Origin of the sequence: Stakelama pacifica (genome assembly GCF_004361835.1) — a bacterium.
Lineage (GTDB): Bacteria > Pseudomonadota > Alphaproteobacteria > Sphingomonadales > Sphingomonadaceae > Sphingomonas > Sphingomonas pacifica.
Genome location: NZ_SNWD01000006.1, coordinates 115,344 through 173,014 on the forward strand (window position 1 = coordinate 115,344; position 57,671 = coordinate 173,014).

Annotated in this window: 52 protein-coding genes and 2 tRNA genes (2 of these 54 cut by a window edge); 32 read left to right on the forward strand and 22 right to left on the reverse strand. The window is 63.9% G+C overall.

The window, feature by feature from the left end; genetic code table 11:
- The 4 genes from EV664_RS10500 to EV664_RS10515 all read right to left on the reverse strand — a co-directional run.
- A protein-coding gene (locus EV664_RS10500) for a ribbon-helix-helix domain-containing protein (protein WP_133495666.1) crosses the window boundary here: on the reverse strand, positions 1–156 show its 5' portion. Its footprint begins 138 nt before the window's first position; the window shows 156 of its 294 coding nt (coding positions 1–156); its start codon is at positions 154–156; its stop codon lies off the left edge, out of view.
- The gene (gene cobT / locus EV664_RS10505) at positions 153–1,991 is read right to left on the reverse strand and encodes a cobaltochelatase subunit CobT (protein ID WP_133495667.1); all 1,839 of its coding nucleotides are present in this window, start codon (positions 1,989–1,991) and stop codon (positions 153–155) included. Before cobT ends, EV664_RS10500 begins: the two co-directional genes overlap by 4 nt.
- A gap of 8 nt (positions 1,992–1,999) precedes the next feature.
- Positions 2,000–3,004, reverse strand: coding sequence for a cobaltochelatase subunit CobS (gene cobS, locus EV664_RS10510; RefSeq protein ID WP_133495730.1), 1,005 nt, complete (start codon positions 3,002–3,004; stop codon positions 2,000–2,002).
- 94 nt (positions 3,005–3,098) lie between these two features.
- Positions 3,099–3,707 (reverse strand): J domain-containing protein, encoded by a 609-nt coding sequence (locus EV664_RS10515; protein WP_133495668.1) that lies wholly within the window; start codon positions 3,705–3,707, stop codon positions 3,099–3,101.
- A 35-nt stretch (positions 3,708–3,742) separates the two neighbouring features.
- On the opposite strand from EV664_RS10515, the gene EV664_RS10520 reads away from it, so the two are divergent.
- The 7 genes from EV664_RS10520 to EV664_RS10550 are packed head-to-tail and all read left to right on the forward strand — an operon-like array spanning position 3,743 to position 9,136.
- Positions 3,743–4,030: a BolA family protein gene (locus tag EV664_RS10520; RefSeq protein WP_133495669.1), complete on the forward strand. Its 288-nt coding sequence runs from the start codon at positions 3,743–3,745 to the stop codon at positions 4,028–4,030.
- 1 nt (position 4,031) lies between these two features.
- Entirely contained in the window at positions 4,032–4,736 is a 705-nt protein-coding gene (locus EV664_RS10525) for a glutathione S-transferase (RefSeq protein ID WP_133495670.1), read from the forward strand.
- Between the two features lie 5 nt (positions 4,737–4,741).
- Entirely contained in the window at positions 4,742–5,638 is an 897-nt protein-coding gene (locus EV664_RS10530; RefSeq protein WP_133495671.1) for a pirin family protein, read from the forward strand.
- A 26-nt stretch (positions 5,639–5,664) separates the two neighbouring features.
- Entirely contained in the window at positions 5,665–6,552 is an 888-nt protein-coding gene (locus EV664_RS10535; protein WP_133495672.1) for an alpha/beta fold hydrolase, read from the forward strand.
- 41 nt (positions 6,553–6,593) lie between these two features.
- Entirely contained in the window at positions 6,594–7,256 is a 663-nt protein-coding gene (hisG, locus tag EV664_RS10540) for an ATP phosphoribosyltransferase (protein ID WP_133495673.1), read from the forward strand.
- The gene (gene hisD, locus EV664_RS10545; RefSeq protein WP_133495674.1) at positions 7,253–8,542 is read left to right on the forward strand and encodes a histidinol dehydrogenase; all 1,290 of its coding nucleotides are present in this window, start codon (positions 7,253–7,255) and stop codon (positions 8,540–8,542) included. The genes hisG and hisD overlap by 4 nt, the downstream gene beginning before the upstream one ends.
- A 30-nt stretch (positions 8,543–8,572) precedes the next feature.
- On the forward strand, positions 8,573–9,136 hold the full coding sequence (locus EV664_RS10550) for a DUF1993 domain-containing protein (RefSeq protein ID WP_133495675.1): 564 nt from the start codon (positions 8,573–8,575) through the stop codon (positions 9,134–9,136).
- Positions 9,137–9,369: 233 nt separating this feature from the next.
- Here EV664_RS10550 and EV664_RS10555 read toward each other — a convergent pair whose 3' ends face one another.
- Positions 9,370–9,669 (reverse strand): PspC domain-containing protein, encoded by a 300-nt coding sequence (locus EV664_RS10555; RefSeq protein ID WP_133495676.1) that lies wholly within the window; start codon positions 9,667–9,669, stop codon positions 9,370–9,372.
- Positions 9,670–9,979: 310 nt separating this feature from the next.
- Between EV664_RS10555 and nusB the strand changes: the two genes are divergently transcribed.
- The 11 genes from nusB (at position 9,980) to EV664_RS10610 (ending at position 21,061) form a co-directional block, all read left to right on the forward strand.
- Positions 9,980–10,438 carry a transcription antitermination factor NusB gene (nusB, locus tag EV664_RS10560; protein ID WP_133495731.1) on the forward strand — a complete coding sequence of 153 codons (459 nt, stop codon included), beginning with the start codon at positions 9,980–9,982 and terminating at the stop codon, positions 10,436–10,438.
- Between the two features lie 27 nt (positions 10,439–10,465).
- Entirely contained in the window at positions 10,466–11,377 is a 912-nt protein-coding gene (thiL, locus tag EV664_RS10565) for a thiamine-phosphate kinase (protein WP_133495677.1), read from the forward strand.
- 107 nt (positions 11,378–11,484) lie between these two features.
- Positions 11,485–13,665, forward strand: a complete 2,181-nt coding sequence (locus tag EV664_RS10570; RefSeq protein WP_133495678.1) for a sodium-translocating pyrophosphatase — start codon at positions 11,485–11,487, stop codon at positions 13,663–13,665.
- 95 nt (positions 13,666–13,760) lie between these two features.
- A complete protein-coding gene (locus tag EV664_RS10575) occupies positions 13,761–15,695 on the forward strand; it encodes a S9 family peptidase (protein ID WP_133495679.1) in 1,935 nt (644 codons plus the stop codon).
- 123 nt (positions 15,696–15,818) lie between these two features.
- Positions 15,819–16,037 (forward strand): translation initiation factor IF-1, encoded by a 219-nt coding sequence (infA, locus tag EV664_RS10580; RefSeq protein ID WP_003049127.1) that lies wholly within the window; start codon positions 15,819–15,821, stop codon positions 16,035–16,037.
- A 50-nt stretch (positions 16,038–16,087) separates the two neighbouring features.
- A complete protein-coding gene (locus tag EV664_RS10585; protein WP_133495680.1) occupies positions 16,088–16,657 on the forward strand; it encodes a Maf family protein in 570 nt (189 codons plus the stop codon).
- A complete protein-coding gene (locus EV664_RS10590; protein WP_133495681.1) occupies positions 16,650–17,630 on the forward strand; it encodes a ribonuclease in 981 nt (326 codons plus the stop codon). Before EV664_RS10585 ends, EV664_RS10590 begins: the two co-directional genes overlap by 8 nt.
- Positions 17,608–17,814, forward strand: coding sequence for a DNA gyrase inhibitor YacG (locus EV664_RS10595; protein WP_133495682.1), 207 nt, complete (start codon positions 17,608–17,610; stop codon positions 17,812–17,814). The genes EV664_RS10590 and EV664_RS10595 overlap by 23 nt, the downstream gene beginning before the upstream one ends.
- A gap of 30 nt (positions 17,815–17,844) precedes the next feature.
- Positions 17,845–17,920: transfer RNA gene (locus EV664_RS10600), tRNA-Phe, on the forward strand.
- A gap of 429 nt (positions 17,921–18,349) precedes the next feature.
- Positions 18,350–20,170 carry an IlvD/Edd family dehydratase gene (locus tag EV664_RS10605; protein WP_133495732.1) on the forward strand — a complete coding sequence of 607 codons (1,821 nt, stop codon included), beginning with the start codon at positions 18,350–18,352 and terminating at the stop codon, positions 20,168–20,170.
- A gap of 18 nt (positions 20,171–20,188) precedes the next feature.
- Positions 20,189–21,061, forward strand: coding sequence for an SMP-30/gluconolactonase/LRE family protein (locus tag EV664_RS10610; RefSeq protein WP_133495683.1), 873 nt, complete (start codon positions 20,189–20,191; stop codon positions 21,059–21,061).
- A 113-nt stretch (positions 21,062–21,174) separates the two neighbouring features.
- On the opposite strand, the gene EV664_RS10615 is transcribed toward EV664_RS10610, so the two are convergent.
- The 3 genes from EV664_RS10615 to araD1 all read right to left on the reverse strand — a co-directional run bounded on the left by EV664_RS10615 (position 21,175) and on the right by araD1 (position 25,522).
- Entirely contained in the window at positions 21,175–23,529 is a 2,355-nt protein-coding gene (locus EV664_RS10615; RefSeq protein ID WP_229668212.1) for a glycoside hydrolase family 127 protein, read from the reverse strand.
- Between the two features lie 80 nt (positions 23,530–23,609).
- Entirely contained in the window at positions 23,610–24,530 is a 921-nt protein-coding gene (locus EV664_RS10620) for a Gfo/Idh/MocA family protein (protein ID WP_133495684.1), read from the reverse strand.
- Positions 24,527–25,522: an AraD1 family protein gene (gene araD1 / locus EV664_RS10625; protein WP_280524583.1), complete on the reverse strand. Its 996-nt coding sequence runs from the start codon at positions 25,520–25,522 to the stop codon at positions 24,527–24,529. The genes EV664_RS10620 and araD1 overlap by 4 nt, the downstream gene beginning before the upstream one ends.
- A gap of 332 nt (positions 25,523–25,854) precedes the next feature.
- Here araD1 and EV664_RS10630 point away from each other — a divergent pair, with 332 nt between their 5' ends.
- On the forward strand, positions 25,855–27,186 hold the full coding sequence (locus EV664_RS10630) for a sugar MFS transporter (protein ID WP_133495685.1): 1,332 nt from the start codon (positions 25,855–25,857) through the stop codon (positions 27,184–27,186).
- A gap of 45 nt (positions 27,187–27,231) precedes the next feature.
- Here the strand turns inward: EV664_RS10630 and EV664_RS10635 are convergent, their stop codons facing one another.
- Positions 27,232–27,978, reverse strand: a complete 747-nt coding sequence (locus EV664_RS10635) for a FadR/GntR family transcriptional regulator (RefSeq protein ID WP_133495686.1) — start codon at positions 27,976–27,978, stop codon at positions 27,232–27,234.
- 125 nt (positions 27,979–28,103) lie between these two features.
- On the opposite strand from EV664_RS10635, the gene gyrB reads away from it, so the two are divergent.
- The 5 genes from gyrB (at position 28,104) to EV664_RS10660 (ending at position 35,164) form a co-directional block, all read left to right on the forward strand.
- Positions 28,104–30,587 carry a DNA topoisomerase (ATP-hydrolyzing) subunit B gene (gene gyrB, locus EV664_RS10640; protein WP_133495687.1) on the forward strand — a complete coding sequence of 828 codons (2,484 nt, stop codon included), beginning with the start codon at positions 28,104–28,106 and terminating at the stop codon, positions 30,585–30,587.
- A 118-nt stretch (positions 30,588–30,705) separates the two neighbouring features.
- Complete coding sequence (locus EV664_RS10645) at positions 30,706–31,281, forward strand: septal ring lytic transglycosylase RlpA family protein (protein WP_133495688.1); 576 nt, start codon at positions 30,706–30,708, stop codon at positions 31,279–31,281.
- Positions 31,282–31,508: 227 nt separating this feature from the next.
- Positions 31,509–31,787, forward strand: a complete 279-nt coding sequence (locus tag EV664_RS10650) for a septal ring lytic transglycosylase RlpA family protein (RefSeq protein WP_133495735.1) — start codon at positions 31,509–31,511, stop codon at positions 31,785–31,787.
- A 74-nt stretch (positions 31,788–31,861) separates the two neighbouring features.
- Positions 31,862–34,537, forward strand: a complete 2,676-nt coding sequence (ppc, locus tag EV664_RS10655; RefSeq protein WP_133495689.1) for a phosphoenolpyruvate carboxylase — start codon at positions 31,862–31,864, stop codon at positions 34,535–34,537.
- Positions 34,538–34,708: 171 nt separating this feature from the next.
- Complete coding sequence (locus EV664_RS10660; RefSeq protein ID WP_133495690.1) at positions 34,709–35,164, forward strand: hypothetical protein; 456 nt, start codon at positions 34,709–34,711, stop codon at positions 35,162–35,164.
- A 181-nt stretch (positions 35,165–35,345) separates the two neighbouring features.
- Here EV664_RS10660 and EV664_RS10665 read toward each other — a convergent pair whose 3' ends face one another.
- Entirely contained in the window at positions 35,346–35,741 is a 396-nt protein-coding gene (locus tag EV664_RS10665) for an acyl-CoA thioesterase (protein ID WP_133495691.1), read from the reverse strand.
- Positions 35,742–35,847: 106 nt separating this feature from the next.
- Here EV664_RS10665 and EV664_RS10670 point away from each other — a divergent pair, with 106 nt between their 5' ends.
- On the forward strand, positions 35,848–36,207 hold the full coding sequence (locus tag EV664_RS10670; RefSeq protein WP_133495692.1) for a glycine zipper 2TM domain-containing protein: 360 nt from the start codon (positions 35,848–35,850) through the stop codon (positions 36,205–36,207).
- 94 nt (positions 36,208–36,301) lie between these two features.
- Here EV664_RS10670 and EV664_RS10675 read toward each other — a convergent pair whose 3' ends face one another.
- The 4 genes from EV664_RS10675 to EV664_RS10690 form a co-directional block, all read right to left on the reverse strand.
- Positions 36,302–36,967: an MliC family protein gene (locus EV664_RS10675; RefSeq protein WP_188656401.1), complete on the reverse strand. Its 666-nt coding sequence runs from the start codon at positions 36,965–36,967 to the stop codon at positions 36,302–36,304.
- A gap of 102 nt (positions 36,968–37,069) precedes the next feature.
- Positions 37,070–37,720 carry a hypothetical protein gene (locus tag EV664_RS10680; RefSeq protein WP_133495694.1) on the reverse strand — a complete coding sequence of 217 codons (651 nt, stop codon included), beginning with the start codon at positions 37,718–37,720 and terminating at the stop codon, positions 37,070–37,072.
- A gap of 94 nt (positions 37,721–37,814) precedes the next feature.
- Positions 37,815–38,156, reverse strand: coding sequence for a DNA primase (locus EV664_RS10685; protein ID WP_133495695.1), 342 nt, complete (start codon positions 38,154–38,156; stop codon positions 37,815–37,817).
- 89 nt (positions 38,157–38,245) lie between these two features.
- Entirely contained in the window at positions 38,246–39,493 is a 1,248-nt protein-coding gene (locus tag EV664_RS10690; protein WP_133495696.1) for a multidrug effflux MFS transporter, read from the reverse strand.
- 94 nt (positions 39,494–39,587) lie between these two features.
- Between EV664_RS10690 and EV664_RS10695 the strand changes: the two genes are divergently transcribed.
- The 3 genes from EV664_RS10695 (at position 39,588) to EV664_RS10705 (ending at position 44,032) form a co-directional block, all read left to right on the forward strand.
- Positions 39,588–40,115 carry a hypothetical protein gene (locus tag EV664_RS10695; protein ID WP_133495697.1) on the forward strand — a complete coding sequence of 176 codons (528 nt, stop codon included), beginning with the start codon at positions 39,588–39,590 and terminating at the stop codon, positions 40,113–40,115.
- 767 nt (positions 40,116–40,882) lie between these two features.
- Positions 40,883–42,187 (forward strand): MFS transporter, encoded by a 1,305-nt coding sequence (locus EV664_RS10700; RefSeq protein ID WP_133495698.1) that lies wholly within the window; start codon positions 40,883–40,885, stop codon positions 42,185–42,187.
- Positions 42,188–42,382: 195 nt separating this feature from the next.
- Positions 42,383–44,032, forward strand: coding sequence for an isovaleryl-CoA dehydrogenase (locus EV664_RS10705; RefSeq protein ID WP_133495699.1), 1,650 nt, complete (start codon positions 42,383–42,385; stop codon positions 44,030–44,032).
- Positions 44,033–44,096: 64 nt separating this feature from the next.
- Here EV664_RS10705 and EV664_RS10710 read toward each other — a convergent pair whose 3' ends face one another.
- The 5 genes from EV664_RS10710 to EV664_RS10730 all read right to left on the reverse strand — a co-directional run bounded on the left by EV664_RS10710 (position 44,097) and on the right by EV664_RS10730 (position 47,502).
- Positions 44,097–44,381 carry a GIY-YIG nuclease family protein gene (locus EV664_RS10710; protein ID WP_133495700.1) on the reverse strand — a complete coding sequence of 95 codons (285 nt, stop codon included), beginning with the start codon at positions 44,379–44,381 and terminating at the stop codon, positions 44,097–44,099.
- Between the two features lie 60 nt (positions 44,382–44,441).
- Complete coding sequence (locus tag EV664_RS10715) at positions 44,442–44,726, reverse strand: hypothetical protein (RefSeq protein ID WP_133495701.1); 285 nt, start codon at positions 44,724–44,726, stop codon at positions 44,442–44,444.
- Between the two features lie 252 nt (positions 44,727–44,978).
- Positions 44,979–46,133, reverse strand: coding sequence for a glycosyl transferase (locus tag EV664_RS10720; RefSeq protein WP_229668210.1), 1,155 nt, complete (start codon positions 46,131–46,133; stop codon positions 44,979–44,981).
- Positions 46,130–46,756, reverse strand: coding sequence for a DNA-3-methyladenine glycosylase family protein (locus EV664_RS10725; protein ID WP_133495703.1), 627 nt, complete (start codon positions 46,754–46,756; stop codon positions 46,130–46,132). The genes EV664_RS10720 and EV664_RS10725 overlap by 4 nt, the downstream gene beginning before the upstream one ends.
- A complete protein-coding gene (locus EV664_RS10730) occupies positions 46,756–47,502 on the reverse strand; it encodes a TrmH family RNA methyltransferase (RefSeq protein WP_133495704.1) in 747 nt (248 codons plus the stop codon). The genes EV664_RS10725 and EV664_RS10730 overlap by 1 nt, the downstream gene beginning before the upstream one ends.
- 125 nt (positions 47,503–47,627) lie before the next feature.
- Between EV664_RS10730 and EV664_RS10735 the strand changes: the two genes are divergently transcribed.
- A tRNA-Tyr gene (locus tag EV664_RS10735) sits at positions 47,628–47,713 on the forward strand.
- 43 nt (positions 47,714–47,756) lie between these two features.
- On the opposite strand, the gene EV664_RS10740 is transcribed toward EV664_RS10735, so the two are convergent.
- Positions 47,757–49,121 (reverse strand): sensor histidine kinase, encoded by a 1,365-nt coding sequence (locus EV664_RS10740; RefSeq protein ID WP_133495705.1) that lies wholly within the window; start codon positions 49,119–49,121, stop codon positions 47,757–47,759.
- Positions 49,122–49,808, reverse strand: a complete 687-nt coding sequence (locus EV664_RS10745) for a winged helix-turn-helix domain-containing protein (protein ID WP_133495706.1) — start codon at positions 49,806–49,808, stop codon at positions 49,122–49,124.
- 155 nt (positions 49,809–49,963) lie between these two features.
- Here EV664_RS10745 and EV664_RS10750 point away from each other — a divergent pair, with 155 nt between their 5' ends.
- Genes EV664_RS10750 through mprF form a run of 3 tightly spaced genes read left to right on the forward strand, consistent with a single transcriptional unit; the run spans position 49,964 to position 56,736 of the window.
- On the forward strand, positions 49,964–53,317 hold the full coding sequence (locus tag EV664_RS10750; protein WP_133495707.1) for a trifunctional glycoside hydrolase family 18/polysaccharide deacetylase/glycosyltransferase family 2 protein: 3,354 nt from the start codon (positions 49,964–49,966) through the stop codon (positions 53,315–53,317).
- 46 nt (positions 53,318–53,363) lie between these two features.
- Positions 53,364–54,122 (forward strand): AcvB/VirJ family lysyl-phosphatidylglycerol hydrolase, encoded by a 759-nt coding sequence (locus EV664_RS10755; protein ID WP_133495708.1) that lies wholly within the window; start codon positions 53,364–53,366, stop codon positions 54,120–54,122.
- Positions 54,123–54,150: 28 nt separating this feature from the next.
- A complete protein-coding gene (gene mprF, locus EV664_RS10760; protein ID WP_229668209.1) occupies positions 54,151–56,736 on the forward strand; it encodes a bifunctional lysylphosphatidylglycerol flippase/synthetase MprF in 2,586 nt (861 codons plus the stop codon).
- Positions 56,737–56,815: 79 nt separating this feature from the next.
- On the opposite strand, the gene EV664_RS10765 is transcribed toward mprF, so the two are convergent.
- A protein-coding gene (locus EV664_RS10765; RefSeq protein ID WP_133495709.1) for a glycoside hydrolase family 35 protein crosses the window boundary here: on the reverse strand, positions 56,816–57,671 show its end. It continues 1,001 nt past the right edge of the window; 856 of the gene's 1,857 nt are visible here — the last part of the coding sequence; its start codon lies off the right edge, out of view; it ends in the stop codon at positions 56,816–56,818.

Here is a 57,671-nt window from a genome sequence, read left to right on the forward strand (position 1 = left end):
CAGCGCGTTCATCGGCAGGTCGCGCGCCGCGGCTGCCGCCTCCAGCGCGCGCCAAAATACCGGTTCAAGGCTGATCGAGGTTTCATGCCCTGCAATCGTCACCGACCGTTTGACCGGGCCGACAAAGCCCCCCGGCGGCGGCGCAATGCCGGTCATTCGACGTCGAACAGCCCGGCAAGCTGATCGATCATCGTCCCGCCAAGCTGTTCGGCATCCATGATCGTCACTGCGCGCGCATAATAACGGGTCACGTCATGGCCGATGCCGATTGCCGACAATTGCACCGGCGAACGCGCCTCGATCCACGCAATTACCTGCCGCAAATGGCGTTCGAGATAGCTGCCCGAATTGACGCTGAGCGTCGAATCATCGACTGGCGCACCGTCCGAAATCACCATTAGCAGCTTGCGCTCCTCGGGCCGCGCGATCAGCCGGTTATGCGCCCAGAGCAGTGCCTCGCCGTCGATATTCTCTTTCAGCAGCCCTTCGCGCATCATCAGACCGAGCGATTTCTTCGCCCGCCGCCAGGGCTCATCCGCCTGTTTATAGATGATGTGGCGAATGTCGTTGAGCCGCCCCGGCTTGTGCGGCCGGCCGTCCGACAGCCATTGTTCACGCGACTGTCCGCCCTTCCATGCGCGGGTGGTGAAGCCGAGAATCTCGACCTTCACCCCGACGCGTTCCAGCGTGCGGGCAAGGATGTCCGCGCTGATCGCCGCGATGGAAATCGGCCGCCCGCGCATCGATCCCGAATTGTCGATCAGCAGCGTGACGACGGTATCGCGAAATTCGGTGTCGCGTTCGACCTTATAGCCGAGCGACTGGCCCGGATTGACCACGACGCGCGCCAGCCGCGCGGCATCGAGCAGCCCTTCCTCCTGATCGAAGTCCCAGCTGCGCGATTGCTGCGCCATCAAGCGGCGTTGCAGGCGGTTGGCGAGCTTCGTCACCACGCCCTGCAAATGCGTCAGCTGCTGGTCGAGATAGCTGCGCAACCGTTCGAGTTCATCGGCGTCGCAAAGATCGGTCGCCGCGATGATCTCGTCATATTTCTCGGTATAGGCTTTATATTCATAGGTCGGGGGAAGGTCGGACCATGGCCGGTTGGGGCGGACCGGCATCATGCCTTCCTCGCCCTCATCGCCTTCGCTGCCCTCGGATTCGGCATCGCCCTCAGTGGTCGATCCCTCGTCGTCTTCCTCGCCGTGCTTCAGCTCGTCCTGACGCTGTTCGCCGCGCGCATCGACATCGCCCTGACCCTCGGCGCCCTGTTCCTGCTCGCTATCGCCCTCTTCGTCGGGCTGATCCTCGGTGCCGTCTTCATCGGCGTCGGATTCGCCTTCGCTATCCTCAGGCGTAACCTCGCCCTCGGTCAGCTCAAGGTCTTGCAGGAGGTGCGAAACCTGACGCGCAAAACTTTCCTGATCGTCGATGGTGAGGCTGAGCGAATCGAGCGCCTTGCCCGCTTTCTCCTCGATCCAGCCGCGCAGCATTTCCAGCCCGGCGCGCGCGCGTTCGGGCGGTGCCTTGCCGGTCAGCCGTTCGCGCACCATCAACTGCACCGCGGTCGATAGCGGCACCTCGTCGCGCGCCTTTGCCCGCGCGATCGGGTCGGACTTCATCCGCATTTCCAGCGAACGGTCGAGATTGGCCGCAATGCCTTCATAGCCGCGCGACCCAAGCGCCTCGACCCGCGCGGTTTCCACCGCGTCGAACACCGCACGCGCGGTTGCTTCGGACGGCGCAGCCTTACGATGCTTGGCGCTGTCGTGATATTTCAGGCGGAGTGAAAAGCCGTCGGCAAAGCCGCGCGCTTCGGCCACCTGATCCGCTGGCAGCGTCCGCCCCGGCATCGGCACCCGGATATTGCGCCCGGACATGGTCGGGCTTTCGGCCGAAAAGGCAAGCTCGACATCCTCCTTGCCCGACACCGCGCGCGCGGTGCCGGCAAGCGCAGCCTTGAAGGCGTCGAGGCGGGAGCGGTCGGCCATGGCTCGCTTTATGCCTTTCCAACCACGCTTTCAGGCAGATCATCGCCGAAGACGCGCTGATAATATTCGGCGACCAGCCCGCGCTCCGCCTCATCGCATTTGTTGAGGAAGGACAGGCGGAAGGCAAAGCCGACATTGCCGAAGATCAGCGCATTCTGCGCCCAGCTGATCACCGTACGCGGGCTCATCACGGTCGAGATGTCGCCATTGACGAAGCCCTGCCGCGTCAGGTCCGCGACGCGCACCATCTTTTCGACGACTTCCTTGCCCTCCGGCTTGTCATATTCGCCCGATTTAGCGAGCACGATCCGCGCCTCGGTCGCGGCGGGCAGATAGTTCAGCGTGACGACGATGTTCCACCGGTCCATCTGCCCCTGATTGATCTGCTGCGTCCCGTGATACAGGCCGCTGGTATCGCCGAGCCCGACCGTGTTCGACGTCGCGAACAGGCGGAAATAGGGGTTGGGGCGGATCACGCGATTCTGATCGAGCAACGTCAGCTTGCCCTCGGTCTCCAGCACGCGCTGGATCACGAACATCACATCGGGGCGACCCGCATCATATTCGTCGAATACTAACGCCGTCGGAGTCTGCAATGCCCAGGGGAGCAGGCCTTCGCGAAATTCGGTAACCTGCTGCCCGTCTTTCAGGACGATGGCGTCGCGCCCGATCAGGTCGATCCGGCTGATATGCGCGTCGAGATTGATGCGCACCAGCGGCCAGTTCAGCCGCGCCGCGACCTGTTCGATATGCGTCGATTTGCCGGTGCCGTGATAGCCCTGAACCATCACCCGGCGATTATGCGCGAACCCGGCCAGCACCGCCATCGTGGTGTCGGGATCGAAAACATAGGCAGGATCAGAATCGGGCACGCGTTCATCGGCTTCGCTGAACGCGGGGCATTCCATATCGCTGTCGATGCCGAAAAGGTCGCGCACCTTCACCATCTTGTCGGGTGCATCGAGGATGGTGGTTTCGCGGCTGTCCGGCTGCGTGTTGGAAAGGTCTGCCATCGGGTCGGTCCTGTTCATCTCTTGTCGCTATCGCAGGTAGCCCTTCGCAGGTGCACCCGCAACGCCTTCGCGTTCGCAATAAGGCATGCTGTGGTTAAGCAAAGGCCGGGGAGGCCTTCAGATGCTGATACGCTTCGATCACCCGTTGCAGCGCCTTTTCATGGCTGCGATCGCCGCCGTTCCGGTCGGGGTGATATTCGCGCACCAGGTTCGAATAACGCTGGCGAAGCGCTTTGCGGTCGGCATCGGTTCCAAGGCCGAGCACCTGCAGCGCCGCGCGGTCGCGGCCCGACAGCGGCTTTCCGTCCTGCCGCCCGCGCGCCACTTTCTCGCGAAAGCGCGCACCGATTGCGTCGAGGGGATCGGTAAATTCGCGCCAGCGCGGTGCCCGGTCGGCCCCGGTATGGGCAAAAGCGCGGGTTTCGCGATCCCATCCCGAATAAGGGCGCTGCGCATGATGGATTTCGTCCGCGCTCATCCCTTCGAAGAAATTGTAACTCGAATTGAACGCGCGGATATGGTCGAGGCAGAACCAGCGCCATGCACCGGGGCCGTCGCCGCCCGATGCGCCCTCCAGCGGCGGCGCGCGAAATTCGCCTGGCTCCTCACAGCCGGGCCAGTCGCAACGGCGGCCATTTCCTTCGACCCGGCCATGAAAACGGGTTTTCGGTCGTTCTTTTCGGTTATTGCTTTCGCCTGCCACGCGACTCCCCGGGCAAAACGCCTTATATAGGCGCGATGACTGATACTGCTACCGGCCCCGTCGCCACCCAGATCCGCCGCCGCCTGACCGAGGCGCTTTCGCCTGAAAAGCTGGAGGTTATCAACGACAGCCACCATCATGCCGGCCATATGGGCGATGATGGATCGGGCGAGAGCCATTTTACCGTGATTGTGCAAAGCCGACACTTTTTGTCCAAGTCGCGCGTTGAACGGCAACGTATGGTAAACCAAGCGCTTGCCGATCTGCTGGCAGAGAAAATCCACGCTTTGTCGATCCGGGCAAGCGCGCCTGACGAGGGGTAGAATGGCATATAATCTCTGGTACTGGCCCGGCCTTCAGGGGCGCGGCGAATTTGTCCGGTTATCGCTGGAAGCGGCAGGAATCGAATATCGCGACTGCGGGCGCGAGGAGGGCGCGGAGGCGCTGATCGAAAATATGCGATCCTTCGCCCGCAAACCCTATGCGCCGCCCTATCTGGAAATCGACGGCATCGCGATTGCGCATGTCGCGAACATCCTGATGTACCTGGGGGAGCGGCACCATCTCGCCCCCTCCAACATGGCGGATCGGCTATGGCTGCATCAGGTTGAACTGACCATCGCGGACATGGTGGCGGAGGTGCATAATGTGCACCATCCGGTCGGGGGCGGTGCCTATTATGAGGACCAGAAGGCGGAGGCCGCGCGCGCCGCGAAGCAGTTCCGCGAAGAGCGTATCCCCAAATTCCTCACCCATTTCGAACAGGTGGCCAACACCAATCCGGGCGAGTGGCTGATCGACCATCGCTGGTGCTACACCGATTGTTCGCTGTTCCAGCTTGTCGAGGGGCTGCGCTACATGTTCCCCAACGCCATGCGCAATTTTGCGAGCGATTACCCCGCGCTGATGCGTATCCGCGATCAGGTGGCCGACCTTCCCGGTATCAAAACCTATCTGAACAGCGACCGGCGCGTCCCCTTTAATCAGGACGGTATCTTCCGGCATTACCCGGAACTTGACGAGGAATGAGCGGCATGGACGACATGGTGTTGCAGACAATTACTCCTACCTCGCACGATCTGGGTGGGTTTCGGGTGCACCGCACATTGCCGTCGCGCCCGCGCACCATGGTCGGTCCGTTCATCTTTTTCGACCAGATGGGGCCTGCGCATCTCGAGGTGGGGAGCGGGATCGATGTTCGCCCGCATCCGCATATCAACCTTGCCACGGTCACCTATCTGTTCGCAGGCGCGATCGACCATCGCGATTCGATCGGCACCTTTGCGACGATCGAACCGGGGGCGGTCAATCTGATGACCGCCGGGCATGGCATCGCGCATTCCGAACGCTCTCCTGAGGGTGAGCGGACAAAGGGGCCGGAGCTTTCGGGCATCCAGACCTGGCTTGCTTTGCCCGAAGCGGCGGAGGAAATGGACCCGGCCTTCGAACATGTCGGTGCGCAGACGCTTCCGGTGATCGAGGGAAGTGGCGCAAGAGCGCGAATCATCATGGGTTCGCTCTGGGGGGCGAGTGCGCCGACCACCACCTATGCGCAGACCATCTATGGCGATATCGCGCTGGAGGCTGGCGGCAGCATTCCGATCGACGCCAACGCCGATGAGCGTGCGCTGTATGTCGCAATGGGCGATGCCACCCTGGACGGCATGACGCTGGAGCCGCTCACCCTCTATATCCTCAAACCCGGCATCACCGCGACACTGCGCTCGCAATCGGGCGGGCGGATCATGCTGTGCGGGGGCGAGGCCTTCACCACCCCGCGCCATGTCTGGTGGAACTTCGTCTCCTCGCGCCGCGACCGCATCGACGAGGCGAAGCGCGCATGGAAAGCGGGCGAGTTTCCCAAAGTGCCCGGCGATGAAAAGGAATGGATTCCGATCCCCGAAATCCCCAAGACTGTCAGCTATCCCTGAACGGGCAAGCAGCAGGAGAGGCGAAAATGGCGGAATCGGAAATGCAGCGCATCGCGCTTTCAAGCGGCATAAGCCTTGATGTCGTGACGGCAGGGGACCCGGATTCGCCTGCCATGCTGTTCCTGCACGGCTTTCCCGAATCGCACCGCACCTGGCGGTATCAGATCGACGAATTCGCCCGCGATCACTTCGTCGTCGCCCCCGATCAGCGTGGATTCGCCCGTTCGGACAAGCCGCCGCATGTCGACGACTATCGCCCCGAAAAGCCGGTGGGCGACGCCATCGCGCTGATGGAGCATTTCGGGAAGGAGCGTTTCACGCTGGTCGGCCATGACTGGGGCGGGGCCATATCATGGATGCTGGCGCTCACCCGGCCCGACCGGGTCGAGCGGCTGGTGATCCTCAACGCGCCGCATCCCTATATCTTTCAAAAGACATTGTTCGATGATCCGGAACAGCGCGCGGCGAGCCAGTATATCCGCGCCTTTCGTAATCCGGAGCTGGAAAACCACATCGCCGCGATCGGGCTGGAGACGTTTTTCGACACCAGCTTTGCCAAACATGCCGATCTGGCACTGATGGCGGATGAGAAGGCGAATTATCTCGACGAATGGGCGCAGCCCGGCGCGATGACCGCCATGCTCAACTGGTATCGCGCGAGCAGCATTGTCGTGCCTTCGATGGATGAAGAGCCGAAACGGCCGGCCTTTCTTGATGCCCTATTTCCGCCGCTGCAAATGCCGGTGCTGGTTATCTGGGGCGTGAAGGACAGCGCGCTGCTCCCCTGTCAGATCGACGGGCTGGACCAATTCGTCCCCGACCTGACGTTGGTGCGCGTCGATGCCGGGCATTTCGTGCCGTGGGAAGCGCCGGACGAGGTCAACCGCGCGATGCGCGACTGGCTGCCCGCGTGATTGTTGCACCCGCGCGCGGCGCAACGTAGAGCGCCACTGCCATGTCCGAACCCGTCATCATCGCCGTTCCGAAGGGACGCATTCTCGAAGAGGCGCTGCCTCTGCTCGCCCGCGTCGGCATCGTGCCCGAACCGGCCTTTGTCGACAAGAACAGCCGCGCGCTGCGCTTTTCGACCAACCGGCCCGATATCGATATCATCCGGGTGCGCGCGTTCGACGTCGCGACCTTTGTCGCGCATGGCGCGGCGCAGCTTGGCATTGTCGGGTCGGACGTGCTAATGGAGTTCGATTATTCCGAGCTATATGCGCCCGTCGATCTCGGCATCGGCGGGTGCCGTATCTCGGTGGCCGAGCCGGAAGATATGGCCGCAAAGGATGATCCGCGCGGATGGAGCCATGTCCGCATCGCGACCAAATATCCGCACATCACCGCAAAGCATTTCGCCGCGCGCGGGGTGCAGGCCGAATGCGTGAAGCTGAACGGTGCGATGGAACTGGCCCCCAAGCTCGACCTTGCCCCGCGCATCGTCGATCTGGTGTCCTCGGGCCGCACGCTGAAGGAAAATGGGCTGGTCGAGGTTGAGGTGATCGCAGAGGTCACCAGCCGCCTGATCGTCAACCGCGCTGCGTTCAAAACGCGGGTGGGCGAGGTCGTGCCGCTGGTCGATGCCTTCCGCCGCGCGGTGGAGGATCAGGCCGCATGATCCGGCTCGATACCCGCGAGGCGGGGTTCGCGGCGGCGTTCGACGATCTGGTCAATGCCCGGCGCGAAGCGGATTCGGATGTCGAGCGCGACGTGCGCGTCATCACCGCCTCGGTGCGGGATGAAGGCGACGCCGCGATCCGCGCCTTTACCCAGAAATTCGACGGCCATGATCTGGATGAGAGCGGCTGGCGGATCGAATCTTCCGAACTTGCCGCTGCTTATGACGGGCTGGAGCCCGATCTGCGCGCCGCGCTCGAACTCGCGCGCGACCGGATCGCTGCCTATCACCAAAAGCAGAAACCGGCCGACAGCGATTCCACCGACGATGCGGGGGTTCGCCTCGGTGCGCGCTGGCGCAGCGTCGATGCGGCGGGCGTCTATGTCCCGGGCGGGCGCGCTGCCTATCCGTCCTCGGTGCTGATGAACGCGATTCCGGCCAAGGTTGCGGGCGTCGAGCGGCTCGTCATGGTGACGCCGACGCCGAAGGGTGAGGTCAATCCGCTGGTGCTCGCCGCCGCGCATATCACCGGCGTCGATGAAGTCTGGCGAATCGGCGGCGCGCAGGCGATTGCCGCGCTCGCTTACGGCACGCAGCGGATTGCGCCGGTCGATGTCGTCACCGGCCCCGGCAATGCCTGGGTCGCGGAGGCAAAGCGTCAGCTTTATGGCGTGGTCGGCATCGACATGGTTGCAGGGCCGAGCGAGATCGTCGTGGTCGCGGACGCCGCCAACGATCCCGAATGGATCGCAGCTGACCTGCTCAGCCAGTCCGAACATGATCCGTCCAGCCAGTCGATCCTGTTCACCGACGATGCGCTGTTTGCGGACTCGGTCGCAAAGGCGGTCGATCGGCAGATCGGCACGCTGTCGACAAAGGATGTCGCGCGGCAAAGCTGGGACGCGAACGGTGCGATCATATTGGTGCCGGACCTGATGGCCGCGCTGCCGCTCGTCGACCGGCTCGCGCCCGAACATCTCGAACTCGCGGTCGATGATCCCGATTCGTTGTTCGCGAAGGTGCGCCACGCCGGTTCGGTATTTCTCGGCCGCCACACCCCCGAAGCGGTGGGCGATTATGTCGCCGGGCCGAACCATGTCCTGCCCACCGGGCGCCGAGCGCGCTTTTCGAGCGGGCTGTCGGTGCTGGATTTCATGAAGCGGACCAGCTTTTTGTCGCTGGGGCAGGCGGGGATCGATGCGATCGGTCCGGCTGCGGTGAAGCTTGCCGAAACCGAAGGACTGCCTGCCCACGCCAGATCGGTGGCGCTGCGGCTGAAATCCTAGGAATAACTGTCTCGCCAAAGAGGTGCTTCGATGTCGCTGACCCAATTGCTCGTTCCGTCCTACCGCAACATGTTGCGTACCCTGTCGGGGCTGCTGGAAAAGGCGGAGCGGCAGTTGGCTGACCGGACCGACGAACTGCTTTCGGCGCGGCTGGCGGCGGACATGTATCCGCTGGCGACGCAGATCCGCTTTGCGGCCTATCAGGCGCAGGAGGCGGTGTATCGCCTGCATGGGCAAGCGGTGCCCGAAAGCGTTCAGGCCGTCGCCGACGAAGCGCGCAATGCGGGCGAAGCGCCCGGATCGATCGCCGATGCCCGCGCGCGGCTGGACGAGGCGCTGGCGTTTCTTGATGGCGTGTCCGACGATGCGCTCGACGATCGCGCGGATCAGGCGGTGGTGGTCGAAGTGCCCGGCGGCATCATCTTCGACATGACCGGCGAAAGCTTTGTGCGCGACTGGGCGCTGCCGCAATTCTATTTCCACGTCATCACGGCCTACGCCATCCTGCGTAATCAGGGCGTGGAGATCGGCAAGGCGGATTTCGTGCCGCACATGTTCGCCTATCTGCGCCCCGGTACCGCGCCTGCCGGGTGAGAGCCGCAGGACGGCGCTGAGTGCTCGATTGGTTATTTCCCTTCCCCTGACGTCGCTGCGGCGGAGGCCGCAGCCGCTGGATGCAGTCGGCGACGACACCGGCCTGCGCCGGGGCGACGAAAGCCTTATTTCCGTAGCGGGCATGAAGGGGGTAGGGGGAGACGGCATAATGCCTGCTCAAACAAAAGGGCCGGCACCCTTTCGGATACCGGCCCCCTCCTGTGATGACGAACTCAGGCCGCCGCAGCTGCGACCATGGTTGAGTCGTCATTTTCTCCGCATCGGACAGAGGCGTTGTTCGCCTCTGCCGCTGCGGAACTCGTCAGCCGCGGCGGCATCACCAGCCGCGCGGCGAAAACCGCAATTCCCATCACCGCATAAGCGGCGAGCACCATTTCCGGGTTCCAGATCATCGACACGGCGAGCACGATGCGCAGCCAGTTGGGATTGAAACCAAATTCCTGCCCGATGCCTTCGCATACGCCCAGCAGCGTGTCGGACCGCCGAAGCAAGCTAGTGGTTACGCGTTGCATTTTCGTGTCTCCCTGACCCTCTGAACCCGTATTTCGTTCGGATGATCAAGGCTTCGCAAAGCCCGTGCCAGTTATGGAAAATGATGTAATATCAATAGTTTGAAATATTTCCCCCGGAAAGCCAGTAGTGCGTCCGGTGGGGTGAGCCGCAACTATTTGGGAAAAATACCCGAATGTTCGCGCAATCTCCGCACCGACCGATGGTGGCAGCCAATGTTGCGCTGCTCAGCAACATAATTTCAATACCAAAGCAAGTCCTTTCACCTTGCCCTTTGCGTTTATCCGCTGGTCCGACTATCTCACGCCGATCATGCCCAGTCCTAAAGCAAAGACCCGATCCCAGGCGCGCGCCGCCGCGCGACTCGGCGCCGTACAGGCGCTCTATCAGCACGAGATGGAGGGAACCTCGATCCCTGCGCTGCTGCACGAATTCCACAATCACCGGCTTGGCCGGGTGATCGAGGATGTCGAATATGCCGAGGCGGATATCGCCTTTTTCGACGATCTGGTAACCGGCGTCGATTCGCGTCGCGACGAAATCGACCGCGCGATTGCGGGCAAGCTGTCCGCCCAATGGTCGATCGAGCGGCTCGACAAGCCGATGCGTCAGATCTTGCGCGCGGGCACCTATGAATTGCTCGCACGGCCCGATGTGCCGACCGCTGCGATCATCAGCGAATATCTCGATATCGCGCACGCTTTTTACGACAAGCGCGAGGCGGGTTTCGTCAACGGCCTGCTCGATGCGGTGGCGAAGGCGCTTCGCTGATTTGACCGGCCCTCGCACCTTTCCGCGATGAACGAAGCCGAATTTATCGCGGCGCTCGCCCGCTTGCCGCTCCACCCCGGCGCGGACGGGCTGCGCGACGATGCGGCGATACTCGGCCACCGGGCGGGCGAGCAGCTCGTCCTCACCAAGGATATGATCGTCGAGGGGGTGCATTATCTCCCCCTCGATCCGCCGGACGATGTCGCGTGGAAGCTGGTCGCGGTCAATCTTTCGGACCTTGCCGCGAAGGGCGCCCGCCCGGTCGGTCTGATGCTCGGCTATATGCTGGGGGACGACGCATGGGACCGCGCCTTTCTGACCGGGCTGGATGAGGCGATCCGCGCGTTCGATGCGCCTTTGCTGGGCGGCGATACCGTTCGGGGCGGTGGACGCGCGCGTACCTTATCGCTGACCGCGATCGGTGCGGCCGACCGGGTGGCGCGGCGTGGCGGCGCGAAGGCCGGGGACTCGCTCTGGGTGACGGGCACCATCGGCGATGCGGGGGCCGGGCTTCGCATCGCGCAAGGCGCGGACGGCCCCGAAAGCCTGCGCTCCGCCTATCGCCGCCCGGTGCCGCGTATCGCCGAGGGGCGGGCGCTCAGCGCCGATGCAAGCGCGATGATGGATATTTCGGATGGCCTGCTCATCGATGCCTCGCGCATGGCAGCGGCAAGCGGCCTGGCGGTCGGGATTGATCTTGATGCCGTGCCGCTTTCCGATGCGCTGCGCGATTTCTCAGGCGACGATGAATCCGCCCGCCTCGCCGCCGTTACAGCGGGCGACGATTATGAACTGCTCTTCGCGCTTCCCGGCGATACTCAGCCGCCCGTTGCCGCAACGCGCATCGGCAGGCTCGAACCGGGCGAAGGGTTGACGCTGCGGTGGCGGGGCAACGCACTTTCCCTCCCCGACCGGCTGGGCTTTCAGCACGGAAGCTGAGCGCGCTTGCCGGGCGCGTGTCATAGGGATACGCTCCTGTTATTGCGGCGGGACCGACGCGACAGAACCAACGGCCCGCCCGGACAGAACGGGGAGGATACCGTTTCATGACAATTCTATATTGCGCCATAATTTGTGGTCTGATCGCCGTGCTCTACGGCGTCTTCACCAGCATGCAGATTCTTCGCAATCCCGCCGGGGATGAGAAGATGCGCGACATCGCCGCCGCCATTCAGGAAGGGGCGCAGGCCTATCTCGGCCGCCAATATCGCACCATTGCGATGGTCGGCCTTGCAGTCGCGGTCATTCTGGTGCTGACACTGGGTTGGCTCTCCACGATCGGCTTTCTGATCGGCGCGATCCTGTCGGGCGTTGCGGGCTATGTCGGCATGAACATTTCGGTGCGTGCCAATGTCCGCACGGCACAGGCCGCGCGCACCTCGCTTCAGGGCGGCCTGACGGTTGCGTTCCGGTCGGGCGCGATCACCGGCATGCTGGTGGCGGGCCTTGGCCTGCTCGCGATCGCCGTCTTCTTCTGGTACCTCATCGGCCCTGCGGGTCACGCCGCCAATGATCGCGAGATTATCGAGGCGCTGACCGCGCTTGCCTTTGGCGCATCGCTGATTTCGATCTTTGCCCGGCTGGGCGGCGGTATCTTTACCAAGGCGGCGGATGTCGGGGCTGATCTGGTGGGCAAGGTGGAGGCCGGCATCCCGGAGGATGATCCGCGCAACCCCGCAACCATCGCGGACAATGTCGGCGACAATGTCGGCGACTGCGCCGGAATGGCCGCCGATCTGTTCGAAACCTATGTCGTGACGCTTGGCCTGACCATGGTGTCGGTCGCGCTACTGGTACAGGCATCGGGGGCGGAGCTCCTCGGCCTGATGGTGCTGCCGCTGATCGTCGGCGGTGTGTGCATCCTGACCTCGATCCTTGGCACGTACATGGTGCGGCTGGGGTCGAACCAGTCGATCATGGGCGCGCTGTATAAGGGCTTCTGGACCGCAGCGATCCTCGCCATCCCGGCGATCTGGTTCGTCACCCAATGGGCGCTGGGCGATATGCATGCGGTGATCGGCGGCGCAGGGTTTCTGGACGGCGGATCGGACGCGATGACGCGCGAGGCGCTTGCGGGCGCGGCCACGGCTTCGGCGACGGCCTTTACCGGCATGGACCTGTTCTGGTGCATGATGATCGGGCTGGGCGTCACCGCCGCGCTCGTGTGGATCACCGAATATTATACCGGCACCAACTACCGTCCGGTGCGATCGATCGCGCGTTCGTCGGAAACCGGCCACGGCACGAACGTCATTCAGGGGCTGGCCGTCAGCCTTGAATCGACCGCGCTGCCGACGATCGTCATCGTGGTCGCGGTGATCGCCGCCTATCAGCTTGCCGGGATCATCGGCATCGCCTTTGCGGCAACATCGATGCTGGCACTTGCCGGGATGGTGATCGCGCTCGACGCCTATGGGCCGGTGACCGACAATGCGGGCGGCATAGCCGAGATGGCGGGTCTTCCCGATGATGTGCGTGAGCGCACCGACGCGCTCGACGCGGTCGGCAATACGACCAAGGCGGTGACAAAAGGCTATGCGATCGGATCGGCGGCGCTCGCCGCCTTGGTGCTGTTCGGTGCCTATACGACCGATCTCGACCGCTATGCTGCGGCGCTTGGTCTGACCGGACCGGTCAATTTCTCGCTCTCCAACCCCTATATCATCGTCGGACTGCTGCTCGGCGCGTTGCTTCCCTATCTGTTCGGGGCGTTCGGCATGACGGCGGTGGGGCGTGCGGCAGGATCGGTGGTGCAGGATGTGCGCGACCAGTTCCGCGACGATAGCGGCATCATGGCGGGCACCAGCCGCCCCGATTATGCCCGTACCGTCGATATCGTCACGCGCGCCGCCATCCGCGAGATGATCATCCCCTCGCTGCTCCCGGTGCTCAGCCCGGTGGCGGTGTTCTTCATCATCAGCTGGGTCGGCGGCAGGGAACAGGGGTTCGCGACGCTTGGCGCAATGCTCCTCGGCGTGATCGTCTCCGGCCTGTTCGTCGCGATTTCGATGACGAGCGGCGGCGGCGCATGGGACAATGCCAAAAAATATATCGAGGACGGCCATCATGGCGGCAAGGGTTCCGAAGCGCACAAGGCGGCGGTGACCGGCGACACGGTGGGCGATCCGTACAAGGATACGGCAGGCCCGGCGGTCAATCCGATGATCAAGATCACCAATATCGTCGCGCTGCTGCTGCTCGCCGCGCTGGCGGGCGGGGCGGTATAATATTCGGGGCGTCCCGGCCAGTCGACGGTCGGGACGCTTCGGCTTATGCAAGCTGAGTGGGGTTTGTTTTTCGATCTGCGGGGGGGGGGCACTGAATGAAAGTGAAAAAGCGTTTCGCGGCACTGCTTGCCGCAACATTTTTGAGCGTTCCGGCAGCATTGCCGGCACTGGCGCAGGCAGGTGCAGAATTGAGCGCGGCGGATTTCGCGCAGTTGCCGGTCATTGCCCGGCCTTCAATCTCTCCCGACGGGACGAAGATCGCCGCATTATACGTGCTCGACGGCGCGCAATATCTGACGATCGCGCCGATCGATGGCGGCAAGCCGAAGGTGATCGGCACCGGCGACAACGACCTTAATTGGTGGCGCTGGGTAAATAACGACTGGCTGGTAGTCGGCATCGGCGATAGCCGCCCGTTCGGCAGATATGGTGAAGCGTATATCCGCCGGGCAGTCGGCGTGAAGGCCGACGGTACGCAGACGGTTCCGCTGGGCGACAGGAAACGCGATCTGGGGCAGACGGGCGACCGCCTGTTATGGGTCGCTTCGGATGGCTCGCCGCATGTCATGCTGGCGGCGCAGCATGACATTTTTTCGGACCATATCGATTTCTGGCCCAGCGTGGTCGATGTCGACGTATCGACGGGGCGCGAGCGGGTGATCGCGATGCCGCATCGCGGCGTGATGAACTGGATCGTCGACCATCGGGGCGTCGTTCGCGTCGGCATCGGTCATTCGAACGACGGACGCCACCGGCAGGTGATCTATCGCACGACCAATGACGAACGCTTCCGCACAATTGATCGGTCCGCGACCGACAAGGATGACGCGCGCGACACGCCCGACATATTTCTGCCCGATGGCAGCGCGCTGACCCTCGCTGAAGATGAGGCGGGAACGATGGCGGTCTATCGCTACGACCTGACGAAATTCGCAAAGGGTGAGAAGGTGTTTTCCACCCCCGGCTATGATGTCGAAGGGGTTGCGATCAATGGGGTATCCGGCGCGCTCGACGGCTATGTCACGCTGGAAAAGCAGGAACGCAGCCACTGGGTCAGTGCCGACATGGTCGCGCTGCAGCAAGAGATAGACGCCAAAATTCAGCACGCGCGTGCCGACATCCTGTCGCTCGACGACAGGCACGACCGAGCGATCATTTACGTATCCGCGCCGGACGGACCGGGGGCATATTTCGTTTACGATCGTCCGACACAGGGGATGATCTCGATCGGTCTGGTAAATCCGAAAATCGGGTTACACCGCCTGAACCCGGTGCGTTCAATCCGGTACAAGTCGCGCGACGGCCTAGAGATCGAAGCGGTGCTGACCCTGCCGAAGGGGAAGGAAGAGGCACTTCCGCTGATCGTCCTGCCGCATGGCGGGCCTTCCGCCCGCGATGACGAAAGCTGGGATTTCTGGACGCAATTTCTCGCAAGCCGTGGCTATGCGGTCGTCCAGCCCAATTACCGCGGATCGTCAGGCTATGGCACGAAGCTGGCGGATGCAGGGCAGGGCGAATGGGGCGGCAAGATGCAGGACGATCTGGTCGACGCTATCACCTATCTCGCGGATCAGGGCATCGCCGATCCCGCGCGCGTGTGCATCGCCGGTGCTTCTTATGGCGGCTATGCCGCGATCCGCGCGGCGGAGCGCGATGCGTCCCATTATCGCTGCGCGATCTCCTATGCCGGGGTTTCCGACCTGAAGGCGCTTATCGGCTATAATAATAATTTCCTGTTTTCGGGGTCGAGAAAGGACTGGCTCACTGAGCAGGCGCCTGACCTGAAATCGGTCTCGCCGATCAATTCTCCGCAAGATATCGCGCTGCCGCTGCTGCTCGTTCACGGCAAAAAGGATCTGGTCGTTCCGTTCGATCAGAGCCACGACATGGCGGAAAAGCTCGAAAAACTGGGTAAACCGGTGCAATTTATCGAACAGCCGGACGCCGACCACCATTTCAGCCGGATGGAAGACCGGCTGGAATTCCTCAACGCGATGGAAGCGTTCCTGAAGAAATATAATCCCGCCTGAACAGACGCCATGCCTTGGAAAAGCGCGCATCTCACCCCATCTTGCGGGTTGCGCCTTTTCTTTCTTTGCCGTTCGGCCTAAAGGCGCTTCTCGAATTTCTATGCCAATTGCGAAGAGGTTTTTTTGGCCAAGGAAGAACTACTTGAAATGCGTGGGCAGGTGGTCGAACTGCTGCCCAACGCCATGTTCCGCGTCCGGCTTGAGAATGACCACGAAATTCTCGGTCACACTGCGGGCAAGATGCGCAAGAACCGCATTCGCGTGCTGGTCGGGGATGAGGTGCTGGTCGAACTGACGCCCTATGATCTGACCAAGGGGCGCATCACCTATCGCTTCAAATGATTGGTCCCGGCCTGCCGGTCGTTAGCGACCGCAGGCAGGGCTGACTCATTATGCAGCTCGTCCTTGCATCGACCAGCCCGCGCAGGCGCGACCTGCTTGTTTCGATCGGCGCGGTGCCGGATCGGCTCGCTGCGCCCGAAATCGATGAAAGCCCCCGCGCCGACGAACGCCCGCGCGTCTATGTCGAGCGCATGGCGGTGGAAAAGGCGCGCGCGGTCGAACGCGCCGAAGGTGAGATCGTGCTCGCGGGCGATACCAGCATCGCGCTTGGCCGCCGCATCTTGGGCAAGCCGGAGGATGAAGCCGATCTGCGCCGCATGCTCGGCCTGTTATCGGGCCGTCGCCACCGTTGTTTCTCCGCGCTGTGCGTTGTCGATGCGCAAGGGCGCGAACGAGTGCGCGTGTCCGAAACCGTGGTTGCGTTCAAACGCCTCTCGGACGCCGATATCGACTGGTATGTCGCCAGCGGGGAGGGGATGGGCAAGGCCGGCGGCTATGCCATTCAGGGCCGCGCCGCGGTGTTCGTTCGGATGCTGTCGGGCAGCCCGTCGGGCGTGATCGGCCTGCCGCTTTACGAAACGCGCGCGCTGCTCGAAGCAAGCGGATACCGCCTTGGCTGAATGGCTGGTCGAGCGCGGCATCGGCGAAGACCGGGCGGCGCTGATCGAGGATGGCGCGATTGTCGAAGCGCGCATCCGCCCGCATGACGATCTTGCCCCCGGCACCGTGATTCGGGCGCGGCTCGCCCGGCGCATTCCGCCTCGCAATCAGGGGATCGCGGTCTGGGACGGCGGCGAAGCGCTGCTCAGCCCGCTGCCGCGCGGCGTGACCGAGGGCGCGTCGCTTTCGATCGAAATCACCCGCCCCGCCATTTCCGAACGCGGCAAGCCCAAGCGCGCGCTTGCCCGGCCAAGCGAGGAAGCGCCGCGTCCCGCACCGGCGCTCGCCGACACGCTGGACGGGCCGGTGCGCCTGCTCGACTGGCGCGAGGGCGACGCGCTGGAAGCGGCGGGATGGAGCGAATTGCTCGAAGAGGCGGCAAGCGGCAGCATCGCTTTTGTCGGCGGCACCGCGCATATCACGATGACGCCTGCAATGACTCTGATCGACATTGACGGCGAGGGCGCGCCCGGCGACCTCGCGGTCAGCGGAGCCGCTGCCGCCGCACGCGCGGTCCGGCGGCTTGATATCAGCGGATCGATCGGCATCGACCTTCCCACCGTCGCCGATAAAGCGGTTCGTCAGGCGGCGGGCGAGGCAATCGACGCAGCGCTTCCCCAGCCGTTTGAACGCACCGCCGTCAACGGCTTCGGCTTCGTCCAGATCATCCGCCGCCGCTCACGCCTGTCGCTGATGGAGCTGTACGCGCATGATTCGCTGCTTAGCCATGCGCGCGCGCTGCTGCGTATCGCCGAGCGCAGCAAAGGCGCGGGCGAGCGGACGCTCCACGCGCATCCGCATATCGTTCACGCGATCGAATCGCGCGAATCCTGGGCAATCGAACTTTCTCAGCGAATCGGTGCCCCCATCGCCTTGCGCGCCGACCCGGCGCTCGCCATATCCTCGGGCCATGTCCAGGCCCGCTTCCCCTGATAAATGCCCGCTCTGCGGTGATGTCGCAGTGCGTGACTATGCGCCCTTTTGCAGCCGGGGATGCCGCGACCGCGACCTTTTGAACTGGCTGGGCGAAAGCTATCGCGTCGCAGGCCCCGCAATTGACCCCGAAGCGGCAGCTTTTCATGAAAGCGGGCTGGACAGCGGCGAAAAGCCCGATTAAGAGCCTGCCCTTCCGGCGGTTCGCTGGTGTGCCCAAGTAGCTCAGTTGGTAGAGCATGCGACTGAAAATCGCAGTGTCGGTGGTTCGATTCCGCCCTTGGGCACCATTTTCCTGATCCCATATGCCGGCGGGTCGATCCATCCCCGCACATCGCGCGATCATGACGAAGTTCAGCTGCACGCCGGGTGCGGCGCCCGGATCGTCAGACCTTCGGATGCGGTTCCTTCGCCCCGACGTAAAGCTGCCCGTAAGCGCGAATCATTAAGCTGACAGGCCGAAAGGCGCAGCGCGAAGCGATACCACGAACAAAGCTTTGCATTTCCTTGCCCTGCACGTCATTTTTCGCTTGTTCGCGACCGCGCCTCCTGTAACTTGTCTGATAAATAACGAACGGCAAGGAGGGTTACGACGACGGTCGGAAGCGCGGACAATCGTCTGAATGGCGCTGCTGCGTGCGGCGCTGTCGCTTCGGCCATTGGGCGAACCTCGCCTGTCCCATGAATATCATCATCACATTTCGACGGCGGACAAGTACATGAGTGAAAGCGGTATAAACAAGGACGATATCACCAGCGGCCGGGTGCTGCGATCCCGCGCATGGTTTGACGACCCCAGCAATGCCGACATGACCGCGCTGTATCTTGAGCGGTACATGAATTTCGGCCTGTCGCTCGAAGAGCTGCAGTCGGGCAAGCCGATCATCGGCATCGCGCAGACGGGCAGCGACCTTTCGCCCTGCAACCGCCACCATATCGTGCTGGCCGAACGTACCCGCGAAGGCATCCGCCAGGCGGGCGGCATCGCGATCGAATTTCCGGTCCACCCGATTCAGGAAACCGGCAAGCGCCCGACCGCCGGGCTGGACCGCAACCTTGCCTATATGGCGCTGGTCGAACTGCTCTACGGCTATCCGCTCGACGGCGTGGTGCTGACCACCGGGTGCGACAAGACGACGCCCGCCTGCCTGATGGCCGCCGCCACGGTGAACATTCCGGCGATCGCGCTGTCGGTCGGCCCGATGCTCAATGGCTGGCACAAGGGTGAGCGCACCGGGTCGGGCACGATCGTATGGAAGGCGCGCGAGATGCTTGCCGCCGGGGAGATCGACTATCAGGGCTTTATCAAGCTCGTTGCCTCGTCCGCGCCCTCGACCGGCTATTGCAACACCATGGGCACGGCGACCACGATGAATTCGCTGACCGAAGCGCTGGGCATGAGCCTGCCCGGACAGGCGGCGATCCCTGCGCCCTATCGCGACCGGCAGGAAGCGGCGTATCGCACCGGGCTTCAGATCGTCGAGATGGTCGCCGAAAACCGCAAACCCTCGGACATTCTGACGCGCGAAGCGTTCATCAACGCGATCCGGGTCAATTCGGCGATCGGCGGATCGACCAATGCGCCGATCCACCTTAACGCCATTGCCCGCCATGTCGGTGTCGAACTGTCGATCGACGACTGGCAGACCTATGGCCGCGAAGTGCCGCTGCTCGTCAATCTGCAGCCGGCAGGCGAATATCTGGGTGAGGATTATTATCATGCGGGCGGCGTGCCCGCGATCGTTGCCGAGCTGATGAAGCAGGGGCTGATCCACGAAGATGCGCTGACCGCCAACGGCAGGACGATGGGCGATAATTGCCGCGACGCCACGATTGAGGATGAGCGCGTCATCCATCCCTATGACAAGCCGATCCGCGAAAATGCCGGTTTTTCGGTGCTGCGCGGCAATCTGTTCGACAGCGCAATCATGAAGCGGTCGGTGATTTCGGACGAATTCCGCCAGCGTTTCCTCTCCGATCCCAATGATCCCGATGCGTTCGAAGGGCCGGTGATCGTGTTCGACGGCCCCGAAGACTATCACGCCCGGATCGATTCCCCCGATCTGCCGATCACCGACCGCACGATCCTGATCATGCGCGGGGCGGGGCCGATCGGTTATCCCGGTGCGGCTGAGGTGGTGAATATGCGCCCCTCTGCCGAACTCATCAAACGCGGCGTAGCCTCGCTTCCGTGTATGGGCGACGGACGGCAATCGGGGACGAGCGGCAGCCCGTCGATCCTCAACGCCTCGCCCGAAGCGGCGGCGATGGGCGGGCTTGCTTTGCTGCAGACCGGGGACAAGGTGCGGATCGACCTCAAGAAAGGCACTGCCGATATCCTGATCGACGATGCCGAACTGGCACAGCGCCGCGCCGATCTGGAGGCGAAGGGCGGCTATCCCTATCCGGAATCGCAAACGCCATGGCAGGAAATGCAGCGCGGCGTGACGAGCCAGTATGACACCGGCGCGGTGCTCGAACCGGCAGTCAAATATCAGCGGATTGCGCAGGTCTACGGCGTTCCGCGCCACAACCACTAAAAGCGGGAGAGGGTGCTGATGGCGGCGGACTATCATATCGTCGAACGTGGCGGCACGCGGGATGAACTGGGCGAGGGGCTCTTCTGGTCGGTGCGCGAACAGGCATTGTACTGGACCGATATTCTCTCGAAGCGGCTCCACCGGCTGACACTGGCGGATATGTCGGTGACAAGCTGGGACATGCCCGAAATGACCGGCTGGGTCATCGAGCGCGAGCAGGGCGGGATGATCGCCGGGATGCAAACCGGCTTTCATACCCTTGATCTGGATGGCGACACGGTGCGGACCGAAGCGATCGCCAATCCGCATCCCGATCTGCCCGACAATCGGATGAACGATGCGAAGGCCGACCGTGCGGGCCGCATCTGGGCGGGATCGATGCCGCTGACGGCTGACAAGCCCACCGGCGGTCTGTTCCGGCTCGATCCGGATCACAGCATGCATGTGATGGAATCGGGCTATACGGTTGCCAACGGCCCGACCTTCAGCGCCGATGGCGAGACCTTTTACCACACCGATACGCCGCACGGCTTTATCTATCGCTTCGCTTTTCCCGGCGACGGCACGCTGGGCGCGCGCGAAACCTTTGTGCGGTTCGAGGATGGCTGGGGCCGCCCCGACGGCATGACCACCGATGCCGAGGGTGGCATCTGGGTCGCGCATTGGGGCGGCAACTGTATCAGCCGCTTCACGCCCGATGGAAAACGCGAGCGGGTGATCGAGCTCCCCGCCAGTCAGATCACCAATATCTGTTTTGCGGGGCCGGACCTCGACCGGATGTTCGTCACCTCGGCTGCCGAGGGCAAGCATGACGAACCGCTTTCCGGGTCGCTGTTCGAAGTGGAGACCGGGGGCGTACAGGGCCTCGCCCCCGGCCTGTTCAAAGGCTGAGAATCCGCCCCGTCATCATTGCGAGGAACGAAGCGACGCGGCAATCCAGCTCATCGCGCGCCGCTGGATTGCTTCGCTCCGCTCGCAATGACGACGGGGTTCAGGGCGCACGATCAGACGCTCGTTCCGCGTCCTTCGGCTTCCAGCATCCGCACCTCATAGACCCGGCAATCGGTGCCCGCCGTTTCGAAGCGCACGCGCACCTTGTCCTTGCCCGCTGTCCAGCCGGCCGGAATCGCGTAATCGACCGAGGTCCATTCTTTCAGCGGCGGCACCGCGCGGCGTTCCTCGGCCAGCTTCTTTCCGTCGATCAGGATGACGAAATCCTTGTTGACCTCCTCACCCCAATAGAGCGCGCGCAGCACCATCGGGCCGGGGCGAACGGCAAGCGTGAATTCGACGAAATTACCCTTGCCCCAGGGGAGCAACCGCCCGCTCTTGCCCGCCCAGCTTTGCAGATCGGCATGGTTCAGCGCGAAATCATGGTCACGCTCGGGCTGTTGCTCGCCGATATCGATCTGATCGACGGTGCGTTTTTTCAGCGCCTGTTGCGCGCGCTGGTCCGCGATGAACGCCGCCGATTCCTGTTCCCAGCGCGCTGGCGTGAAACTCGGGAAATAGACCGCGGTGCGCCGGTCATAGCGGTTAAAAAAAGGAAGCAGCTCCACCGCCTGAGGCTTTGCGCCGTTCAGCCGGAAATGGTGCGCAGCGGCGTCTACCGGGGCCACCGCCTCGCGCGGCGATGCCCCGACCAGCGCAGGCGGCAGGCTTTCCCACGGGTCGGTATCGGGCCCAAGATCGCCCGCAAGCACGACTGGGCCGTGGGTAAAGGCGACAATACCCGGATCATCGGCCATCGGTTCGACGGCAAGCGCCATGGGCAGTACCAGCTCGACCCGGTCGCCTGCCCGCCATTTGCGCGCCAGCCAGGCATAGCCGCCGCGCTTCTGAAAGCGCACAGTTTCGCCATTGACCCTGACCCGCGGCGCGTCGCTCCATTCTGGCAGGCGGAGCGCAAGCGCACGGTCCATCGGCGCATTCACCTCGATCGTGACCGTGTCCGAAAAAGGATAGTCGCCTGACAGGGAAAGCTTCGCGCCCTCCCAGTCGAGCACCGAGGGGATGAACAGATTCACGTACAGCGCCGCATCGTCGTGCCAGTAGATCGAATCGCCGTGCTTGGCATGGCTCTCCAGCCCCGATCCGACACAGCACCAGAAACTGTCATGCGGCGTCGACCATGTGCGCCTCGCCCCCGCAGATAAGGGCATGAAATAGGCGAACATGCCGCTATCGGGATTCTGGCTGGCGAGCACATGGTTGAGATGAATGCGCTCATAAAAATCGAACAAAGCCGCATCGGGTGCCCAGCCATATTGATGCCGGGTGAGCTTCAGCATGTTGTAGCTGTTGCAATGTTCGCAGGTCCGCTCGGTAATCGCTTTGCTAAGCTGGTCGGGCGGACCGAAATGTTCGGCTTCGGAATTGCCGCCGATCACATAGCTGTGATGGTGCGCCACCACATCGCGGAAGAAACGCGCGGCGACATGGTCCTTCTCGCCGCCGCCCAGTTCATAGATTCGCGCCAGCCCGATCAGCTTGGGGATCTGCGTATTGGCGTGCAGCCCGGCAAGCTTGTCCTGCTCGCCGGCCAGCGGATCGAGCACGCGATGGTCGTAAATCTTCTCGGCAATGCGCAGCCAGCGAGGATTGCCGGTCAGCGCATAGGTCTCGGCATAGGCTTCGTTCAGCCCGCCATATTCGGCCTTTAGCAGCGTCTGCATCTGTGCTTCGGACAGACCCTCCAGGATCGTGCCCAGATAGCCCGCCATGCCGATCAGCACCGGCATCGCCGCATCGACCTTTGCGATGCGCACGGCGTCGATCAGGCCCGCCTGCACCTTGTGCCAGGTATAAAGCGGCACCCAGCCGCCATTCACATCGAACCCGCCGGTGCGAATATCGCCGCGCCGGATTTCCTCATAGACGATCTTGCCGTCGACCTCTTTGCCGTCGCGTTCGACCGTGGTGCCGCCGATATAGCCATCGCCCTGCGCCGCCTGACATGCGGCAAGCTCGCCGATGATATAGGCGACGCGCTCGCGCACCGCCGCATCGCCGGTCTGGGCATGCATCAGCGAACAGGCGCTGAGATAATGGCCAAGCGTATGCCCCGCGATCCCCCGCGCTTCCCAGCCGCCATAGACCGGCGCTTTCGGCTCCAGTCCGGCCCCTGCGCGGAAGTTGTGGAGCAACCGGTCGGGATCGAGCGACAGCAGATAGGCGCGGTTCGCCTCAATCGCGCGCAGGAACGGCCCCTCGGTCAGTCGTACCGATTCGAGCGGAACCGGGCGTACCCGGATGCGGTAGCCGGTCGCCGCGCCCTGCGGCGCAGCGCGCGCGAACCCGGCGGGAAGGGCGAGCGCCGCAGCGCTTGCCGATGCCATGAAGCCACGCCGACCAATCATCGCATGAGTTCCGAACGGGCGGGCGAGGGCGACGGCTTCATGGCAATTCTCCTGCGATATCCGGCTGTTTCCGCCGGTTCTTATTCTTCGAACGGGCCAACCTCGCGGCGTCGGCCGAGCAGATAGGCATCGGCGACATGGCGGAACGGGGAGAGGTCGGCATCGCTCTGACGCGCATCGAGCAATTTTGCGAAATGGCGATACAGCCGCGCATATTCGGGATCGTCATCGACCGCGACGGCTTCGCCATCGACCGCCATTTTCGATGCGCCCTCGCTCAGCTTCAGATGCCCGGCATCGGTTTCGATCACGATGTCCCAGGTCTGCGGCCCGCGCTGGTCGAAATCGAACTCCACCCGTACCGGCGCGTCGCCATGGGTATAGTCCAGATCGGCCGCGATCGGCGCGTCGCGGTTCGAGGGGAAGCGCAACTCCGCCGATTGCAGCATCATCGGCAACGGCAGGATATGCGTCAGCACCGACAGCGCATTGATCCCCGGATCGAACACGCCGATCCCCGGTTCCCAGATCCATGCCTGACCCGGATGCCAGACGCGGACATCCTCTTTCCAGTTCACCTCGACCCGGCGGATCGTCTTGCCGTCCAGCCATTGTTTCGCCGGTTCGACCGCCGCGGCCTCACGCGAATGCCAGGTCGCATAGAAAACGCGTCCCGCGTCGCGTGCCATCCCGGCAAAGGTCTCCGCCTCGCTGATCGTCGCTGCGGGCGGCTTTTCGATCATCACGTCCAGATTATGCGACAGCGCCTCGGCAATCACCTGCATCCGGCCGCGCGGCGGGGTGCAGATCGACACCGCCTGCACCTCGGGATGCGCCTGCACCATCTCGGCAATGGTGCGATAGCCGGGAATGCCTTCAGGGGGCTGATGCCCGGTCACGGCGGCGACCAGTTCGAAGCGGTCGCTTGCGGCAATGGTGGGGACATGCTGGTCGCGGGCGATCTTGCCGATCCCGACCAGTGCGATTTTCGTAACACTCACAGCGAAAGCACCTCGATCTGATCCGGAGCAGGAGCGGCAGCGCGCGCCAGCGGGTTGCGCACGGGCAAAGTGAAGGGCGCTGCCTCCACCTCGAAAATATCGCCCTCCTGCGTCTTCACATTGTCGGCAAAGGACAGGGTGGCGGTGCCGAAGAAATGAACATGCACATCGCCCGGACGGCGGAACAGATCATATTTGAAATGATGATGTTCGAGGTTGCGCAGCGAATGCGACATATTCGCTTCGCCCGACAGGAACGGCTTTTCCCACAGAGTCTCGCCATCGCGCACGATCCGGCTGGTGCCGCGAACATCCTGCGGAAGCTCGCCGAGCAGCAATTCGGGGCCGAGTGCCGCCTGACGCAGTTTCGAATGGGCGAGCCACAGATAATTGCCGCGCTCGGTCACATGGTCCGAAAATTCATTGCCCAGCGCAAAGCCAAGGCGGCGCGGGCGGCCCGCATCGTCGATGATATAGATGCCCGCAATTTCCGGCTCTTCCGATCCGTCGAGCGCGAAATGGGGCGATTCGAGCGGCGCACCCGGCGCGACCAGACAGCTTCCGTCGCCTTTGTAAAACCATTCGGGCTGCGCCCCGGTGGCGCCGTCGGCGGGCCTTCCGCCCTCAAGCCCCATGTTGAACATGCGCATCGAATCGGTCATCTGGCCGCCCGCCGCCGCCTGATGCATCTTGTTGCGCCCCTCGGCCGAACCAAGATGGGTGAGGCCGGTTCCGGTCATCAGACAATGTGCCGGATCGGGATGGTCGATCGGCGCCAGAAAGCGCCCTTCTGCGGCGATCGCCGCGGGATCGACCGCGTCGCCCGCCGCCTGCTCGGCCGCATGGGCAAGCGAAATGCCGCGCGCAATCGCATCGCGCGCCAGGTCGTAGGTGCTGGCGATGTTGTTCAGGCGCACCGCTGCGCCGCCTTCCTTCAGCATCGCGACATGGCGGGTGCCGTCGCTTTCCCGATACTGGATCAACTGCACGATAAACTCTCCTGATCGTATTGCGGCATATCCCTTTCAGGATTTGTCGGCATTACTCAGACATTAAAACCAATCCCGCAAGGCCCAATTTCGCTGTTGCAGCCATGCAAAACACGCCTTACCACTATTGTCTGATAAATAGATCACAATTTTGGAGAGCCGAATGTCGCACCCACCGATCCCATGTCCGCCCGTCCCATATGGCCGCCGACAGGCCATTGGTTCCTGACACGATCATGACACGCGCCTTCGCCACGGTGTAAGACGCATTATTCAGATGATCGCGTAGCGGCGACGCAATCGCCGTTCAACCCATCAACCCGGCAGGAACATACATGGTATCCGGAGCACCCACCCCAGGACAGACTGGCGCGCAGCATCCGCGCAAAACCTATACCGCCGCTTTGTCGGTGCTTGCCTCGCTTTTCTTCATGTGGGGCTTCATCACGGTTCTGAACGACATTCTGATTCCGCATCTGAAAGTCGTGTTCGACCTGAACTATACGCAGGCGCTGCTCGTGCAGTTCGTCTGGTTCATCGCCTATTTCGTGATGTCGATTCCCTCGGCAAAGCTGCTCGAACGCACCGGCTATAAATGGTCGATCGTGATCGGCCTCGGCATCATGGCGGTCGGCGCGCTGGGCTTTCTGCCCGCCTCGCAATTCGTGTCCTACGGCTTCTTCCTTGGCGCGCTGTTCGTTCTGGCATCGGGGATCACGCTGCTTCAGGTCGCGGCCAATCCGTATGTCGCGGTGCTCGGCCCGCCCGAAACCTCTTCGGCGCGCCTCAATCTGGTGCAGGCGATGAATTCGGCCGGCACGATGGTCGCGCCGATCTTCGGCAGCCTGCTGATCCTCGGGCGCAGCAGTTCGGGCGCGATCGAGGGCGGCGATGCAGTCGCGGTGAAACTGACCGAGGCGCAGAAGCTCGCCGACGCCCAGTCGGTCCAGGCACCCTATATCGGCATCGTCATCGTGCTGCTGATCCTTGCGGTTATCTTCGCGCTCATCAAGCTGCCCGATCTCGGCAGCGATACCCGCCGCGTCGCGCGGGAGGAGCGCAAGCAGCACAGCCTGTGGAAACATCGCAACCTCGTCTTCGGCATTCCCGCGATCTTCATCTATCTGATCGCGGAAATCGGTGTAGGCAGCCTGCTCATCAGCTTCATCACCCGGCCCGATATCGGCGCGCTGACGCCTGAAAAGGCGGGAACCTATCTCACCCTGCTCTGGGGCGGGATGATGGTCGGCCGCTTTATCGGAAGTGCGCTGATGCGCTATATCCGCGCCGAAACCATGCTGGCGGGCGCTGCGACCGGCGCCTTCGTGCTGCTGATGTTCGTGGTGTTCGGCACCGGCCATATTTCGATGTGGGCGCTGGTGCTGGTCGGATTGTTCCATTCGATCATGTTCCCGACGATCTTCACGCTTGGCATTCGCGGTCTCGGCCCGCTGACCGAGGAAGGATCGGGGCTGCTGATCATGGCGATTGCGGGCGGCGCGCTTGCAACCGGTCAGGGCTGGCTTGCCGACCATTTCGGGCTGCAATGGTCGTTCCTGCTGCCTGCGGTCTGCGAAATCTATGTGCTGTTCTATGCTTTATGGGGCAGCAAGCCGACCAACGCGATCGCCGAAAGCGAGCCTCTGGAGCCCGCCGCGACGGCATAAGCACGGGAAGGGGGTGAGCCGGCAGCGCTCGCCCCTTTAACGCCCTTACCGACCCGGCTTTCGAGCTTCCTTGGTATCGGCAAAGGCCATATCGACCAGATCGGCCATCGCCTGATGCGCCCCCTCCGCATCACTCGCCGCCACCGCGTCGAACACTGCGCGGTGATCGGGCAGCGGATCGCGCGGCAGCGGATTGTGCCGCTGTTTGAACAGGGTCGTCCACGAAACGGCGGCACCCACCCCGCTGGTCAGCGTCGTCAGAAACGGATTGGCGGCTGCCTCCAGCAAGGTGGCGTGGAAATCCTGATCTGCCATCCGCCCCGCCTCGGTTGTCAGCGTATGTTCCGCCATGCCGTCCAGCGCGCGCGCCATCCGTTCGATCTGCGCATCGCTGCGCCGCTGCGCAGCGAGCATCGCCGCCTGCGGCTCGACGATCTTGCGCAGTTCGAACAGGCTGGCGACCAGCGCATCATCGGGCTCATGCTCGAAAATCCAGGACAGAATATCAGGATCCAGCAGATGCCATTTGCTCTGTTCGCTGATCCGGGTGCCCGTTTTGGGCCGCGATTCCACCAGTCCCTTGGCCGATAATATCCGCACCGCCTCGCGATAGGCAGTGCGCGAGACATTGAGTTCGTCCGCCGCTGCCACTTCGCCGTTCAGCGTTTCGCCGGGGCGGTATCGGCCCGAAACGATCCGGATGCCGATATCGCGCGCGATCGTGCCATGAATGCGAAGCGCCCTGGGGCGGTTCGGCTCGGATGCGCTGCTGGCTTTTCGAACGTTGGACATGGGCGTCTTTTACCGCAGTGCCGGGCGCGCACAACTATTGCGGCAAATCGACCCGGCAAGGCCGGGTTTTGCGCCGCCGGAGTATTTCGCTTCCCCTTTTGCGGTGCATTTCCTATATGATTGGAATGGCAACCGACCCCAAACAGAATGATTACGGCGCAGAATCCATCAAGGTGCTCAAAGGCCTCGATGCGGTGCGCAAACGCCCCGGAATGTATATCGGCGATACCGATGACGGTTCCGGTCTTCACCATATGGTGTTCGAAGTTTCGGACAATGCGATCGATGAGGCGCTGGCGGGGCATTGCGATCGCATCCTGATCGAACTGCTGCCCGACGGATCGGTCGCGGTCGAGGATAATGGCCGGGGCATCCCGACCGGCATCCACAAGGAAGAGGGCGTGTCGGCGGCGGAGGTCATCATGACCCAGCTTCACGCCGGTGGTAAGTTCGAAAACACCAATGAAGGCAATGCCTATAAGGTTTCGGGCGGTCTGCACGGCGTCGGCGTGTCGGTGGTGAACGCGCTTTCCGAGCATCTCGACCTGACGGTCTGGCGGGATGGAAAAGAGCATTTTATGCGCTTCCGCCGCGGCGATGCGGAGGCACCGCTGAAGGTTGTGGGCGAAGCGGGCGATCGCACCGGCACCCGGGTGACATTCCTGCCTTCGCCCGAAACGTTCAAAATCACCGAATTCGATTTCGACAAGCTGGAGCATCGCTATCGCGAGCTCGCTTTCCTCAATTCGGGCGTCCGGCTGGTGCTGCGCGACAGCAGGCATGAAGAAGTGCGCGAGGTGGAGCTGTTTTACGAAGGCGGGATTGCCGCGTTCGTCAAATATCTCGACCGCAACAAAACCTCGCTGCTCCCCGAACCGATCGCCATCGTCGGCGACCGCGACGATGTCGGCATCGACGTCGCGCTGGAATGGAACGACAGCTATTATGAAAATGTGCTGTGTTTCACGAATAACATTCCGCAGCGCGACGGCGGCACGCATCTCGCGGCGTTCCGCGCGGCGCTGACCCGCACGCTCAACGGCTATGCCGAGCGGTCGGGCGCGCTTAAAAAGGAAAAGGTCAACCTTACCGGCGACGATATGCGCGAAGGGCTGACCGCCATCGTGTCGGTGAAGCTGCCCGATCCCAAATTCGGGTCGCAGACCAAGGACAAGCTGGTTTCCTCTGAAGTGCGTCAGCCGCTTGAAAGCCTGATGGCCGACAAGCTGGTCGAATGGCTTGAGGAAAATCCGGGGCCCGCGAAAATGGTGATTCAAAAGGTCATCGACGCCGCCGCCGCGCGCGAGGCGGCACGCAAGGCGCGCGACCTGACCCGGCGCAAGGGCGCGATGGATATCGCCTCGCTGCCCGGCAAGCTTGCCGATTGTCAGGAACGCGATCCGGCCAAGTCCGAACTGTTTCTGGTCGAGGGCGATTCGGCAGGCGGCAGTGCGAAGCAGGGCCGCGACCGCCATTTTCAGGCGATTCTGCCCCTTCGCGGCAAGATCCTGAATACCGAACGCGCGCGGTTCGATCGGATGATCGCGTCGAAGGAAATCGGCACGCTGATTCAGGCGATGGGCACCGGCATTCGCGACGAGTTCAAGCTCGAAAAGCTGCGCTATCACAAGATCGTGATCATGACCGACGCTGATGTCGACGGCGCGCATATCCGCACGCTGCTGCTCACCTTTTTCTATCGCCAGATGCCCGAGATCATCGAGGCGGGCCATCTCTATATCGCGCAGCCGCCGCTGTATAAGGCGACGCGCGGCCGTTCCGAAGTCTATCTGAAAGACGACGCGGCGATGGACAATTATCTCGTCGAAAACGGCGTCGGTAATGCGCTGCTCGAAACGCAGAATGGCGCGCGGACCGGTGCGGACCTTCGCTCGCTGGTCGATCACGCCCGGCGGATGCGCACGCTGATGCGCTATGTCCCGCGCCGTTATGACAGTTCGATCATCGAAGCGCTGGCGATTGCCCGGGTGCTTGATCCGGTTGCAACGCGCGAGGAGCGGGGCGAGCGGCTGGCCGCAGTTGCCGAGCGGCTCGACATGACCGACGCCGATGCGCGCTGGTCGGCGGAGCTGACCGGTGAGGGCGGGCTGCACGTCCAGCGTCACTGGCGCGGCGTCACCGACCATCACATCATCGAACCGGCGTTTCTGGCGAGTGCCGAGGCGCGCAAGCTCCACGCGCTCGCGGCGGAAGAGGCGGCGAGCTATGCGACGCTCTCCAAACTTGTCCCCCTCAAAAATGCCGAAAGGCAGGAGGGCGAAGGCGCGGCAGGCGAGGATGAGGAAGACACCGTCGTCGCGGGCAAGGGCGAAACGCTGATCGCGCGGCCTTCCCAGTTGCTCGACGCGATCCTGCTTGCCGGGCGCAAGGGCCTGTCGGTGCAGCGCTATAAGGGGCTGGGAGAAATGAATGCCGAGCAGCTGTGGGAAACCACGCTCGACCCGACCAACCGTTCGATGCTGAAGGTGGAGATCCAGCAGGCCGATATCGCCGACGAAATCTTTACCCGGCTGATGGGCGATGTCGTCGAACCGCGCCGCGAATTCATTCAGGACAATGCGCTGAACGTCGCCAATCTCGACGTGTGATTCCGCGCCGCCTGACCGGTGGCGCAAAAAAGGGGCCGCGCTTCCTGTCAGGGGGCGCGGCCCTTTTGCGCAAGGCCGGCGATGCAACCATCGCGCCGCCCGGCGCATTGGTTGGGGCATGACCGAAACCCATGCGCTCCCCGACCGCCGCGCGCGTCTGCGCGCCTTTGTCCGGCTGAAGCTGGAGGCGCGGATGCTGCGCGGGGTGCTGATCCTCGCGCTCATCGGCATTGCCGCGCTCGGCTTCGGCTGGTGGCATCGCGCGCATGCGGTCGAACAGGTGCCGCTGGGGCGCGGCGTGGCGGGGGTCGATCCCGCCATTGCCGCCGCTGAACGCCCGGTGCGTCAGCTCCGCCCCACCCCGATGGAGACGCTGCGCAGCATCGGCCGTTCGATGGGCATGGGCAAGGCAAGCCATTACGGCCCGGGTCTTGCCGGCAACCCCACCGCAAGCGGCGAAATCTTCAATCCCCGAAAGCTCACCGCCGCCCACCGCACATTGCCGCTGGGCAGCCGGGTGCGCGTCATCAATCCGCGCAACGGGCAAAGCGTGGTGGTGCGGATCAACGATCGCGGCCCCTTTGTCGCGGGCCGGGTGATCGACCTTTCCACCGCAGCCGCCCGCCGGATCGGCCTGATGCAGCAGGGCGTCGGGCGAGTCGAATTGCGTCTGCTGATCGGCGAATCCGTCTGATCGTCGGGCGGACGGGGCAACTGATCGCGTTTCGAAAGCGAAACGCTTGGCGAGCCCCTCCGCGCGTCTAAAACACCGCCATCGTCAACGGCGGGGTATTTCCAGCGATGCGTTACTGGATCGGGCTAGCTGCATTCGCGCTTTCGTCACCGGCATGGGCAGGCGACGTCTCCGGCATCGACACAGCGATACCCGTTTCAACCGCATCCACCGAAATAGGTTCCGGGATGGCAAGCTGGTTCGGCGACGAAATCGCCGGACAGCGTACCGCCAGCGGCGCGACCTGCGACCCCGATCAGCTTACCGCTGCGCATCGCAACCTGCCCTTCGGCAGCAAGGTGCTGGTGACCAATTTGTCGAACGGCAAGGAGGTCGTCGTCACCATCACCGATCGGGGGCCTTATGCGCGCGGTCGCCTGATCGATTTATCCCGTGCCGCTGCCGAAGAAATCGGCCTTAAATCACAGGGGCATGGCGAGGTTTCGCTGGCGCTGGTCAGCAACTGATCGCGCCGTCGGGGGAACGATCCCCGACAACAAAGGTTGACCGTTACGCTGGTGCAATGCAGCAAATGGAACCTATGGCTACCTTACCCCCCATCACGAACAATCCCGACATCCGCTTTCTGGGTCGCGTCCTTGGCGACGTGATTCGTGACTATGGCGGCGAAGCGCTGTTCAAGCGGATCGAATATATCCGTTCGACCTCGGTCGACCGGCATCGCGGCATTGCGGGGGCGGATGCGATCGATCCGGGCCTCGACCGGCTGACGCTCGACGAAACGCTCGATTTCACGCGCGGCTTCATGCTGTTTTCGATGCTCGCCAATCTGGCCGAGGACCGGCAGGGCGTGTCCGCCGAACAGGATGCCGATGTCGCCCATGCGCTGGAAAAGCTGAAGGCCGACGGGATCGACCATGATGCGGTGATGGGCCTGCTCGGCGCGGCGCTGATCGTGCCGGTGCTTACCGCCCACCCGACCGAGGTGCGGCGCAAGAGCATGATCGACCATCGCAACCGAATCGCCGAGCTGATGCTGATGCGCGATGCGGGTGAGGAAGAAACGCCCGAGGGCGACCGCGTCGATGACGCGATCCTGCGCCAGATCGCGCTGCTGTGGCAGACCCGCGTGCTGCGCAACGAGCGCTTGTTCGTGACCGATGAGGTCGAAACCGCGCTGTCCTATATGCGCGATGTGTTCCTGCCGGTTCTGCCCGCGCTCTATGCCCGCTGGGACCGCGCGCTGGGTCAGCGCGTGCCCTCCTTCCTGAAGCCGGGAAGCTGGATCGGTGGCGACCGCGACGGCAATCCCTTCGTCACTGCCGATTCGCTGCGCTATGCGATGGCGCGCGCGGGCGAGACGGTGATCGTCCATTATCTCGATTCGCTCCATTCGCTGGGCGCTGAGCTTTCCATCTCGACGCGTCAGGTGCCCGTCGATGATGCCGTGCTTGCGCTTGCCGAAGCGAGCGGCGATGATTCGCTCAGCCGCGAAGACGAACCCTATCGCCGCGCGATCGGCGGCATTTACGCGCGCCTGTCCGCCACGCATGAAAAGCTGACCGGCAAGAAGCCGCCGCTTCCCTCTCAGCTCTCGGGCGAACCCTATGCCGATCCGGGCGAGCTTCGCGCCGATCTGGTGACGCTGGCGCGTGGGCTCGCCGCCAATAGCGGAAGCTCACTGCCCTCGGGCGGGGCGCTCGGTCGGCTGATCCGCGCGGTCGAGACGTTCGGCTTCCACCTCGCCACGCTCGATATGCGGCAGAACAGCGCAGTGCATGAGCGCGTCGTTGCCGAACTCCTCAAATCCGCCGGCGTCGAAAGCGATTATGCTGCGCTGGGCGAAGATGCGCGCGTCGAATTGCTGCGCCGCGAACTCGCCAGCGCGCGCCCGCTGACCAGCCCCTATGCAGAATATTCGGAAGAGACGGCCAAGGAATTGGCGATCCTCCATGCCGCGGCAGAGGCGCATGCGATTTATGGCCGGGGCAGCATCACCCAATATGTGATTTCGATGGCGACGTCGGTATCCGACCTGCTCGAAGTCAATCTGCTGCTCAAAGAGGCGGGCCTCTATATTCCGGGCGAACCGGCGCAGGCGCATGTCATGGCGGTGCCGCTGTTCGAAACCGTCGCTGACCTCGAAGCCGCACCTGATGTCATGCGCGCCTATTTCGGCCTTCCCGAAATCGCCGCAATCGCAAAGGCGCGCGGGCATCAGGAAGTGATGATCGGCTATTCCGATTCGAACAAGGATGGGGGCTATCTGACCTCGACCTGGCAGCTTGCGCGCGGATCGGCAGCGCTCGCCCCGGTGTTCGAAGAAGCCGGAATCGGCATCCAGCTGTTCCACGGGCGCGGCGGCGCGGTGGGACGCGGCGGCGGATCGGCCTTTTCCGCGATCAAGGCGCAGCCTCCCGGCACGGTCAACGGCCGCATCCGCATCACCGAACAGGGTGAGGTGATCGCCGCGAAATATGGGACCGAGGCAAGCGCCAAGACCAATCTGGAAGCCATCACGTCGGCGACGTTGCTCACCAGCCTTGAACCCGAACGGCTGAGCGACAAGGATTATGCCCGCTTTGCCGGTGCGATGGACCAGCTTTCCGATACCGCGTTCAAAGCCTATCGCGGGCTGGTCTATGAAACTGAGGGCTTCCGGACGTTCTTTCGCCAGATGACCCCGATCACCGAGATTTCGGGGCTGAAAATCGGGTCGCGCCCGGCCAGCCGCAAGAAATCCGACGCAATTGAGGATCTGCGCGCGATTCCGTGGGTCTTTTCCTGGGCGCAGGCGCGCGTGATGCTGCCCGGCTGGTACGGCGTGGGGCAGGCGATCGATGCGTTCGAAGATAAGGGCCTGCTGCGCGAGATGGCCGAAGCCTGGCCGCTGTTCGTCGCGACGCTCGAAAATATGGAGATGGTGCTCGCCAAATCGGACATGGGCATCGCTGCGCGCTATGCCCAGCTGGTCGAGGATGAAGAGCGCCGCGAGCATATTTTCGGTCGCATCCGCGATGCATGGCATCTGACGCAGGACGGACTTCTCAGCACCACGCGCCAGACCCGGCTGCTGCACAAACATCCGGCGCTCGAAACCTCGATCCGGCTGCGTTTGCCCTATATCGAGCCGCTCAACCTGCTCCAGATCGAGCTGCTCAAGCGGCACCGCGCGGGCGAAGAGGATGAACGGATCGGCGAGGGCATCCTCCTGTCGATCAACGCGATCGCCACCGCGCTGCGCAATTCGGGCTGACCCGTCGTACTGTATTGCAATGGCAATACAGTTGCGATAGAAACGGGCGGTTCCCCAGGAACGGTTTGCGATCTGATTGTATCAGATCGACCGCTCTGGATTGTTGTTCTGACGCATTTTCTGAACAGTCAGGTGATTCCGGCTGACTGGAAAATGCGCAAGGAGCCGCCGATGCCCGATGAAATGCTTGCGCCGCGTCGCAACGACACGCTGACCCCCGAAACGCTGCCAAGGGCCGAACGGCCTTCGCCGGTGCTTCAGCGGCTGCATGCGCTGGTGGCAAAGGGCTATCGCCCCACGCTCGGCGTCGGCGACAATATCGATTCGATCGTGCTTCGCCATCGCGCGCGCACGCCCGATCTGGTGCTGCATGCCGATGGCGTGGTTGAAGGGCTTGGCGGGCGATTGCCTTTCTACAAGCGCGACCTCAGCCTCGGCGACCCGATCGGCGCGGGCGGCGACGATCAGCAATTGCGCTTCCTCCAGTTGCTTAATGCCGTTCCGCGCGCCTCACTGCGCGACCGGACACGCCGCTTCCGGCATCGCTATGTCTATCTGCCGCTCGCCATGGGCGCGATCTGGATGGCCTGTATCGGCCTCACCATGCTGGTGCTCAGCAATACGTAAGGTGCTGCCGACGTCTCCAATCATTGTCATTGCAAGCCCCGAAGGGGCGCGGCAATCCAGATACGCGCGGGTGAAAATCGACCGCGGCTGGATCGCCGCGTCGTTACGCTCCTCGCGATGACGCAAAATTCCCTGAGTCGGATTTATCGAAGGTTAAGATCGCAGCCCGGCCGCACCGGCTTCACCGCTCCAGGAACAGCCCGGCAATATCGTCGCGAATCCGGCAGAGTCGCCCGCTCGCCCGGTCGATCATCGCCCAGGTGGTGCGCGCCTCGACCTTCACTGAGCCGTCCTCCCCGGTAAAGCGCATCAGCCGGTCGAACCGCGCGCCGCGCGGCGCATCCTCGACCCAGGTTTCGGCGGTCACCGTCTGACCCGCCTGAACATTGCCGCGATAATCGATCTCATGCCGGGTGATGACCCAGAAATAGCGTTCGACAAACTCGGCAGGCGCGACTGCCTCCCAATGCGCGACAGCGACGTCCTGAATCCACTGGACCCAGACCGCATTGTTGACATGGCCCAGCACATCGATGTGCTCGGGCCGGGCGGTGATCTGACGAGTGAAACGCTTCATCGCAGTTAGTCTAGCGTAGGCGAATACTGAACGAAACGTTGTTTTGCGTTCATGCAACCGCCGATACGCATCATGGTTATTCTTTCCGCAAATAGGGAGATACCAGATGCGTAGTTTGATTCTCGGCCTGACCGCCGCAACACTGACCGTTCCGGCAATGCCCGCAATCGCGCGCGATCATCATGGTCATGGACGTCACCAGCATTATAATCCCGAAGCCCATTATCGGCGCGGCGAACCGATCCGAGTGACCCGCAACACCCGCGTCTATCGCGGCGACAATGGCCGTTATTATTGCCGCCGCCCCGACGGCACAACCGGCCTGATCATCGGCGCGGCCGCTGGCGGCGTGCTGGGCAATATGCTGGGCAAAGGCGATTCGAAGCTGCTGACGACGGTTATCGGCGGCGCGGCGGGCGGTCTGCTGGGTCGCGAGATCGAACGCGGCAATGTGACCTGCCGCTAAAAGCACAGCGATCCGACAGCGACTCACTTGAGCCCTTCCCCTTCAGGGGAGGGGTTGAGGTGGGGCAAGCGGCGGTCCCGACGGGGCCGCCGTTTCATGACGCCCGGCACGGGAGCGGCGCCGCGTCCGGGCGCGAAAACGTCACCCGGTCGCCCTTACCGCGAAGCACATAGCCGCCCGACCGATACAGAATACCGGACGCGACCGGCTGCGCCTTCAGCGTCGCGATCGCCTTGCCCTTCGATCCGATGACCACCTCGTTGCTCACCGGATCAAACGTCGCGCTGAAGCGGCTGCCGTCGATACAATCGAGCGTGCGCGTCACCGCTTCTGCCGGCTGATCGCTCCCCTCCGGCCGGGTAACGAAATCGATATTCGCGATCCGCCAGTCGGCATGGTTCGCGGCGCGCAGTACCGCCTGCCCTTCGCGTCGGATCTGCGTTCCGTCCGCGTCGGTCGCGATCAGGATCAGCGGGATTGCGACACGCAGCGCGCCCTCGCCGTCGGGCCGGGGGGCACCCGGCGTACCCATATCGACGCGGAACGCAGCATAGCGATCGACCATATCGCCGAAACGCTGCCCATTGTCGGCCTGTGGCTGCCACAGCGCCTGCGCATCTCCGGCATCGCCGGTCGCGATCAGCGCAAAATAACGCTGCAATATTCCCGCCGCCGCCTTTGCCGCTTGCTCATCTTCACGCGAAAGCTCCGGTGCCTGACTGCCGTTTCCCGGCGCGCTCACCACCGGCTCGGCCGACATGGCGTTCCCGCCATGGGCGCGGTTTTGGCCGTTTTCCGATGGCCCACCGCATCCGGCGAGAAGCATCGCCGCCGCTCCGCATACAATCGCCGCGCGCATCGCTCAGCCTCCGGTCGCGCCCTGCGGCATGTCGATCCGCGCGATATGCCAGCCTGTCCGGTCCTTGCCCGTGCCTTCACCATCGGCGGCACTGTGCAGCACCAGCGTCGCTTTGGTGCGGAACGCGCTCGCCCCGCCGCGCAGCGTACCGTGCAGCGTTACCGGCACTTCGATCGTGCGATCGCCCGAATCAGTCCCGGTGTTTTGCGGCTCGCCGATATCGGCCTGATAGCTCGAATATTTCTCGAATTGCTGCGCGAATTGCTGCGGGGTGCGGCCCGATGCCCTGCCGCCGTCTTCCCACAGCTTTTGCGCCTGCTCATATTGGCCCGCGCTGATATAGGCGTAATAACGCTGCACCGTTTCGCGCGCTTCGCGGCCCGGTACCGGCCCCTGATCGCCCGCCACCGGCTTCGGGATCTGAGCATTCATCAGCATTGCGTCGGCGGCATTGGCGGGCGGTACCGCATTCACCTCGGCCCCGCCGATTGCGCTCATATTGTCGGGCGAGCGAACATTCTGCGTCACCGTCACTACATCATTGCCAGCGCTCTCATTCGCAGCATTGTCAGGCGAATCCCTGAATTCGCACCCGGCAAGCATCAGGCCGGGCAGCAGTGCGAGGATCGGCAGGCGGACGGCGGATCGGGCCATTGCGGGAGGTTCCTTTTGTCGTGAGCGCAGGACCGCCCGCGCTCACGCCGCAGCATGGCGCGGCGGATCGCGAACGGCAACCGGCTGGTCCGGTTTACGGCTTCATCGCCTCGCTTTCGGAATCGGTGCGACCCGATTCTCCGGTGCGCCCGGCATCCCAGTCGGCCTGCGCCTCATCTTCGTCACGATCGGCGCGCGTCTGGCGGCGGTCTTCGTCTTCTTCGCCCAGATCGTCGTCGGTCATGTCGATCGAATCTTCGTCTTCCTCATCCTCGAACGCATGGGTGCGATCGGGGTCGAGATCGGTGATCAGCGATCCGTCGCGCGGTCCGCCGCGCGTGGTTTCCAGAATCTCGGCGCGCTGGCTTTCGTCATAGCCGCGCTCGTCATAGCCGTCGTCTTCCGGGCCTTGTTCGGGTACTCGGTGGCCGCCCATAAATGCCTCTTCTCATTCGGTGCGACAGCAACAGCGCTGTCCCTCATCCGAACGGCGAAGCACCCCATCGCGTTCCCTGAAGCGGGCCCTTACCCGGCGGCGGGCCGGAACAATCGCCCGCGCTCGGCGATCAGGACGATGCCCAGCGCGACCAGCCCCGAAATGACGAACCCGGCATACAGCGGCACGGTGGTCCCGTCATATTGCTGCCCGATCCACGCACCGATCAGCGCGCCGCCCATCGTCGCGACAAATCCCTGAAGGCTCGACGCCGTCCCCGCAATCTCGCCCATATGCTCCATCGCCATCGACGAGAAATTGGAATTGGCTAGCCCGAAACACGCCATGGCCAGCGCCTGCAGCCCCGCAAAGGTCCAGATATTCTCATATCCCGCCCATGCGATGGCGAGGTGGATCGCGGAAATGCCGATAAAACCGCACAATGCCGAATGCGAAATCAGCCGCGTTCCGAAATGCATCACGATGCGCGAGTTGAAATAATTGCCGACCGCCATGGTCCCGGCGATACAGGCGAAGATGACGACGAGCAGATGCGGCAGGCCGAGCACCTCCGACACGATCTGCTGCACCGATCCGATAAAGCCGAACAGCGCGCCGGTCAGCAGCGATGCGGCCAGCGTGTATCCCACGGCATAGCGATCGGCGAGCATGAAGCGATAACCGCCGATCAGCCGCCCGACGCTCAGCGGCTGCCGCCGTTCGGGGGGAAGCGTTTCGGGCATGCGGACCAGAAACCAGATCGCGACGATCAGGCTGACCAGCGCCACCCCGCCGAAGATGAAGCGCCAGTTGGCAAAGATCAGCACCAGCTCGCCAAAGCTCGGCGCCAGCACCGGGGCCGCCATGAACACGATAAAGGCAAGGCTCATCACCCGCGCCATTGCGCGCCCGGCGAAACAGTCGCGGACCAGCGCGATCGTCACCACCCGCGCCGATGCCACCGCCATCCCGGCGGCGAATCGCCCGATCAGCAGCAGCGTGAAGCTGCCCGACAGCGCGACGATGACATTGGTCACTGCATAAGCGAGCAGCCCGAAGCCGAGGATCGGGCGCCTCCCGAACCGGTCGGACAGCGGCCCGTGCGCCAGCTGCGCAATCGCAAAGCCCAGCAGGAAGCTGGTGATAACGAATTGCCGGTCATTCGCTTCCGCCACGCCCAGCGTAGCCCCGATTGCGGGCAGCGCGGGCAGCATCGAATCGATACCGAGCGCGGTCAGCGCCATCATCGCGGCGATCAGCGCGACGAATTCGGGCAGGGCGATGGGCGGCGCGTCGGCCGAGGCTTGCGTACGATGTTCCATGGGCAGCGATGCCATGAACGAACTTCGCGCCCGCGTCACCCGCCTTTCGCTTGACGCACACGCCACACCTGTTAGTGTGTTATCGTAACAACACACAGGAGATATCGCCATGCGTACCGCGCTCATCCTCGCGCCCATCGCCCTGCTCGCGGGCTGCGGCGGCAATGACCATGGCGGCCATGACGATGATAGCGGCACCTCGATCACGATCAGCGGCCAGGACGAAAACGGTCAGGCGGTTCTTGCAAAGGCCGACGGCAATACGGGCGAAGTATCGCTCAACATGCCGGGCTTTGAGGGCAAACTGAAAGTACCGCGCCTGAACCTCGATGCCGGGGACGTGGATATTGACGGCGTGCCGCTCTATCCCGGATCGACGATCAGCGACATCCATATCGATGCGAAGGGCGAGGGGCCGAACAAGGGCAGGGATAAGGTGAATTTCACCTTCGAAAGCCCCGCTTCGGCGGAGAAGGTGCGCGACTGGTTCCGTCAGAAATTCGCCGATAAGGGCACGCCGGTAAAGCTGGAGGGCGACCGCCTGATCGGCGCGACGAAGAATGACGGCGGGTTCGAACTGGCAATCACCCCCGCGGGCCCCGACCGGGCACAGGGCAGACTGCAACTGCGCAACTGACCCGCCGCAGAAGCGCGTCATCACAGGCGGACCCGCCCGCCGCCCCGCGCCGCAACCGTCACCCCGGACTTGTTCCGGGGTCCACGGTCCCGCCAGCACGCGGACGGTTGCTCCTGCGGCTCGGTGGCTGCCGGGACCAGCCCGGCATGACGAGGGGACGATAGAGCCGCCGCCGATCCGCCCCTCCGCATCGCGAGCGTAATACCGGCCTTTCGTTGATCCGAACCTGTGGTGCCAACATCCGGCAATCCAGAGCGCCACACCGTCCGCAGCCTCGCATCACGCCGCTCCACGCAACCATAGCGGCACACGCCATCGGCCCCGGTCTCTCGCCGGGGCGACGCATGGGGGTAGCGGCTTATATGCACCGCGCTTTTCCACAATCGTCGCCCCGGCGAAGGCCGGGGCCGCATCCGTTTGCCCGAACGCCAACCCGAACCACACCCAACCGTCACCCCGGACTTGATCCGGGGTCCACGGTCCCGCCAGCGCGCGGACGGTTACTCCTGCGGCTTGGTGGATGCCGGGACCAGCCCGGCATGACGAGGGGGCGATAGAGCCGCCCCCGATCCGTCCCTCCGCATCGCGAAGCATAAGCGCCGTCCCCCACCACCGCCGCCCATTGACATCCTCCCCGCCACCGCGTCAGATGGTATCGCTATCATCAAGAACGGCGCGCACATGCCGCGGATGGAGGGGAAGATCATGACCACGGCACCACGCGCCGCCACGTCGCTGCGCGCACCCTTTGGCGGCACGCGCATTCCATGAGCGATTCCGCCGCCGCCACGCCGCCCGCCGCGCCTGTCAAACCGCGCGGGCGCATTCGCTGGATCGTCTGCGCGCTGCTCTTCTTCGCGGTGGTGCTCTCGTACATGGACCGGCTGGTCTTGCCGGTGCTCAAGCCCGACCTTTCCGCCCGTTATCACTGGAGCGAGGACGGCTATGCCGATCTCGCTGCCTATTTTCAGCTCGTCTATGGCATCGGCTATGTCTTTGCCGGCTGGGCGGTGGATCGGCTGGGCGCACGCTGGGGCTATGCGATCGCGATGGCGATGTGGACGTTCGGCCATGTGCTTCACACCGCGTTCACCAGCACATCGGGTATGCTGATCGCGCGCGTGCCATTGGGGCTGGGGGAGGCCGCAACCTTTCCCGCCGCACTGAAATCGGTCAGCGACTGGTTCCCGAAGCGCGAGCGGGCTTTTGCCATCGGCATCTTCAACGCCGGGTCGAATGTCGGCGCGATCATCACGCCCTTGCTCGTGCCATGGATCGTGGTCGGGCTTGGCTTGGGCTGGCGCGCGGCGTTCTTCGTCACCGGCGCATTGTCGATCGTGTGGATCGCGATCTGGGTCGCCTTCTACCGCACCCCGCGCGAGAAAAAGTCGGTATCAGCAGAGGAAGTCGCGTGGATCGAGGCAGACCCCATGCCCGAACCCACCGGCAAGGTCCGCTGGGCCGCGATGTTCCGCCATCGTCAGACCTGGGCCTATATGCTCGGCCGGTTCATCATTGACCCCTTCTGGTGGACCTTCCTCTTCTGGCTCCCCGATTTCTTCTCGCGCCGCTTCGACCTTAATCTCAGCGATTTCGGACCCCCGCTGGTGGTTGCCTATATCATGGCCGATGTTGGCTCGATCGCGGGCGGCTGGGGCAGTTCGCGCCTGCTCGCACGCGGCCGCACCACCAACAAAGCGCGCAAAATGGCGATGTTCGGCGCGGCGCTGTGTGCGGTACCGATCATGTTCGCGACCGAAGCGCCCAGCCTGTGGATCGCGGTGCTGCTGATCGGGCTTGCGCTTGCCGGGCATCAGGCATTTTCGGCCAATCTCTACGCGCTTCCGGGCGACCTCTTCCCGCGTGCCATGGTCGGATCGGTCGTCGGCATCGGCGGGCTGTCGGGCGCGATCGGCGGCTTTCTGATGGCGAAATCGGCGGGATGGATTCTCGACAGCGTCGGCAGCTTCCGTCCGATCTTCATCGCCGCAGGATGCGCCTATCTGGTCGCGCTGCTTGTGATTCACCTCGTCGTGCCGCGCTGGCAGCCGATCCATGGGGGAGAAGCCTGAGCGGCTGATAGCAACAAAAGCCCATCGCCCCAACGTCATTGCGAGCCCCGCAGGGGCGCGGCAATCCAGAGCGTCACGCACATCGCTGGATCGCTTCGTCGCTGCGCTTCTCGCGATGACGATGGGATTGGTGCGTTACGGTTACTGCCGCCCGGTAAGACATGCTATTCCCGTGACAAAATGGGAGAGCACGCCATGCCCGCTTACGCCCCGCGCATCACGCTGGAAACGCATGAGGTAACCAACCAGCCGCCCGAATTTTTCGGGCGCAACCTCTACCGCATCGACACTGCCCTTTGCGAAGCGGTGCGGCGCACCGGCGCAGACTGGCTCGACACCCGCCTCGATTCGCTGGGGGAGTTGATGGGGAGTGAGGCGATGCTGGAGGCGGGCGCCACCGCCAATCGCAACCCGCCCGAGCTTATCAGCTTCGACCGCTATGGCCGCCGCCTCGACGAAGTGCGCTTCCACCCCGCTTATCACCAGCTGATGTCTGCGGCGATGGAGCACCGCATCCATGACATTGCATGGGCGGAGGATCGCCCCGGCCGCCATGTCGCCCATGCCGCACTGCTCAGCGTGTTTACGCAGGCCGAGGCCGGGGTGATGTGCCCGATCAACATGACCTATGCTGCGGTCCCAGCGCTTCGGCATCAGCCGGACGTGACGCGAGGCTGGCTCGACACGCTGATCGGCGGAACGTACGACGCCCCCCTCCGCCCGATCGGGGAGAAATCGGGCATCACCCTCGGCATGGCGATGACCGAGAAACAGGGCGGCAGTGACGTTCGTGCAAACACCACCCGCGCGGAGCCGATCGACGCATCGGCGCGGCTATACCGCCTGACCGGGCATAAATGGTTCTGCTCGGCGCCGATGAGCGACGGCTTTCTGACGCTTGGTTATACCGCCGAGGGACTGAGCTGCTTTCTCGTCCCCCGCATCACCCCCGATGGCCGCCGCAATGCCATCCATCTGATGCGGCTGAAGGACAAGCTCGGCAACAAATCCAACGCGTCGGCGGAAATCGAATATCATGGCGCGACCGGCTGGCTGATCGGGGAGGCCGGGCGCGGCGTGCCCACGATCATCGACATGGTCCACCATACCCGGCTGGGGACGATATCGGGCACGCTCGGCATCATGCGCATGGCGCTGGTTCAGGCGCTAAACCACGCCACCGGCCGCCGCGTGTTTCAGAAAACGCTGATCGACCAGCCCGCAATGCGCGGCGTCCTCGCCGATCTCGCGCTCGAATATGAAGCGGCGGTCGCGCTGGTCATCCGCGTGGCCACGGCGTTCGAAGCGCATGAAGGGCCGGAGCGCGCCTTTGCCCGCCTCTCGGTCGCGCTCGCCAAATACTGGCTGACCAAGCGCAATCCCGGCTTCGTGTTCGAATGTATGGAGTGCATGGGCGGGGCGGGCTATGTCGAGGAAAGCCCGCTCCCGCGCCTCTATCGCGAAGCGCCGCTCAACGCGATCTGGGAAGGGTCGGGCAATGTCATCGCCCTCGACGTGCTCCGCACGCTGGCGAAGGAGCCGCAAGCGCGCGAGGCGTTCCTCGCCGAATGCAATGCTCAGCGCGGCCAGCACGGCCATTTCGATGCTGCACTGGACGCCCTGATCGCCGATATGGAAAACCCGGTGGGGGAGGCGCAGGCAAGGGCACTGACCGGCCGCATGGCCCTGCAACTGCAAGCCGCGCTCCTGCTCGCCCACGCCCCCGCGGCGATCGCCAAGGCGTTCAGCGAATCCCGCCTCGGCCCCACCAACGGCCGCCTCTTCGGCGTGTTGCCGGACGGCGCGAACCTGCAAGCGATCCTCGACCGTCAGGCGTTTGAATAAGACGCAGCTCTTCATTCGCTTGCCCCGCTCCCGTCATCCCAGCGAAAGCTGGGATCGCTCTCGGTCAGGCGAGATGGTCGAAAAGATCGAGCCAGTCCGGATTAACGCTTTCGACAAGATCGATCTTCCACGCCCGCTTCCACGCCTTCAGCGCCCTTTCGCGCGCGATCGCGGAAGCGATGTCATCGTGCCTTTCGACATAGGCCAGCCTGTTAAGGCCATAACGACGGCAGAATGCGGAGCCCTTACCGGCTCTATGCTGGAGGACGCGCGCCGCCAGATCGGACGTGACTCCGATGTACAGCACGCCCTCCCGCTTGTTGGTCATGATGTAGACCCAGCCGCCCATCGTCGGAAATTAGCATGGGACGGACAGCGATCCCAGCTTTCGCTGGGATGACGAGCACCCCTAACCCCCCATAAACCGCGCAAAACCAGTCAAAATCAGGGAAAGCAGCGCGGCGCCCAGATAACAGTTTCGGTACACCAGACGCCGGGACAACAGGAAGAAGTCCAGATGCCCGCGCACATTGCGCAGGAAGAACGTGCCGATCAGCGCGGTCGCACCCAATACGGCGAGCAGATACGGGACGTCGGCGAACCCGGAGAACAGGCATACCGCCAGCCCGCCGAACAGCAGCAACGCGCCGACACCGTCCACTTTCCACAGATGGAAGTCGTCATGCTCAGCCATAGGTCCCTCATCAATTTCAACGTCGCAGCGCGCGCCTTGCCAGAGACCGGCGACCGCCATCAACACCGGCGTCGACCGCACCATGGCACTCCGACCATAAAATCGCTGTCCTACATCGCCCCTTCCTGACACAGTCGCGCCATGACCCTTCGCCGCGCCTCGATCCGCCCCGCAACATCGGGGCGGTGCAGGGGGGAGAAAGAGGGGGGACGTAGTGTGAACTTCCACAACTTCCGCGCCCACGCACCCCAGTCAGCGGCGAATCAGTCCCTCGATCAGGCTCGCCGCCCGCGCGATCGGATCGGGATCGAACGCGATTCCGCCGTCCGCCGTCCAGTGCAACCCGTCCAGTGCGCGCCGCACGCGCGCTTCCTGCAACGGACGATAGCGGCCATGGGTGGCGAACGCCTGCGCCACCGCCGCGCCGATATCGCAATCGGGCGGCACCACCTCGCCCAGCGTCCACATGGCGTAATCGGGATTGCCCTGCCAGTCCGCACCATGCGCATCGATGAACAGGCAGGGGCGCGGGCGCACCAGAAATTCATACACCTGACTGCTGACATCGCCGATGAACAGATCGGCGGTCAGCGTGTAGCGCATATCGGTCGAGCGCTCCGACCCCGGATCGACCAGTATCTTGCCGGGCACCGACCGCGCGACCCACTCGGCGCGCTGCGCCTCGCTCCAGCCGCTGGCCAGCCGGATATGCGGGGCGACGATCAGATTATAGCGCGGATCGGCGGCGATTCTCTCGATCAGCCGGTCGGCAAAGACCGCGAACGATCCCAGCGAAGCGTCGAAATGCGGGCAATAGAGCAGCGTAAGCCGGTCATTGTCGAACAAAGGCGGCGCCTTTGCGGTGCAGCGGGCGAGCGCGGCGACCTTGATCGGCCCGGCGACCGCGCATCGCTCCGCCGCCACCACGCCCTGTTCGATCAGCCGCTCGCGGTCCTTCTCGCCTGCCACCAGCACCGAATCGAAAAAGCGAAAGCGCGGCTCGAACCCCACTGCGCGATCCCCCGCACCGTGCGGGATATGGATCACCGGCGGGCAGCGGCCCGGCAACCGTTTCAGCAGCGTACTCGTCCGTTCGGCGCACAAAATCGCATTGCCGCCGCGCAGCCGCCGTGCCCATCGGATCAGGCGCAGCAGCTTCGACGTGCTCTTGCCCGCTGCACGCTCGATGCTGCGGGGCAGGCGCATCTCGATAATCTCAGGAACGGGAAGGTTCAGCCGCGCGGCAAGGCTGCGCACCATCGCCGCTTCCCCGGCGCTGGTGACGAACACCGTCACCCGCATCACCCCCCGCGCCGCCAGTTCGCAGGCGACGGGCACGAAATGCGGAAACTGATGCACGCCGCCGATCGCGACGACGTTCAGCGCGGGCAGGGCGCGCCGGTTCAAATCACATCCATGTCGGATTTATAATGATGCCAGGCAAAGATCGCCGCCGCCCCGCGATAAGGACGCCAGTTTTCGGCAATCGCGCGCACCGCCTTTTCCCCCGGCCGTTCGGGATGCGCCATGATCCGCCCGATCTCGATCTGCACGGCAAGGTCGCCTGCGGGCCAGATATCGGTCCGCCCCTCAGCGAACAGCAGATAGATTTCCGCCGACCAGCGCCCGATCCCCTTCACCGCGACCAGCGCTTTGATAGCTTCCTCGTCATCCTCGGGCAGATGGGCGAGGTCGAGCCTGCCGCTCGTCACTTCCTCGGCAAGGCTGCGGGCATACGCCACCTTTTGCCGCGACAGCCCGGCAGCGCGCAGATCCTCGTCGCTGACGGCAAGCAGGCGCTCAGGCCTGCTCGCATCGCCGCCCATCGCCGCCTCGACCCGGTTCCAGATCGACGCGGCGGCGGCGACGCTCACCTGCTGCCCCACGATCGTGCGCAGCAAGGTGGCATAGCCGCGTTCGCGAATGCGCGGTTCGGGATAGCCGACCCGGGCCAGCGCCTCGGCAAAGGCAGGCTCCCGCGCCGCAAGCGCGTCGAGCGCCTCGCGCAGCTGATCGGCGCTCAGGCCCATCAGCCGCGCGCTGCCGCCGCATACAGCGAAATCGCCGCTGCGTTCGACACGTTCAGGCTCTCGACCTTGTCGCTGATCGGCAGCCTCGCGAGCTCGTCGCAATGCGCCTCGGTATTATGGCGCATCCCTTCGCCCTCGGCGCCCAGCACCAGCGCGACCTTTGCCTCGCCCAGCGCATCGCCGAGCAGCCGGTCGCTATGGCCGGTCAGCCCGATCCGCCAGAATCCCGCCGCGCCGATATCGTCGAGCGCACGGGCAAGGTTCACCACCCGCACCCAGGGCACGATTTCCAGCGCGCCCGACGCGGCACGGGCAAGCGCGCCCGATTCGGGCGGGGCGTGCCGGTCCTGCGTCACGATGCCAAGCGCGTCGAACGCTGCCGCCGAGCGCAGCACCGCGCCGACATTATGGGGGTCGGTGACCTGATCCAGCACCACCAGCGGACGGCGATCCTCCGCCCCGGCGGCGAGCACGTCCTCCAGCCAGATATCCTCCAGCGGATCGACCTCGGCCACCATGCCCTGATGCGGCGCATCGCCGGGGACGAGCCGGGCGAGATCAGCCGCTTCGGCATATTCGATCGGCAGGCCCTGCGGCAGGTCGAGGCCGGACAGCGCCTCGCGCGTGCCCCAGATACGCCGGATCGCGCGGTCGGGATTGGCAAGCGCAGCGGTCACCGGGTGACGGCCCCAGAAGCGCGGGCGCTGGTTGTTGGAGCCGCTTGGGCGGCGCGGGCGGCGTGCCATTATCGGCGGGCCTCATGCTGATTTTTCACGAAGATGACGCTATGCGCGGCAAAAGCGGCATGCAAGGCGTTGACATCGCCGCGCAGCATCGGCATGGGTCCGCCCTCGCCGATCTGGCGGCACCTGGACAGGTGGCCGAGTGGTTAAAGGCAGCAGACTGTAAATCTGCCCGCGCAAGCGTACGCTGGTTCGAATCCAGCCCTGTCCACCATCCTTTCCCTTTACACCGTCAAACGCTTCGCCCGTGCAGCGGGTCAGCGGCGCAGCGACATCAGCACGCTCAGGCCGGGCCGCGCATCGTCCAGCCGGATGGTGCCGCCGTGCAGCGTCGCCACCGCCGCGACCAGCGACAGGCCCAGCCCCGATCCGCTTTCGGTACGCGCCGGATCAAGCCGCCCGAAACGCCGCAACGCTTCTTCGCGCCGGTCGGTGGGAATGCCGGGGCCGTTATCGGCGACGCTCAGCGTTACATGGTCGCGATTCGCTTTCGCGCTCAGCACGATCCGGGTTCCACCCTCAGCATAATGCAGCGCATTTTCGATCAGATTGCCGATCGCCTGACCGACCAGCTGCGGGTTGAGCGCGACCTTCGGTCCGGATGGCGCATCGACCGCCAGAACGAACCCGTCCTCCTCGGCAAGCGGGCCGTAAATTTCGGCAAGGTCGTGCAGCATCGCGGCGATATCGGTGTCGACAAGTTGCTCACGGCCCATCCCCGCCTCGGTCCGGCTGATCAGCAGCGCAGTCGACAGCATGGCCAGCAGCGTGTCGGCTTCGCGCCCCGCGCTTTCCAGCGCCGCGCCCGCCCGTTCGTCATCGGTCGCTGCCGCCGCGCGCTCGATCACCGATTTCAGCCGGGTCACGGGGGAGCGGAAATCATGCGCCAGCCCGTCGGTCATCAGCCGCAATTCGGCCATCAGTCGCTCGATCTGGTCGAGCATCGCATTGATCGCCGCGCCCAGCTCGTCAAAGGCATCGCCGCTGCCATTGACGGCAATGCGGCTGGACAGCGCGCCGCGCCGGATCGCCACCGTGGTGTCGACGATATCGCCGATTCGCGCCGACAGAATGCGCCCGAGGATCAGCGCGCCGATCAGTCCGAGCAAAGCGCCAAGTCCGACTGCGGCGGCAAAGGCCGCCTCGCGGATACGTCCCGGGTCCAGTTCGGTCTCGATGATCCGCCCGGTCATCAACCGCGATCCGTCGGGGAGCAGCGTCGCGCGCGCCACGATATGTTCGGGTCTGCCGTCCGCCTGACTCAGGGTCAGTTTGCGCCACGGCGTCTCGGCGGGGAGGGGGAGTGGCCAGCTGTCAAGATTGCCCGCAATCCGCGAGCCGTCCGGCCCGATCAGCAACAATATGGCCAGATTGCCGCGCCGCGCCGCCGCCCGCGAATCAACCGATTCCTTCAGCATCGAAAGCCCGCCCCGGCGATAGCTTTCGATCAGATCGCCGCTCAGCTCCTCCACCCATTCGCGCTGATAGGATTGCAGCGCGCGTTCGGTTTTATGCTGTACGAACAACAGAATGCCGACGGTCAGCAGCAGTTGCGACAGAAACGCGGCAAAGACGAACTGAACCGTGATCGACCGCGCCCGGCGGCGAAGCGCGCCGGCCATCTATTCGCTCGTGCCCAGCCGATAGCCGGCTCCGCGCACCGTATGGAGCAGCGGCGGGTCGAACCCGTCGTCCAGCTTGCGCCGCAACCGGCTGATATGCACGTCGATGACGTTGGTGCCGGGGTCGAAATGATAATCCCACACCCCTTCCAGCAACATGGTGCGGCTGACCACCTGACCGGCATGGCGCAGGAGATATTCGAGCAGGCGGAATTCGCGCGGTTGCAGCTCGACCAGCTGCCCTGCGCGCCGCACCTGACGCGACAGCAGGTTCATGTGAAGATCGGCGCATTGCAGCTCGGTCACCTGCGCAGTCCCGCTTCCCGGACGGCGCAGCAACAGCCGCAACCGGGCGAGCAGCTCGGCAAAGGCAAAGGGTTTGACCAGATAATCGTCGGCCCCGCCGGTCAGCCCGGCGACGCGGTCATCAGGCGTGCCCAGCGCCGACAGGATGATGACCGGCGTTTCGATTCCTGCGGCCCTGAGCGCGGCGAGCACCGCCATACCGTCCATCGCGGGCAGCATCCGGTCGAGAATGACGGCGTCATAGCTGCCGTCGCTGGCATGGAAGAATCCGTCGCGGCCATTATCGGCGCGCTCGATAGTGAAGCCCTCCTCGCCCAGCCCTCTGGCGATATAATCGGCCGTCTGTCGGTCATCCTCGACCAGCAAAATCCTTTGGCCCATGCGCGATCCTTTTGCCTTCGCTCCTGCTTTAGCGTCATGGAGGGCTACATGACCATTTCTTAATCCACCCGTCACCGCGCGGCACGGGGGGCGGGGTTAGGGCGAACATAACTGCCGGTTTCATGCCGTCGGTGTTGATGGATTTTGCCCGGCCGATGTCAAAGCCCGTTTTTTTCGATGCCAGCGGAAAGCGCCGTCGCTGGTCCGGCCGCTTCTTCCTGCTCGGCTGGATCGTAATAGCGGTGGGGATCGCGATATTCGCGCTGACGCTGGTCGATCTGCCGACGCATGGCGACCTGCCGCTCAATTTCGAAATGCCGCGTGCCGCCCCGCTGCGCACCCAGATCGCGGCGATCGGCCACCGGCTACGGTCGGATGCCCGCCGCGCCACCGCATGGCTGCCGCATCGCCATTCGGCAGCGAAGGGCGCGCCGGTCACGCTCGGCTTCTACGTCCCCTGGGACGAAACCAGTGCGACGTCGCTGCGCGAGCATATCGGATCGCTCGACTGGGTGGCACCGGCGCTGATGCAGGTCACCCGGCCCGACCATGCGCTGGAACGGATCGACGATCCGCGCTTCGATCGTATTCTGCACGCCGCGCTATCCCGACCCAAGGTGCTTCCCGTGGTGCAGAATGTCGCAAAGGATCAATGGGAGACGGTGCAGACCGCGCGGCTGCTCGCCGATCCGAAGGCAAGCGACACGCTTGCCCACGCCATTGCCGACAGCGTGATGAGTCATGGCGATGCCGGAATCGTCTTCGACTTCGAATCGCTGCAACCGCGGCAGATACCGCAATATCGCGCCCTGATCGAAAAGGTGCATCGGCTGTTCCGCAAAAAGGGACTGATCGTCGCGGTCACGCTTCCCGCCGAGGATGCCGCATGGAGTCCGGCTGCCTTTGCCCGGATCAGCGACCGGCTGATCCTGATGGATTATGATTATCACTGGCAGGGCGGTCAGAGCGGTCCGATCGCGCCGCAGCCCTGGTTCATCAACGTGCTGCGCAACACGCTGCGCAGCGTTCCGCCCGAAAAGGTCATCGTGGCGATCGGCAATTACGCCTATGACTGGCACGGCAATGTCGCCGATGCGTTGTCGGTCGAGGAAGCGTGGCAGACCGCCGGCGAAAGCGGGGCGAAAATCAGCTTCGACCCCCAATCGGGCAATGCCGCGTTCGGCTATGACGAAAATGGCGAGCATCACGACGTCTGGATGCTCGATGCCGTCTCCGCCTGGAACGAGCTGCGCGCCAGCGAGGCGCTGGGCGCAGGCGGCGTCGCATTGTGGCGGCTCGGCGGTGAAGATCCCGGCTTCTGGCCCGCGCTTCGCGACTATCGCACCAGCAGCCTGCCCGACCTCACCACCATTACCCAGACGTCGAATGTCAGCGTCGAGGGCACGGGCGAAATTCTGCGCATCACCGCGACTCCGCGCCCCGGCACGCGGCAGGTGATGTTCGACCCCGCGCATATCGCGGTGGGAGAGCGCTATATCACGCTTCCCACACCCTATGTCGTGCGCCGTACCGGCGCGCGCGATCATGAGGTCGCGCTGACCTTCGACGACGGGCCGGACGGCGACTGGACGCCAAAAATTCTCAGCATTCTCGAACATTACCACGTTCCCGGCACCTTTTTCGTGATCGGCGAAAATGCGCTGGAACATCCGCAATTGCTGCGCCGGATCGTCGCTGATGGCGATGAGATCGGCAACCACACCTATACCCATCCAAATCTCGCCAATGTCGGGCCGCGCGCATCGATGTTCGAGCTCAATGCGACGCAGCGGCTGATCGAGGCCTATACCGGGCGCAGCACAAGGCTGTTTCGCGCGCCCTATTTCGGGGACGCAGAGCCGACGACCGCCGATGAAATCGGCCCTGCGCTCCAGGCACAGCAGCGCGGCTATACCGAGATCGGGCTGCATGCGGATCCCGATGACTGGAAGCGTCCCGGCGCCGACGCCATCGTCGCGCGCACCATCGCGGCAGTAGAATCGGCGACGCCAGACAAATCGGAGAATATCATCCTGCTGCATGACGGCGGCGGCGATCGGTCGCAAACGGTGGCGGCATTGCCGCGTATCATCACCACGCTGGAGGCAAGGGGCTATCGCTTCGTGCCGGTATCCTCGCTAGCCGGACTGACGCGCGAAGCCGCGATGCCGCCGGTCGGCGGGGACGATCTGCTCGCAGTGCGTGCCGATGTTGCGCTGTTTGCGATCATGGCGGGGCTGACCTGGCTGCTCAAATGGATGTTTTTCATCGCGATCACGCTCGGCATCGCACGCGCGGTGGCGATGGCGGTACTCGCGCTGATCGAGCGTCGTCGTCGGGGGGCGCCGCCTGAGCCCTATACGCCGAGCGTTTCGGTCGTCATCCCCGCCTTTAACGAAGCGCAGGTGATTGAGGCATCGGTGCGCCGGGTACTCGGCAGCGACTATCCGGGGCTGAGCGTGATCGTCGCCGATGACGGATCGAGCGACGGCACGAGCGAGATCGTAGCGCGCGCCTTTGGCGATGACGATCGGGTGACGCTGCTGACGCTGGAAAATGGCGGCAAGGCGCGTGCGCTCAACCGCGCGCTGGCGATCAGTGGGGGAGAGATCGTCATCGCGCTCGATGCCGATACCCAGTTCGAACCCGAAACCATCGCTCGGCTGGCGCGCTGGTTCGCTGATCCCGCAATCGGCGCGGTCGCGGGCAATGCAAAGGTCGGCAATCGGGTCAATCTCGTTACCCGCTGGCAGGCGGTCGAATATGTCACCGCGCAAAATCTGGAGCGCCGCGCGCTGGCGGGCTTCGATGCGATCACCGTGGTCCCCGGCGCGGTCGGCGCATGGCGCCGCGCAGCGATCGAAGCGGCGGGCGGCTATCCCGAGGATACGCTGGCCGAGGATCAGGACCTGACCATCGCGATTCAGCGGCTCGGCTGGCGCGTCGATTATGATCCCGATGCCATCGCCTGGACCGAAGCGCCGCACAATTTCCGATCGCTCGCCAAGCAGCGCTATCGCTGGGCGTTCGGCACGCTGCAATGCCTGTGGAAGCATCGCGCCGTCATCCGGACACGCAAACCCGCAGGACTCGCGCTCATCGGTATGCCGCAGGCCTGGCTGTTCCAGATCGGGTTCGCCGCGATTTCACCGCTGATCGACCTCGCCCTGCTCCTGTCGATCGCGGGAACCGCGCTTCGCGTGCATCAGCATGGCTGGGCGCAGACCCAGACTGATGTGCTGCGCATCGGCATATATTGGGCGGCGTTCATCACCGTCGACCTTGTCTGCGGCTGGACCGCCTATCGGCTGGACGGAAGAGAGCGCCGCTTTCCCGCCCTGCTGCTGATCGCGCAGCGCTTCGTCTATCGCCAGATCATGTATTGGGTGGTGCTGCGCGCGCTGCGCTCCGCACTCGCCGGCTGGGGCGTCGGCTGGGGCAAGCTGGAGCGCAAGGGCACGGTGAGTGCACCCGCCGGGCCGGCCGATTCCACCATGACCGATTGTTAATCCGCTTCCCATCGGGCCGAAACGATCCCGCATTTAGGTAGGTGTCATGAAAGCAAAACTTCCCCCCCGTTCGCGCCGTATCGCCATTATCCTCGGCGGATCGCTCGTCCTGGCGCTCCTGCTTGGCGGCACCGCGCTTTTGTGGGTGGCCGGATATTTCGACCGCGATCCGGTGCATATCTATGGCAATCCGGCAGACGGGTCGCCGGTGGCAGCGGTGTATTTTTCCGGCGATATGGGGCTGCATCTCGGCATCGGCAGCGATGTGGTGCCGGAGCTTGCCGCGCATGGCATGCCGGTTGTCGGCGTCAGCACCCCGGCGATTTTCGGCCATCGCCGCGATCGGGCCTTTGTCGACGATCTGGTGGCGGACGCGGTGCGCGACACGCTGAGCCGTACGCACGCGAAAAAGGTGGTGTTGGTCGGTCAGTCTTATGGATCGGATATCCTCGCCGCCGGTGCTCCCGCGCTTCCCGACGATCTGCGTTCGAAGGTCGCGGCGCTGGTGCTGGTAGTGCCGGGGCGTACGGGCTATTTCCGTGCCGATCCCACCGGGCTGCACTATCGCGGCACGCCCGATTCTGTTCCCGCCAAATCGCTGGAGGCGGCGCGCTGGGCCGATATCGTCTGCATCTATGGCGCGCGCGAACATGACAGCCTGTGCCCTCAGCTGCTGGGTTCGAAAGCGACGGTGATCGAACTGCCCGGCGGCCATTTTCTGAAGGGCGACTCGACACGGCTGACCAGCGCGATCTTCACTGCGATCGGTCCGGCGATAGCGTCCGTCCAGAAGTCACATTCGTGATCCATGGTACGAATCTGAGGAACACGATATGCACCGAACGGCGGACAGGGCGATGAAGCGGCGTTTCGATCAGACCGCGATCCTTGCATGGGTGGAGCGGCATCGCCGGAAACTGACCGTGGCGGCAATCCTGCTGATCGCCGCGCTGGGGTTTGCAGCGCTGCACAACGTTCTCGCCGAAGTGCATCTGAAACAGGTGCGCGGTGCGCTGCATGAAATTCCCGTCAGCCGGATGGTTCTGGCGCTCGGCCTGACGGCGGTGAGCTATTTCGCGCTTACCTTTTACGATCTTTTCGCGCTGCGGGCGATCGGTTCGCCCATTCGCTGGCGCACTGCGGCGCTTGCCTCGTTCACCAGCTATACGATCAGCCATAATCTGGGCCTGTCGCTGCTGACCGGCGGTTCGGCCCGTTACCGTGTCTATGCCGCTGCCGGGCTCGATCTCGGCGAAGTCGCGCAGGTCAGCCTGATCGCGTCGGCAACGTTCTGGGGCGGCATCTTCGTCGTCGCCGCGCTCGCGCTGCTGCTCGATGCCGCTCCGATCCCGTTGGGGCCGGTGACGCTCTCGCCCCTCATCCAGCATCTGGCGGGCGGGCTGGTGATTGCGCTCCTCCTGACGGTTTTTGCGATGCGGATGCGCGGCGTGTCGCGGATCGGATGGGGCAGGTTCAGCCTGCCGATCCCCCGTCCGGCATTGATGAGCGCGCAGATCGGCATTGCCTCGATCGATCTCCTCGCGGCATCGGCGGCTTTGTTCGTGCTCGTCCCCGGCGCGACGCCGCAGACGTTCGGCGCGTTCTTTCTTGCCTATGCGCTGGCACTGCTTGCGGCGCTGATCACGCATGTGCCGGGCGGAATCGGCATTTTCGAAACCGTCATTCTGGCGACCGTGCCGCAGGGCCGCAGCGAAGTCTTCGCCGCATTGCTCCTGTATCGCATCATCTATTATCTGCTGCCGCTGCTGATCGCGGCGGTGATCGTAGCAGTGGGCGAGGCACGCCGGCTGCGCCGCCATATCGTGCGCGGCGTTTCGGTCGCGGACAAGGTGGGGCAGGCGCTCGCGCCCTCCTTATTGGCGTTGCTGGTGTTCGGCGGCGGGCTGGTGCTGCTGGTTTCGGGCGCGCTCCCTGCGGTGCATTCGCGCCTGTCGATGCTGCGCCATATCCTGCCGCTACCCTTTATCGACGGATCGCATTTCCTTGCCAGTCTGGTCGGCACCGCGCTGCTGCTGGTCGCCCCCGCGATCAATGCGCGCATCCGTAACGGCTTTTACGTCGCGCGGCTGCTGCTGATCGGGGGGATGGTCTTCTCGCTTCTGAAGGGCGTCGATTATGAAGAGGCGATCGTCCTGGGCATCATCGCCGCATTGCTGCAGTATTGCCGCCCCGCTTTCTATCGCCGGGCGGGCGTGCTCGACGCGCCATTGCTGCGCGCATGGCTGCTGGCGGCGGGGCTGGCCGTCGTGCTCAGCATCTGGTCGGGCATGTTCGCCTATAAGCATGTCGCCTATAGCGACGATCTGTGGTGGGCGTTCGCATGGAAGGGCAATGCGCCGCGCTTTTTGCGGGCGAGCCTCGGCGCCACGGTCCTGCTGGTCGGGGTGGCATGGTGGCGGCTGATCTGGGCGCCGGTGCGTCCGATCGGGGCAACCGAGCTTCCGGGCGACGTTGCCGAAGCGGCGTTTGCCGCCGCCGATCGCACCGATGCTGCGCTCGCTTATACCGGCGACAAGCAATTTCTGATCTCCGCCTCGGGCGATGCGTTCCTGATGTACCAGCTGCGCGGACGGACCTGGGTAGTGATGGGCGATCCGGTCGGGCCGATGGCGGCATGGCCCGAACTGGTATGGCGAATCCGCGGCGATTGCGACCGGGCGCATGGCCGGCTGTGCTTCTATCAGGCGAGCGAGGATCTGCTGCCGCTGCTGATCGAGATCGGGTTGCAGATCATGAAATATGGCGAGGAGGCGCATGTCGATCTCGCTTCCTTTTCGCTTCAGGGCCCGGCGGCGAAGCAGTTTCGCGCTGCATTGCGGCGGGGCGAGAGCCTCGGCATCGAATTTTCGGTTATTCCTGCCGCCGATCTTCCGGCGATCGGGCCGGAGTTGCAGGCGGTTTCCGACGCCTGGCTGCAGAGCAAAGCGGGCGCGGAAAAGCATTTCAGCATCGGCCATTTCTCGCCCGAATATCTTGCGCATTTTGACATGGCGGTACTGCGTATGAACGGCCGGATCATTGCCTTTGCCAATCTATGGGCGACCGCAAACCGCTCGGAGCTGTCGGTCGATCTGATGCGGCATTTCCCCGATACGCCGAACGGCACCATGGACCTGTTGTTCGTGAAGCTGATCCAATGGGGCATCGAACAGGGCTATCAACGATTCAATCTGGGCATGGCGCCGCTATCGGGCCTGACAGGGCGCAAGCTGGCGCCGCTTTGGTCGCGGATCGGGCATGCGATCTATGGCCATGCAGAGGCGCTCTACGGCTTTTCGGGGCTTCGCCATTACAAGGAGAAGTTCCGCCCCAACTGGGTCCCGCGCTATATCGCGACACCGCCGGGCCTCGGTTCTCCGCGCGCTCTGGTCGACCTGATGGCGCTCATCGGCGACTGACCGCACGGCCGCACTTTGCGAATCTGCAATAGCGCAGGGAGGGGCGCGGCGTTTCTTGCCGCGCCCCTCCCAAGTGCGGTTACTGCGCGTCGCGAATATTGGTCACGGCCCCATAGATCGGTGCATCGACCGTGGTGAGGCGTTCGCTGCCATCGCCCTGAAGGTCGAAAAAGCGCAGGCGGTTGATCCCTGCGTGCATCCAGGGCGCAGGCGCATAGAGCGTGTGGACCGGACCGATCGACCAGAAACGCCCCAGATTATGGTCGCCCATCCAGAACTGCCCCTTATGCAGTCCGCGCATATCGATCCAGCTATCGACGGGTGTATCGACCGTCATTTCCGCTTCATAGAAACAGGGGGCGGTGCAGGGCGCGTCGGTCAGTTTCATCGTCGAAACATCGTCCATCGGCAGGCGGTACATGCGCCAGTCGGTCGCCGCCGCCCCGTCCAGCGTCGCACCGCCGGTCAGCCCGGTCTGTTCGGTACGGATCGCATGCGAATAATTCACCCGGCCGGTATTTTCGACCAGAATGTCGAGCGTGGCGGGGGCCGTTCGCGCGGGCAGCTTAATACTTTCCTGACCCAGTCGGCGGTCGAGCGTGCCGATCAGCTTTTGGTCGATATAGACCTGCGCATAGCTGTGCATCCCCGCCAGTTTCAGTGTGGCGGCCGGCCCCCGGGTCAGCGCGGTGCGATACAGGACATAGCCGTAATTCTGACCCAGTTCCTCGAACGTCATCGGGCGTTCGGCGCGCACGGGTTCGGGGAGGTTGTTCCACAGCGACGCGCTGCGCCGGATCGGCGATACCGCGAACGTCCGCGCTTTGGTCGCAGCGGGAACGGGCGCGACTTGCTTGCCCGTCGCATCGGCGATTGCTGCCGCGATCAACCCGTATTTGTAGCGCGGATTGCCCGCTTCATCGATCGGCGCGTCA

Coding starts and splice junctions, on each gene's coding strand:
- EV664_RS10555 (WP_133495676.1), bottom strand. CDS start 9,669: ATGCAACGCGTAACCACTAGCTTGCTTCGGCGGTCCGACACGCTGCTG.
- gyrB (WP_133495687.1), top strand. CDS start 28,104: ATGGCAACCGACCCCAAACAGAATGATTACGGCGCAGAATCCATCAAG.
- EV664_RS10755 (WP_133495708.1), top strand. CDS start 53,364: ATGAAAGCAAAACTTCCCCCCCGTTCGCGCCGTATCGCCATTATCCTC.
- hisG (WP_133495673.1), top strand. CDS start 6,594: ATGTCCGAACCCGTCATCATCGCCGTTCCGAAGGGACGCATTCTCGAA.
- EV664_RS10725 (WP_133495703.1), bottom strand. CDS start 46,756: ATGGGCCTGAGCGCCGATCAGCTGCGCGAGGCGCTCGACGCGCTTGCG.
- thiL (WP_133495677.1), top strand. CDS start 10,466: ATGAACGAAGCCGAATTTATCGCGGCGCTCGCCCGCTTGCCGCTCCAC.
- EV664_RS10535 (WP_133495672.1), top strand. CDS start 5,665: ATGGCGGAATCGGAAATGCAGCGCATCGCGCTTTCAAGCGGCATAAGC.
- EV664_RS10715 (WP_133495701.1), bottom strand. CDS start 44,726: ATGGCTGAGCATGACGACTTCCATCTGTGGAAAGTGGACGGTGTCGGC.
- EV664_RS10520 (WP_133495669.1), top strand. CDS start 3,743: ATGACTGATACTGCTACCGGCCCCGTCGCCACCCAGATCCGCCGCCGC.
- EV664_RS10615 (WP_229668212.1), bottom strand. CDS start 23,529: ATGATTGGTCGGCGTGGCTTCATGGCATCGGCAAGCGCTGCGGCGCTC.
- EV664_RS10680 (WP_133495694.1), bottom strand. CDS start 37,720: ATGGCCCGATCCGCCGTCCGCCTGCCGATCCTCGCACTGCTGCCCGGC.
- EV664_RS10700 (WP_133495698.1), top strand. CDS start 40,883: ATGAGCGATTCCGCCGCCGCCACGCCGCCCGCCGCGCCTGTCAAACCG.
- EV664_RS10745 (WP_133495706.1), bottom strand. CDS start 49,808: ATGGGCCAAAGGATTTTGCTGGTCGAGGATGACCGACAGACGGCCGAT.
- EV664_RS10605 (WP_133495732.1), top strand. CDS start 18,350: ATGAGTGAAAGCGGTATAAACAAGGACGATATCACCAGCGGCCGGGTG.
- hisD (WP_133495674.1), top strand. CDS start 7,253: ATGATCCGGCTCGATACCCGCGAGGCGGGGTTCGCGGCGGCGTTCGAC.
- EV664_RS10595 (WP_133495682.1), top strand. CDS start 17,608: ATGTCCAGGCCCGCTTCCCCTGATAAATGCCCGCTCTGCGGTGATGTC.
- cobS (WP_133495730.1), bottom strand. CDS start 3,004: ATGGCAGACCTTTCCAACACGCAGCCGGACAGCCGCGAAACCACCATC.
- ppc (WP_133495689.1), top strand. CDS start 31,862: ATGGCTACCTTACCCCCCATCACGAACAATCCCGACATCCGCTTTCTG.
- EV664_RS10570 (WP_133495678.1), top strand. CDS start 11,485: ATGACAATTCTATATTGCGCCATAATTTGTGGTCTGATCGCCGTGCTC.
- cobT (WP_133495667.1), bottom strand. CDS start 1,991: ATGGCCGACCGCTCCCGCCTCGACGCCTTCAAGGCTGCGCTTGCCGGC.
- EV664_RS10705 (WP_133495699.1), top strand. CDS start 42,383: ATGCCCGCTTACGCCCCGCGCATCACGCTGGAAACGCATGAGGTAACC.
- EV664_RS10645 (WP_133495688.1), top strand. CDS start 30,706: ATGACCGAAACCCATGCGCTCCCCGACCGCCGCGCGCGTCTGCGCGCC.
- EV664_RS10525 (WP_133495670.1), top strand. CDS start 4,032: ATGGCATATAATCTCTGGTACTGGCCCGGCCTTCAGGGGCGCGGCGAA.
- nusB (WP_133495731.1), top strand. CDS start 9,980: ATGCCCAGTCCTAAAGCAAAGACCCGATCCCAGGCGCGCGCCGCCGCG.
- EV664_RS10740 (WP_133495705.1), bottom strand. CDS start 49,121: ATGGCCGGCGCGCTTCGCCGCCGGGCGCGGTCGATCACGGTTCAGTTC.
- EV664_RS10635 (WP_133495686.1), bottom strand. CDS start 27,978: ATGTCCAACGTTCGAAAAGCCAGCAGCGCATCCGAGCCGAACCGCCCC.
- EV664_RS10750 (WP_133495707.1), top strand. CDS start 49,964: ATGTCAAAGCCCGTTTTTTTCGATGCCAGCGGAAAGCGCCGTCGCTGG.
- EV664_RS10690 (WP_133495696.1), bottom strand. CDS start 39,493: ATGGCATCGCTGCCCATGGAACATCGTACGCAAGCCTCGGCCGACGCG.
- EV664_RS10550 (WP_133495675.1), top strand. CDS start 8,573: ATGTCGCTGACCCAATTGCTCGTTCCGTCCTACCGCAACATGTTGCGT.
- EV664_RS10530 (WP_133495671.1), top strand. CDS start 4,742: ATGGACGACATGGTGTTGCAGACAATTACTCCTACCTCGCACGATCTG.
- EV664_RS10610 (WP_133495683.1), top strand. CDS start 20,189: ATGGCGGCGGACTATCATATCGTCGAACGTGGCGGCACGCGGGATGAA.
- EV664_RS10630 (WP_133495685.1), top strand. CDS start 25,855: ATGGTATCCGGAGCACCCACCCCAGGACAGACTGGCGCGCAGCATCCG.
- EV664_RS10695 (WP_133495697.1), top strand. CDS start 39,588: ATGCGTACCGCGCTCATCCTCGCGCCCATCGCCCTGCTCGCGGGCTGC.
- EV664_RS10670 (WP_133495692.1), top strand. CDS start 35,848: ATGCGTAGTTTGATTCTCGGCCTGACCGCCGCAACACTGACCGTTCCG.
- EV664_RS10675 (WP_188656401.1), bottom strand. CDS start 36,967: ATGTCGGCCGAGCCGGTGGTGAGCGCGCCGGGAAACGGCAGTCAGGCA.
- EV664_RS10660 (WP_133495690.1), top strand. CDS start 34,709: ATGCCCGATGAAATGCTTGCGCCGCGTCGCAACGACACGCTGACCCCC.
- EV664_RS10585 (WP_133495680.1), top strand. CDS start 16,088: ATGCAGCTCGTCCTTGCATCGACCAGCCCGCGCAGGCGCGACCTGCTT.
- EV664_RS10685 (WP_133495695.1), bottom strand. CDS start 38,156: ATGGGCGGCCACCGAGTACCCGAACAAGGCCCGGAAGACGACGGCTAT.
- EV664_RS10665 (WP_133495691.1), bottom strand. CDS start 35,741: ATGAAGCGTTTCACTCGTCAGATCACCGCCCGGCCCGAGCACATCGAT.
- EV664_RS10650 (WP_133495735.1), top strand. CDS start 31,509: ATGGCAAGCTGGTTCGGCGACGAAATCGCCGGACAGCGTACCGCCAGC.
- mprF (WP_229668209.1), top strand. CDS start 54,151: ATGCACCGAACGGCGGACAGGGCGATGAAGCGGCGTTTCGATCAGACC.
- EV664_RS10575 (WP_133495679.1), top strand. CDS start 13,761: ATGAAAGTGAAAAAGCGTTTCGCGGCACTGCTTGCCGCAACATTTTTG.
- EV664_RS10730 (WP_133495704.1), bottom strand. CDS start 47,502: ATGGCACGCCGCCCGCGCCGCCCAAGCGGCTCCAACAACCAGCGCCCG.
- EV664_RS10710 (WP_133495700.1), bottom strand. CDS start 44,381: ATGGGCGGCTGGGTCTACATCATGACCAACAAGCGGGAGGGCGTGCTG.